The following is a 56,659-nucleotide window of genomic DNA, read 5'->3' as shown; positions in this document are numbered from 1 at the left end:
GTTCTCCGCCGCGAGCACGGCCCAGCGGACGTCCGGGGGTATGTCCTTCAGGGGCATCGCCTGCCGCTGCACCCAGCCGGTGCGGGCCATGGGGGTGCCGTCGGACCAGAAGTAGACGTTGTCCTGCTGGGTGGCGAAGGTGTTCAGGTTCTTCGGGATGTCCGTGGCCGCGTAGGCGACGACGAGGAACAGGAAGACCATGACGATCGACGAGAGCACGGCGCCGATCCACTGTCGCCAGGAGGGCATCCAGCGGCGCCAGCCGGTGCGTCCGGGGCGCGGGTAGACGGGCTTGAGGCGGCGCGCGTACGGCTGCAGACGGCGCGCGTAGGGGGCGAGGGCCGCGAGCACGGGGGCCGCGACGGTGGTTATTCGCTCCTGTATTCGCTCGCGCAGCGAGGAGCGCGCGTCGCGCCGGCGGTCGGCGCGGCCGCCGGCGGCGGGGGCCGGGGGCGGGGTCGGGGACTCCGAACGGGCGGCGACGCCGGACTGATCGGGACTTTCGGAACTTTCGTCGCTCTTAGGCCCCTTGAGACCCTTGAGACCCTTGGGATCTTTGGGGCCTTTCGGCTGGAGGGGGATGCGCAGCTGCATGGTGTGGTCCGCCCGGAGGGCGTCCACTTTCAGGTGCAGGGTCTCGTCGGAGTCGAACGGCCCGCCCTTGCGGCCCTCGCTCTTCGCGTCGTCCCCGCGCTGCGACGCATCGTTCACGGCGTCCCCCTCCCCACTCGGTCGTGCTCGCGCGGGTTGAGCTGAGCTTCCTCGCGACGGCGTTCACAAATTATCAGCAGTGTTTTCAAAAACTCCGCACACGTGGCCGATGGAATAGAACACTCATGAAACATTGAGCCGCCCGCGTCTGGGCGGAGACTAACCTGTGCACATGCCACGCTACGAGTACCGCTGCCGGACCTGCGGCGACACGTTCGAATTGAGCCGCCCCATGGCCGAGTCGGCCGCCCCCGCCGCCTGCCCCGCGGGCCACGACGACACGGTGAAGCTGCTGTCGACGGTAGCCGTGGGGGGCGTCTCCTCCGCATCCGCCCCTGCTCCGGCGCCGGGTGCGGGGTCCGGCGGTGGCGGGGGCGGGTGCTGCGGCGGGGGCTGCTGCGGCTGAAACCACCGTTGGCCGCCCCGCGCGGGTGTGCCTACGGCTGTGGGCCGCGCTCCGTCGTTCCCCGGGCCGTCCTCAGGAACTCTCTTACGATGCGTTCGCCGGCCAGCACGCCCCGCTCGGGCAGTGCGCTGATCGCCGGGGCCGTCCAGCCGGTGTCCGCCAGTTCCCCGTGGCCGGGACGCCAGCCCCGGTCCGCCGCGAGCAGCAGGTCGGCGTCGAGGAGCGAGTCACCCGCGGCCAGCGTCAGCTCCGCCCCCGTGCGCCGCGCGACCTCGCGGACGGCGGCGCTCTTGGTGAGCGGCTTGGGGACGGCGTACAGCTTGCGGCCCTGGAGCGAGACCGTCCAGCCACGGTTCTCCGCCCACACCGCCAGTTCCTTCACCCAGTCCTCCGGCAGCAGCTCCCGCTCGACGACCAGGTAGGCGAACAGGTCCTCGGCCACCCGGTGCTTGCGCACCCAGGCGGGGTCGGCGGACCGCGCCAGGTGCTCACGGACCTCCGCCAGCGGCACGCACTCCTCGGCGAGCCGGGACAGCACCCCCGCGTGCCAGCCGTGGTCGGTGGCGCCGTCCACGAGGAGGTGGCCGCCGTTGGCGCAGATCGCGTACTTGGGCGGCGGGCCCGGCAGGTTGATGCGCTGGTACTGCTTACGGGTCCGGGTCGTCGTCGGCACGAAGACCGCCGCGTCGCCGAGGTCGGCCAGCAGCTGGGCGGCCGTCTCGGTCATGTAGGACAGGGGTCTGGCCTCGTGGACCTCCACGCACAGCAGCCGGGGCGCCCGCGCGTCCGGCATGGTCAGCGCGAGGGCCGCCGAGGAGTAGATGAGCGTACGGTCGAGGTCGCTCGCCACCAGCACCGGCATCAGACGTTCACCGCCCGGCCGTCGGCGCCCGTCGCGCCCCGCGTGTACTTGGGGTGGATCAGTCCGACGCAGGAGTACGGCAGCTCCCCCACCTCCTCCACCGGCACCCCGCGCTGCCGCGCGAGCAGCCGTACGTGGTCCAGGTCGGCGCCGGCACCCGCGCGGGCGAGGATCTTCCACGGGACCCGGCGCAGCAGCACCCGGGTGGTCTCGCCGACGCCCGGCTTGACGAGGTTGACGTCGTGGATGCCGTACTCCTCACTGATCCGCTCGACCGCCCGCCAGCCCGCCCAGGTCGGCGTGCGGTCCCCGTCCATCAGTTCCTTGACGGCCGCGTCGACCGTGTCGGCGACCTCGGTGAAGCGGTCCGAGACGGCGTCCAGGAAGGCCGCCGACACATCCGCGCCGGCGAGTTCCCGGTAGAACTTCGCGCCGTGGAAATCATGCGGGCCGACCAGGTCCGCGCGCAGCACCGTACGTGAAATAAGGCCGGAAACAGTTGAGTTGAGGCAGGCCGAGGGAATGAGGAAGTCCTCGCGGGTGCCGTAGGTGCGCACACAGGAACCGGGGTCGGCGAGAACCGCGATCTCCGGGTCGAATCCGGTGACGCCTTCCCGCTCCTCGAACTCCCGTATTGCCTGGGAGAGTTCCCGGGTGATCGCGCCCTTGCCGGTCCAGCCGTCAACGAAGACGACGTCCCGCGGGTCGTGGTGGGCGGCCAGCCAGCGCAGCGCGTTGGCGTCGATGCCCCGGCCGCGCACGATCGACACGGCGTAGTGCGGGAGTTCGAGGCCGTGCCGGTACCGGGCCCAGCGGCGCATCAGCACGCCGACGGGGGTGCCCGCGCGGGCGAGCGACACGAGCACCGGGCGCGGCGACCGTTCGGCGAGGACGGTCTCCGTGACGACGCCGGTGGCCTGGGCGATGCGGGCGGCCGAGACCTTGAGGGCCGCGTGGAACAGCTCCTGGTACTGCTCGGTCGGCTGGTACTCCACCGGCAGCGACTCGGCGTAGTGCGCCCCGCCGCTCTGCACGGCCTCCTCGCGCTCCTCCGTCGGCGCCTCCAGCGGCACGTCCGAGAGGTCCCGCAGCAGCCAGCCGACCTCGTCGGGCGCGTACGAGGAGAAGGCGGGGCCGCGGAGGGGCTCGGGCAGCATGACCGGCCTTTCGGGAGAGGAGTGTGGCTCGGGGACGTACGACGGTACGACTGCGAGCAGGACGTGCGGCACCTGGTCGGCGAGGCGGGCCAGGAGGCCGTCGGGCGCGTGCAGGGCGGGGGTGTCGGCGGCCGAGTCGACGACGGCGACGACGGCGTCGAAGCCCGCTCCGGCGACGTTGTAGGCGTACCGCTCGCCGGGGCCGTCCGCCGGGTCGTCGTGGGCGGGGAAGACCAGCCGGGTGCGTATCGCGTAACCGGGATCGTCGACGGCGAGGACGGGCGAGCGGGTCGTGGTCGAGAACCGCACCTCGGCCCCGGTCACCTCCTCCAGCCCGCACGCCAGCCGCAGCGGGGCGTACATCAACTCCTCGAACCCGAGCACCAGTACCCGGTGGGCATCGGGAGGCAGCGCCTCAGCAAGGCGGGCGACCATCCCGGGCAGCGCCTCCTCCAGCCGGGCCCGATGGGCGGGGGTGAACCCGTGCCGACCGCCGTCGGGGAGGCCGGCGGGCCAGGGGAGGTGGGCGCGCTTCACAACGTGGCTCGGCCGGAGCGCCCCTACAGGGGCGCGGGGCGAGACATTGTGCGGCTCCGCCGCGTGGGCGCGACCAGCCACATCGGGCCCGCACCCGCCCGCCGAACCGCCACCCTCACCCCCGTACCGCGCAACCAGTTCCTGCCCCTTCTCCAGCACGCCGGCAGGCAACCGCACCACCCCGGACGCAGCCGCGACCACATCCACCCGGGCTCCCACCTCACCGGCGAACGACAGCAGCAGCCCGGAGTCTTTTGCGTCGCGCATGTCGACCAGCGCCACCACCACGTACCGCGTGCGCGGATACCGTTCGTGCAGGTCACGAATGGTGTTCAGCACCGTGTTACCGGTGGAGAACTCGTCGTCGACGAGAACCAGCGGCCCCTCCCCCGCCAGCAGCGCCGGGTCCTCGGGGAGCAGCAGGTGCGAGGTCGCGTGGGAGTGGGACTCCTCGAAGCCGCCGGCGCGGGCCACGCCCGGGACGGGGCGGCGGGTGGAGTGCAGGTACGGGGCGGCGCCCAGCCCGTCGGCGACCGCGTGGCCGAGGCCCGTCGCGGTCTCCGCGTAGCCGAGGACGACCGCCGTGGCCGCCTCCGCCTCGCCGAGCATCTCGCGGACCCGGCGGCCGAGGGCGACCCCGTGGCCGTACACCACGGACGGCGACTGGGGTACGTGCTTGCCCAGCACGTTGGAGACCAGGAGGTGGGCCCGCTTGGGGTTGCGGCGCAGGGCGAGTCCGAGCATGGCCGGCAGGCCGTCGTCGCCCTCCAGTCCGACTCCGAGCCGCTCGGCGACCCAGTTTCCGGACCAGTCCCCGTCGTTCACTGCGTTGTTCATGCGTTCCTTGGGTTGGGAAGGGGGTCAGCCGGTTATTCCGGCGGCGAGAAGCTCCACGAAGCCGACGTCCTCGTTCGCCACGCCGAACACCTCGGCGCGCAGCAGGGTCCGCTCGGCCCAGGCGCGGTGGGGCTTCACCTCGTTCATCTTGTTCGTGTAAGCCGAACGGAGTACACCTCCGCCGCCACGTTCCGGCCGGAGGATGTCCGCGGCGTCGCTGAACTCCTCGTGGCTGACGACGGACAGCGCGTGCACGGGCAGGACGTGGGAGGGGTGGATGCAGGTCTTGCCGAGCAGACCGTTGGCCTGGTCGAGGGAGATCTCGCGCAGGAGCCCGTCCATGGCGTGCTCGATGAGCTTCTCGCGCAGTTCCTCGGCGCGCACCTGGAGGAAGGGGCTCTGCCTGAGCTGCGGCTTGAACATGCGTTCGGAAACGCGGAAGTACTCCCACACGGGCCCGGTCACGGTGAATCCGGTGCCGTCGGCCCGGCCCAGCATGTTCACCACGTCGGCGATGACGGACGCGACGATCTGGACGTCGTACGCGGTCATGTCGGGGGCGCGGCGCAGGCCGTAGGAGGAGCAGAAGTCGGTGACGCCGAGGCGCAGGGCCAGGACCCGGTCGCGGTACTTGCCGACGGCGCGGGAGATGCCTTCCAGGGTGTCCACCCGGGACTCGCGGTACAGCAGCTCGGGCGATTCCAGGACCGGCATCGCGAACAGCCGGCGGCCGCAGGCGGCCTCGGCGACGGCCAGGGCCTCCAGGAACGGGATGCCGCGTTCCTCGGTGAACTTGGGCAGGACAAAGCCGGAGAGCAGCCGCACGGTGGAGCCGAGGCGCCGGACGAGGTCCGGGATCTGCTCGGGGGCGCGGACCCGGATGAAGAGGAGGGGCGGCTCCACGCCGGTGCGCGCGGCGAGGTCGGCGAACTGCCGGACGAGGTTCTCCTCGCCGGCCGCGACATCCGCGTCGTCGATGGAGTCCTCCAGGCAGAGCACCATCGAGACCACACCGCGGCCGGCCTGCTTGACGATGTCGTCGGCGAGCCGGGGGCGGGTGGCCGGGCTGTACAGCGTGGCCCCCAGGGCGGCGGAGAGCAGCCGGGCCGGTGAGTCGGCCGTGAAGGCGCCCGGCTCCTGGTGGAAGATGCGCCGCCGCACCTCGGGGGCGATGTGCCCGAAATGACGCATAGGACTCCCTCGAAGGCCCAAGTCAAGCCCGTGGATTCGGTAAAGGGTGGCCGGTAATAGTACGTAGGGACCCGTGCACCGGGTTCCCCTCGGGCATGAATTTCACGTAACCAACCGGTGCCGGCCCGGGCACCCCCCGCATTGTCGTGGCCAGGACCGAGAGGGCAGGATGACCGCATGACGCACGCCATGCTGAAGGGGTCGAACGTCCCGCTGGACGCCACCACGGTGCGCGCCGTGCTGCGCTGGACGCCGGGGCAGGGGGTCCCGGACGTCGACGCGTCGGCGCTGCTGCTGGGCCTCGACGGCCGGGTGCGCTCGGACGAGGACTTCGTCTTCTACAACCAGCCCCGGCATCCGTCCGGGAAGGTGTGGCGGCTCGGCAAGAAGAGGGTGTCCGAGGGGCTGACGGACACGATCCAGACAGACCTCTCCGGCATGGAGCCCGGGGTCGGCCGGGTTCTGCTGGTCGCCTCGGCGGACGGGGTGTCCTTCGACCGGGTGCCTGCTCTGTGCATCTTCCTGTACGACGCCGCGGTCGCCGAGGGGGAGCCGCTGGCGCACTTCGAGATCAAGCCGGAGACGGGTGCGGAGACCGCTCTGATCTGCGGTGAGCTGTACCGGCGCGGGGAGGGGTGGAAGTTCCGGGCGCTGGGTGAGGGGTATTCCAACGGGTTGAAGGGGCTGGCCACGGATTTCGGTATCTCCGTGGACGAGTCCGAGGGGGCCTTGCCGGCGGGGGCCTTGCCGGCCGAGGTGGGGGCGGCTGCGGCCGCGGTTCCGCCGGTGGCGTTGCCGGAGACTACTTCTCAGCCGTTGCCTCCGGCGGTTCCGGTGGGTCAGGGGGCTTATGGGTATCCGCCGCCGGCGGCTGGGCGGGACGGGGAGTTTCGGCTGCCGCCGCAGGGGCCTCAGTTCATCGGGCGGTAAGGGGGCTCTCGCCCAAGGGGGTGGGGGTTCTCGGGTGGTCCGCGGGTGCGGGTGCGTTGTGGCTTGTCGCGCCCGCGCGGCGGAGCCGCATATCGATACAGCCCCGCGCCCCTTACGGGGCGCTTATCTGTCCGCCTTTGTCTTGTAGCCCCTACCCCAGGTGAGGCCCCAGCCGTAGAGGCGGTCCAGTTCGCCCTGGAAACCGTAGACGAACTTGACCTCTCGGCGGACGACCAGTTCGCCCTTGACGTTCTCTATGTGGACGACGGCGCAGGAGCGGGCCTGGGGGTGGCGTTCGTCGAGGCTTATCTCGATGCGGGGGCCGTTGCTGGGGTAGAGCGTGACGATCGCGTGGGTGCGGTCGAACGCGGGGGTCTGGTCGTAGATGTAGACGAAGACCAGGAGGCGTTTGATGGCGTCCCGGTGGTCGAGGTTGATGTACATCGTCTCGCCGGACCCGGAGCCGAACCGGTCGTCGCCGCTGAGCTTGATGTACGGCGGTGCGTTGACGTCGCCGAGGTAGCCGCCGAGGGGCTGGACGACGCCCTTGGTGCCGTCGGTCAGTTCGTACAGGCAGCCGAGGTCGAGGTCGACGTTGACCATGCTCTGGCCGTGTTCGAGCATCTCCGGGGGCTTGAGGGCCTTGAAGGGGTGCCGGAAGAGGCTGCTGCGTGGGTTGTCGTCGAAGTCGGAGGTGCGCATCCTCCAGGACAGGTTGATGCGCAGGTGTCCGGTGGCGGCGTCCTGCTTGGTGAGGGACACCTGGGGATGCCGCCTGGTGAGCTGGATGGAGTTGGTCGCGGCGCTGCCCGAGTCGAAGTCGGTCGCGCGTCCGCCCAGCAGCCCGTCGAAGAATCCCATGTCCCGCCCCCCATGCACCCGATGCCGTAAAGCCGTCGGGGCGGCCGACCGTGTCGGCCGCCCCGACAGAAGCGTTCCTCGCGGAGCGGGCTGTCACACCCCGTCACGACCCGGATGTTGCCCGTAAGGGTCAGACCCCGGACGGCACCTCGGCCTTGTCGTCCGATCCCGCGTTTCCCTCCTCGGCCGCGAGTGCGCGGTTGCGGCGGACGGAGGACCAGAAGGACCAGGCGATCAGGATGACGCCGACGAGACCGGTGATGACCTCGTTGATCTCGTACTGGATGGTGACCATGAGGATCACGGCCAGGGCGCCGATGGCGTAGTGGGCGCCGTGCTCCAGGTACACGTAGTCGTCGAGGGTGCCCTGGCGGACCAGGTAGACGGTGAGGGACCGGACGTACATGGCGCCGATGCCGAGGCCGAGCGCCATCATGACGATGTCGTTGGTGATGGCGAAGGCGCCGATCACCCCGTCGAAGGAGAAGGACGCGTCCAGGACTTCCAGGTAGAGGAACATGAAGAAGGCGGCCTGGCCGGCCAGGACGACCGCGGAGCGCTTCTTGCCGGTGCGGGCGGCCTCTTCATCGGCCTCGTGCTCCCGCTCCTCCTCTTCCTCCAGCCGGTCCTCGAAGTAGCCGGAGAGGCCGCCGACGACCATGTACGTGATCAGGCCGGCGATGCCGGCGATCAGCACGGTCTGTGCCTTGTCCACGTGCGCGCCGCCGTGCTGGTGGGCGTGGGTGGCGAAGGTGAAGGAGGTGATGAGCAGGACGATCATGGCGATGCAGACCGACAGCATGTCGACCTTGCCGAGCTTGGCCAGGGGGCGCTCGATCCAGCGCAGCCACTGGATGTCCCGGTCCTCGAAGATGAAGTCGAGGAAGATCATCAGCAGGAACATGCCACCGAAGGCGGCGATCGCCGGGTGGGCGTCGGTGACGAGCTGCTGGTACTTGTCCTTGTCGTTGAACGCCAGGTTGACGGCCTCGATGGGCCCCATCTTGGCGGTGATGGCGACGATGACGACGGGGAACACCAGCCGCATGCCGAAGACCGCGATCAGCACGCCGACCGTGAGGAAGATCTTCTGCCAGAAGGCGTTCATCTTCTTCAGGATTCCGGCGTTGACGACCGCGTTGTCGAACGACAGCGAGATCTCCAGGACGGCCAGGATCGCCACGATGCCGAGGGCGGTCCACCCCCCGTAGAACGCCGCCGCGACCAGACCGACCGCGGTGACCGCGAACGACCAGCCAAAGGTTTTGAGAAGCACTGGCTACCCCATCGTGTGTTGGGGGCCCCTCCCAGACGAAGTCTGGGGGAGGGTCTCCCCCGCGCCGTAGGCGGCTTTACGAAACGTTGACTCCGAAGTCTAGAGCGATGCCGCGCAGCCCCGACGCGTACCCCTGCCCCACTGCACGGAACTTCCACTCGCCCTGGTAGCGGTACAGCTCACCGAAGATCATCGCGGTCTCGGTGGAGGCGTCCTCGCTGAGGTCGTAGCGGGCGAGTTCCTGGCCGTCAGCCTGGTTGACGACGCGGATGAAGGCGTTGGAGACCTGCCCGAAGGCCTGGCCACGTTCCTCGGCCATGTGGATGGAGACCGGGAAGATGATCTTCTCGCAGTGGGCGGGGACCTTGCCGAGGTCGACCAGGATCGATTCGTCGTCGCCCTCGCCCTCGCCGGTGAGGTTGTCGCCGGTGTGCTCGACGGAGCCGTCCGGGCTCGTGAGCTGGTTGTAGAAGACGAACCACTCGTCGCCCAGCACCCGGTTCGTGGCGCCGCAGAGCAGGGCGCTGGCGTCCAGGTCGAAGGGGGCTCCGGTGGTGGAGCGCGCGTCCCAGCCGAGGCCGATCAGTACGTTGGTGAGGTTGGGTGCGGCTTTGGAGAGGGAGACGTTGCCCCCCTTGGCGAGTGTGACGCCCATGATGCTGGTCCTCCCCTGATGATGCTTTCCTGGTTGTCCTGCGCGTCCGGCGCCGCCCCCAAACGGTGCGGCGCCGGACGGTGAGGGCGTCGTAACCCTGCCGGGATCAGACGTTGACGCCGAAGTCCTGGGCGATGCCGCGCAGGCCCGAGGCGTAGCCCTGGCCGATGGCGCGGAACTTCCACTCGGCGCCGTTCCGGTACAGCTCGCCGAAGACCATGGCGGTCTCGGTCGAGGCGTCCTCGCTGAGGTCGTACCGGGCGATCTCCTGCTCGCCTGCCTGGTTGACGACGCGGATGAACGCGTTGCGCACCTGGCCGAAGGACTGCTGGCGGTTCTCGGCGTCGTAGATCGAGACCGGGAAGACGATCTTCTCGATCTCGGCCGGGACGCCGGCCAGGTTCACCTTGATCTGCTCGTCGTCGCCCTCGCCCTCACCGGTGATGTTGTCACCGGTGTGCTCCACGGAGCCGTCGGGGCTCTTGAGGTTGTTGAAGAAGACGAAGTTCTGGTCGCTGCTGACCTTGCCGGAGCTGTCCACCAGCAGCGCGCTGGCGTCGAGGTCGAAGTCCGTGCCGGTCGTGGTGCGCACGTCCCAGCCGAGACCGACGATGACGGCGGTCAGGCCCGGGGCCTCCTTCGTCAGCGAAACGTTGCCGCCCTTGCTGAGGCTGACTCCCACGAGTCCTCCAAGTGGTGTCCGGGGGCGGGGAGCCCCGTCGTGCTTTCGGATATGGGATCAACGTGCCGATCCTAGTGACGGGTTCCCGCCCCCGCAGACCCTGGACCCGAAACTTCGCAGGTGTCGGACCGCGGAGTGCTCAGAGGGTGTCGAGCGCCTTCACGTACTCGCCGAGGTCGCGGGCGTCCGGCAGGCCGTTGACCACGGTCCACCGCACGACGCCCTCCTTGTCGATGATGAAGGTGCCACGGACGGCACAGCCCTTGTCCTCGTCGAAGACGCCGTACGCGCGCGAGACGTTGCCGTGCGGCCAGAAGTCGCTGAGCAGCGGGTACTCCAGGCCCTCCTGCTCGGCGAAGACGCGCAGGGTGTGGATGGAGTCGTTGGAGACGGCGAGGAGCTGGGTGTCGCGGTCCGCGAACTTCGGCAGGTTGTCGCGCAGCTCGCACAGCTCGCCTGTGCACACACCGGTGAAGGCGAACGGGTAGAAGAGCACCACCACGTTCTTGTCACCGCGGAAGTCGGAGAGCCTCACGGTGCGGCCGTGGTTGTCCTTGAGCTCGAAGTCGGGCGCCTTGTCGCCGACCTGGATCGCCATGTGTGCATCCCTTTCGGTGGGCTGTTCGGGTGAGAGCGCGTGTCGCGCTCCCGACCAGCCTACGCAGCGATCACCGGGGACTCCGGACGGGCCGGGGCGAAATCCAGCCCGTCCGGGGGGGCGGCGCTCAGCCGGGGGTCACTTCCTGGACTTGGCCGCCTTCGGCGTCGCCAGGCGCGAGCCGCTCCAGTCCTTGCCCACGCTGACGCTCTTGGACGCCGTCAGGCCGGCGGTCGTGGCGGCTTCGGAGATCTCGCTCGCCTCCACGTACCCGTCACGGCCGGTCTTCGGCGTGAGGAGCAGGATGGCGCCGCCCTCTTCGATGTACGTGGTGGCATCCACCAGCGCATCGGTCAGGTCTCCGTCGTCGTCACGGAACCACAGCACGACGGCGTCGGCCACGTCGTCGTAGTCCTCGTCCTTCAGGTCGCCTTCGACGGCGCCCTCGATGGCCTCGCGGAGCTCCTGATCGACATCGTCGTCGTAGCCGATCTCCTGGACCACCTGCCCGGGCTGGAAACCCAGCCTGACGGCAGGGTTCGTCCGCTCCTCCGCGTGGTCCGCGGTCGCGCTCACGGGTTGCCTCCTGATCATGTCTTGGTGAATATCTCAGCCACGCGCGTGCGCGAAGCATTGGCCGTAGTCCACACGGGCGGGACGGATCGCGCAAGTACCCGGCCCTCCAGACCGCCGAAACAGTGACGATCCGGGCCGTGTCGCCGCAACTTCTGGCACCGTACCCCGATTCCGCGCCCGCCACATCACACCGATGTGCCCGCTTTGCGCGGTTCGGAATCCTCGACCGGCTGACCCTCTCGAACAGCTTTGCCAACCACGTCACACCCCGGGCGTATCGTTGCGTTTTGACCGGTACAGATGACGTACGTCGCCCCGGGGTGGACCATGGGGACGATGTAGGCGAGCACGAACGCGAGAAACACGAGAAGACAAGCGGCCCTCCGACAGGTAAGGAACAGCGTGGCTTCCGGATCCGATCGCAACCCGATCATCATTGGCGGCCTTCCGAGTCAGGTTCCTGACTTCGATCCCGAGGAAACCCAGGAGTGGCTCGACTCCCTCGACGCCGCCGTCGACGAGCGCGGCCGGGAGCGGGCGCGGTACCTGATGCTGCGGCTGATCGAGCGGGCCCGTGAGAAGCGCGTGGCCGTGCCCGAGATGCGCAGCACGGACTACGTGAACACGATCGCCACCAAGGACGAGCCGTTCTTCCCCGGAAACGAGGAGATCGAGCGCAAGGTCCTGAACGCCACCCGCTGGAACGCGGCCGTGATGGTCTCCCGCGCGCAGCGCCCCGGCATCGGTGTCGGCGGCCACATCGCCACGTTCGCGTCCTCCGCCTCGCTGTACGACGTCGGCTTCAACCACTTCTTCCGCGGCAAGGACGACGGCACCGGCGGCGACCAGGTCTTCTTCCAGGGCCACGCCTCCCCTGGCATCTACGCGCGCGCGTACCTGCTGGACCGGCTCACCGAGGAGCAGCTGGACGGCTTCCGCCAGGAGAAGTCGAAGTACCCCGACGGCCTGTCGAGCTATCCGCACCCGCGCTCCATGCCGGACTTCTGGGAGTTCCCGACGGTCTCGATGGGCCTCGGCCCGCTCGGCGCGATCTTCCAGGCGCGGATGAACCGCTACATGGAGGCGCGCGGCCTCGCCGACACCTCCGACTCGCACGTGTGGGCGTTCCTCGGCGACGGTGAGATGGACGAGCCGGAGTCGCTGGGGCAGCTGTCCATCGCGGCCCGGGAGGGCCTGGACAACCTGACCTTCGTGGTCAACTGCAACCTGCAGCGCCTGGACGGGCCGGTGCGCGGCAACGGCAAGATCATCCAGGAGCTGGAGTCGGTCTTCCGGGGCGCCGGCTGGAACGTGATCAAGCTGATCTGGGACCGCACCTGGGACCCGCTGCTCGCGCAGGACCGGGACGGCGTGCTGGTCAACAAGATGAACACGACGCCGGACGGTCAGTTCCAGACGTACGCCACCGAGACCGGCGCCTACATCCGGGACCACTTCTTCGGTGACGACCACCGGCTGCGCGCGATGGTCGAGGGCATGTCCGACCACCAGATCCTGATGCTGGGCCGCGGCGGCCACGACCACCGCAAGATCTACGCGGCTTTCTCGGCGGCCAAGGAGCACAAGGGCCAGCCGACGGTCATCCTGGCCAAAACGGTCAAGGGCTGGACGCTGGGCCCGAACTTCGAGGGCCGCAACGCCACCCATCAGATGAAGAAGCTGACGGTCGACGACCTCAAGCGCTTCCGGGACCGCCTGCACCTGCCGATCTCCGACAGGGAGCTGGAGTCCGGCCCGCCGCCGTACTACCACCCGGGCCGGGACACCGAGGAGATCCAGTACATGCACGACCGCCGCATGGGCTGCGGCGGCTACGTGCCCACGCGCGTGGTGCGCTCCAAGCCGCTCCCGCTGCCGGACGACAAGACGTACGCGACCGTGAAGAAGGGCTCCGGCCAGCAGTCCATCGCCACCACCATGGCGTTCGTACGACTGCTGAAGGACCTCATGCGGGACAAGGAGATCGGCAAGCGGTTCGTGCTGATCGCGCCGGACGAGTACCGCACCTTCGGCATGGACTCCTTCTTCCCGAGCGCGAAGATCTACAACCCGCTGGGCCAGCAGTACGAGTCGGTGGACCGGGACCTGCTGCTCGCCTACAAGGAGTCGCCGACCGGCCAGATGCTGCACGACGGCATCTCGGAGGCGGGCTGCACGGCGTCGCTGATCGCGGCGGGCTCGGCCTACGCCACGCACGGCGAGCCGCTGATCCCGGTGTACGTCTTCTACTCGATGTTCGGTTTCCAGCGCACCGGTGACCAGTTCTGGCAGATGGCCGACCAGCTGGCGCGCGGTTTCGTCCTGGGCGCGACCGCGGGCCGTACGACCCTGACCGGGGAGGGGCTGCAGCACGCGGACGGCCAGTCCCAGCTGCTGGCGTCGACCAACCCCGCGTGCGTGGCGTACGACCCGGCGTACGCCTACGAGATCGCGCACATCGTCCAGGACGGCCTGCGCCGGATGTACGGCGGTGACGCCGAGCACCCGCACGGCGAGGATGTCTTCTACTACCTCACCGTCTACAACGAGCCCATCCAACATCCGGCCGAGCCGGCCGACGTGGACGTCGAGGGCATCGTCAAGGGCATCCACCGGCTCGGCGAGGGGCCCGGCGGCAGCATCCCGGCGCAGATCATGGCGTCCGGTGTGGCCGTGCCGTGGGCCCTGGAGGCGCAGAAGATCCTCGCCGAGGAGTGGAACGTCAGGGCCGGCGTGTGGTCGGCGACCTCCTGGAACGAGCTGCGCCGCGAGGCCGTGGACTGCGAGGAGCACAACCTGCTGCATCCGGAGGAGGAGCAGCGGGTGCCGTACGTGACCCGGAAGCTGGGCGGGGCCGAGGGGCCGTTCGTGGCCGTGTCCGACTGGATGCGGTCGGTTCCGGACCAGATCGCCCGGTGGGTGCCGGGGACGTACCAGTCGCTCGGCGCGGACGGTTTCGGCTTCGCCGACACCCGGGGCGCGGCGCGGCGGTTCTTCCACATCGACGCGCACTCGATCGTGGTGGCCGTGCTGACCGAGCTGGCCCGGGACGGGAAGATCGACCGGTCCGTGCTGAAGCAGGCCATCGACCGGTACCAGCTGCTCGACGTGACGGCGGCGGATCCGGGGGCGGCGGGCGGCGACGCGTAGCGCTGCGCTTGGCTTCGGCCGCCCGGTCGGTGAGGGTGCCTGTCCTTTGCGGGGCGCGGGTGCGTGCGGGGTCGGCCGGCTGTGCGTCGCCGGGTGCGGGTGCGGGTGGTGCAGGAGCGACTGGCTCTGCGTCGCCGGGGTGCGGGTGCGCTGTGGCTGGTCGCGCAGTTCCCCGCGCCCCTTCGGGGCGCTGAGGCCGTGGTTGCCTGCAGGGCGTGGCGGCTGGTCGCGCCCGCGCGGCGGAGCCGCATGTCGGCACAGTCCAGCGCCCCTTCGGGGCGCTGCCCTGGTCCTACGATGCCTGGATGGACGATCTGTCGGGGCAGGCTCGGTGGGAGCGGTGTACTCAGCGGCCGTTGCTGGGGCTTGCTCTGGCGTTCGCCGTCGCCTATGCCGTGCCGATCGTGGACAGCTCCGCGGGGCACCGGCTGACGGTCGTCTGTACGGGTGTGGAGTGGGTGGTGTGGGGTGCGTTCGCCGTGGACTACCTGATGCGGCTCGGGCTCGCTCCGCGGCGCAGGGAGTTCGTGCGGACGCATTGGCCGGACCTGTGTGCGGTGGTGCTGCCGGTGCTGCAGCCGTTGCGGTTGCTGCGGCTGGTGTCGACGCTGCTGCTGGTGGGGCGGCGGGCGCGGATGGCTCCGCAGATCCGGCTGACGACGTATGTCGTGGGGTCCGTGGTCGGGTTGCTGATGTTCGGGTCGCTGGCCGTGCTGTCCGTGGAGCGGACGGCGCCGCACGGGAACATCCGGACGCTCGGTGACGCGGTGTGGTGGTCGTTCACCACGATGACGACCGTGGGGTACGGGGACCACGCGCCGACCACGGGACTGGGGCGGGTGATCGCGGTCGGGCTGATGCTGTCCGGGATCGCGCTGCTGGGTGTCGTCACCGCGAACATCGCGGCCTGGTTCATCGCGCGGTTCGAGAAGGACGATGTGGAGGAGCGGCGCCAGACGGAGGCGATCGCTGCGCTGGCCGAGGAGATTCGGTTGCTGCGGGCGGAGGTGGCGGCGCTGTCGGCGGAGCGCCAGGAGCAGCGGGGCTGACGTAGTTCGGGTCGCCTGCAGCTGGCCGGGGGTCGGCTCGCTCACCTGCGCTTGCAGGGTGCCGCTGCGCCCACCCGTGCCGCCCCTAGCGGCACGCATGCCCGCAGCTAGGGAGCAGCGCCCCGGCAGGGGGGAACGGCGCGAGCAACCACAGCGCGCCCGCAGGTGAAGGCGGTGCGGGCGGGGCAGCGGCCCCTTAAGGGGCGCGGGGAACTGCGCGACAAGCCGCGTCGCGCCCGTGCTCGGCAGCGGGCCGGGATCCGTTGAACCGCCGGAGGCCGGCGCGCGTCGCCCCCTCCTGCGGCGCGCGCCGTGGCCCGGTGGTCCTTCCGCCGCCGCCCGGAGGGCCCTGCGGAGGACGTGACCCACTGTGACCCGCGGCGCGCGCCCGAGGCGAGGGATCTTTAGCGGAGTCACCCTGATAGGGGAAATCCGCCCGACCCGGCTCAGATGTGGCCGACGCCCGCCCCCGACTCGGCGTTCAGGCCCCGCTTGGTGAACAGCGCGACGAACACGGCCACTGCCGCGACGCCCGCCGCGACCAGGGAGGCCAGGCTCATGCCGGAGATGAAGGTGTGGTGCGCCACCTCGGTGATCTTCGCGACCATCGTCGCCGGCATGCCCTTCGTCACCGGTGCCGCACCCACCTGGACCGCCTCGGAGGCCTGGTGCAGCTGCGCCGGGGTCAGCTTCGGCAGGCCCGCGCCGGCCCAGTTGCCCGGCAGGTCACTGTCGACCTTGGAGGCCATCACCGCGCCCAGCACCGCCGTACCGAGGCTGCCGCCGATCTGCATGGCGGCCTGCTGGAGTCCGCCGGCGACACCGGACAGCTCCATGGGCGCGTTGCCGACGATGACCTCGGTGGCGCCGACCATCACCGGCGCGAGGCCGAGGCCGAGCAGGGCGAACCAGACCGACATGACACCGCTGCCGGTGCCGGCCGTCAGCGTCGACATGCCGTACATGGCGACCGCGGTGGCCACCATGCCGCCGGCCAGCGGGATGCGCGGGCCCAGCTTGGTGATCATCGCTCCGGCCAGCGGGGAGCCGACGATCATCATGCCGGTCAGCGGCAGCAGGTGCAGGCCGGCGTCGATCGGGCTCATGCCGTGCACGTTCTGGAGGTAGAAGGTGACGAAGAACAGGCCGCCCATGAAGGCGATGGCCATGAGCACCATCAGCAGCACGCCCGCGGAGAGCGGGACGGAGCGGAACAGGCCGAGCGGGATCAGCGGCTCGGCGACCCTCGTCTCCCAGAACGCGAAGAGCGCGAAGAGCAGTACCGAACCGGCGATGAAGGCCCACGTCCTGCCGTCGCCCCAGCCCCAGGCCGGGGCCTTGATCAACGCCCAGACCAGGCAGAACATCGCACCGGACAGGAGGGCTATGCCGGGGAGGTCGAAGGAGCGGGGGGCGTTCTCGGCGCGGTGGTCGAGCAGGATCAGCAGGCCGAGCAGCAGGGCGAGCGCGCCGACGGGCACGTTGATGAAGAACACCGACTGCCAGTTGACGTGCTCGACGAGGACCCCGCCGAGGATCGGGCCGCCCGCGGTGGACGCGCCGATCACCATGCCCCAGATGCCGATCGCCATGTTGAGCTTCTCGGCCGGGAAGGTGGCCCGCAGCAGGCCGAGCGCGGCCGGCATCAGCAGCGCGCCGAACACGCCCTGGAAGACGCGGAAGGTGACGACCGCGGCGATGCTGTTCGAGAGGCCGATTGCACCGGAGGCGGCGGCGAAGCCCGTCACACCGATGAGGAAGGTCTGCCGGTGGCCGAAGCGGTCACCGAGCTTGCCCGCGGTGATCAGCGAGACCGCGAGGGCCAGGAAGTAGCCGTTGGTGATCCACTGCACGTCCGAGAAGCTCGCGTGCAGGTCCTTCTGGATGGCCGGGTTGGCGATGGCCACGATGGTGCCGTCCAGGGCCACCATCATGACCCCTACGGCGACGGTGATCAGGGTGAGCCAGGGGTGCCCGCGCAGCCCCGCGGCCGCGGCCGGCTCCGATTCGACTGCCGCGCCGTCCCCCGGACCGGTCGTGTCGATGGTGGTCTGACTAGTCATACTTCGAGGCTAGTGACAGCCGCTGACAGTTGACAAACCATTTCACTAGTCGGTAACTGACATCACATGGGCATAGGGTGACCGGGAAGGACGCCGCACAGGAGAGGCCATGGACACGCTGGAGACGCCGGAGACGCTGCGCGAGCGCAAGAAGCGGCGGACCAGGGAGGCGCTGCTGCGGGCCGCTCTCGAACTGTTCACCACCCAGGGCTACGAGCACACCACCGTCGACGAGATCGCCGAGTCCGTCGACGTGTCGCAGCGCACGTTCTTCCGCTACTTCGCCGGTAAGGAGGACGTGGCGTTCGCCGTACAGGAGATGACGGAGGCTCACTTCGTGGCGGCCGTACGGGAGCGCCCCGCGGACGAGGCGCCGATGGAGGCGCTGCGGCAGGCGATGCTGGAGGGTTGGGACGCCATCCGCGAGACCGTGGAGTCGGCGGTGCCGGTGGAGCTGTACCTGCGCATGTACCGGACGATCGAGTCGACGCCCGCCCTGCTCGCCGCCCATCTGCGCCGTTCCGCCGCCACGGAGGAGACCATCGCGCGTGAACTCGCCGCGCGGGAGGGCGTGGACGTGGCGTCCGATCCGCGGCCGCGGCTCGCCGTGGCGGTGTTCGGGGCCGTGATCCGGGTCACCGAACGGCAGTGGAGCACGGGCGACGACTTCAGCCTGGAGGCGATCCGCGCGCTCACCGCCTCGTACCTCGATCAGGTGGGCCCGGCACTGACCGGGAACTGGCGGACGGGCTGAGCCGTTGGGCAGGTGACCGCTGCCGGAGCTCACGTGATCCACGGATCGGGTGAAACGTGATCCCTGTCACTCGGTTGCCCCGAGACCCTCCCGTTCTCCTAGTGTGTCCTCCCAGTGACTTCCTTCGAAACCTCCCCGCAACTGAACGTCTGGCGCGCACTGCTGGCCCTGGCCGTCGTATTCGTGATGCTCGCGACGACCGGCTGGACCGTCCTGCGCAGTCACCGGACGCCGTCCGCCCTGCAGGCCTCGACAACCGAGTGGGAGCACGGAAGCATCCACGGGCTGCACCTGCCGGACCCCGAGGCGGCGCCCGCGCGGCTCACCCGCTTCTTCGCCTCGCTCACCCCCGGGGACCGCGACCGCCTCGCCCACCGCTATCCGCTCGCCGTCGGCAACATGAACGGCGCGCCGGTCACCCTGCGCTACCGCGCCAACGACATCGCGCTCGGCCAGGCACGCCGGGCCGAGCAGGAGCGGATGCACGACAAACGCCTCACCGCGATCGGGCACCAGGACGCGAGCCGGCGCATGCACCGGTACGAGTCGCTGATGCGCGACCACCGGCAGATCCTCGCGTTCGACCCGAAGGGCACCGGCCGGGTCGCCGAGGTGTTCGGGAACCTCACCAAGGCGCAGCGGATCTCCGTCGTCGTCCCCGGCGTCGACACCGACCTGCTCACCTTCCAGAAGACGTACCGCCCGTACAGCGCCCCGGTCGGCATGGCCGAGGCGCTGTACGGGGCCGAGCGCTCGGCACGCCCCGGCACGCGTACGGCGGTGATCGCCTGGGCCGACTACACGGCGCCTGCCGGGCTCGGCGTCGACGCGGCCACCGCGATGCGCGCCGAGGAGGGCGCCGTACGGCTGAACGCGCTGTTGCGCGCCCTGCCCGGCCGCGCCCCCGTGACGACGGTCTGCCACAGCTACGGCTCGGTGCTCTGCGGGGTCGCCGCGCACGACATGCCCGCCCGGGTGACCGACATCGCGGTGGCCGCGAGCCCCGGCCTGCGAGTCTCGAAGGCGTCCCACCTGCACACCCCGGCCCGGCTGTGGGCCATGCGGGACGCCACGGACTGGGTGCAGGACGTTCCGTACCTGGAGGTCGGCGGGCTCGGCCACGGAGCCGATCCGATGTCCTCGGGCTACGGGGCGCGTCTGCTGTCCTCGCGCGACGCCCAGGGTCACAGCGGCTATTTCCAGCCGGGAACCGACAGCCTGCAGAACCTGGCCGACGTGGCGGTCGGCGCGTACGGCGCGGTGAGCTGCGCCCACGGAGACGATGCGTGCCTCGCCGGTGTCTCCGGCGAGGCTTTGACCGGACACGCGTAGAAACGGGCGAACGCGCGTAGAAACAGCAGGAAGTGCGGTCTGCGCGGGTGGCGACGGAGGGGCACGTGCCGCATACGATGAGCCGCATGGGTGACGTACTGGCCGGTTTTCATGCCGCCTGGGAGTTCGAGTCCGACTCCGTGCTCATCCGTTACGAACGGGGGATTCGGACACCCAGGCTGTTCCAGGCGCTCGGCGAGCGGCGCGTGCCGCTGGCCGCGCTCGACGAGGTGACGCTCACGCCGGGCAGGCGCGGCACGGTGGTCCTGCGGGCCCGGCCGCGGCCCGGCGCCGATCCGCTGATGGACGCGGCGGCCGGACAGCTGCGCGAGGGCAGCGATCCGTACCGTCTGGTGCTGCCGACCGGGCGGGAGACGCTCGCCGAGTACTACGTGGACGAACTGAAGGGCCTGCTGACCGAGTCCGGTCCGGCCGACCGCTACCTGGTGGCGGCTCCCGAGGCTCCGATGCAGTTCAAGGCGTACGACGCGAAGGCGTCCTTCGACGGTACGGCCGTGCAGTTCCGCTGGTCCTGGACGGGCGCGTCCTCGGCCAAGTGGAAGGGCGGCGACCGGAGTTTCACCGTCGCCGACCTGGGCGGGGTGGAGTGGCGCTCGCCGGAGGTCTTCGAAGGGCACCTGCGGCTCCTCCCCCGTGACGCCTCCGGCGAGGCCGTACCGGCCGACCAGGATCCGGCCTCGGTGGTGTTCGGGCTCGGCTACGGCCCGGTCCACGAGTCGCTGCCGTTCGCCGCGGCGGTCCTGGCGGCGGTCCGGGCGCGGGGGCCGGTCCCGGCGATACCCGCGCCGGCCCGGCGCGACCCCGCCGACATCGCCGAACGCATCCGGCACCTCGGCGAGCTGCACCGCGCGGGGCTGGTGACGGACGAGGAGTTCTCCGTCAAGAAGGCGGAACTGCTGGCGGAGTTGTGACTAGCGCCCCGCGCCTCCCTGGCCGTAGAAGCTGATCTTCAGGTCCAGTACGGCCAGGGTGTCCTGGAGTTCGGCGATGCGGTTCAGGACGTCCCGGCGGGTCGACTCCAGGAGGTCGCGGCGGTCGGCGTACGTCGTCTCGCCCTCCCGGACCAGTTCCGCGTAGCGGACCATGTCGGCCACCGGCATGCCGGTCAGGCGGAGCTTGGTGACGAAGTCCAGCCAGTCCAGGTCGCGGTTGCTGTAGCGGCGCTGGCCGGTGTGGGAGCGGTCGACGTGCGGCATCAGGCCGATCCGCTCGTACCAGCGCAGGGTGTGCGCGGTCAGGCCGGTGCAGGCGACGACCTCGCTGATCGTGTACTGGTCCTTGCCGTCGGGGCGGGGATGGCGCCGGGGAGGGCCGGAGCAGAGGCGGGCCGGGGTGGTCCGGTCGGTGTCCGCGGGCGTGGTCTGCATCACCGTCATGGCCCCCACGCTATGGCCTTCGAGTGGACTCCAGGCAAGCGGAACCCGGTAAGAAATACCCAGGACGGGCAGGGGACACGCTGGTTAGCGTGCGGACATGAGTCTCGTACGCCGGGCCCTGCCCGAGGACGCCGTGGAAGTACTGCGGCTGCGCCAGATCATGATCGACTCCGTGTTCGAGGGTGGGGAGGGCGGGGCGACGGACTGGCAGACGGCTTCCCTGCCGACGCTGCTGGGGCGGCTCGCCGAGAGCGACGGGGCCGGGGCCGGCGGGGTCGGGGCCTTCGTGGCGTACGTCATCGACCACCCGGAGCGGCCCGGGGCCCTCGGCGCGCTGGCCGCCGGGTCGCTCGAGTACCGGATCGGGCGGGCCGGCAATCCGCACGGCCGGGTCGGGCACGTCTTCAGCGTCGCCACCGACCCGGACGTACGACGGCGGGGGTACGCGCGCGCGTGCATGGAGGAACTGCTGGCGTGGTTCCGGCAACAGGGCGCCGCGCAGGTCGACCTCAACGCGTCCGCCGCGGCGGAGCCGCTGTACGCCTCGCTGGGATTCGTCCGCAAGCCGGACCCCTCGATGCGGCTGGATCTCTGATTCCGATTAGGCTCGCCGGCATGTCGTTGCAGAGTCTGGCGCTGATCGAGAACTGGCCCGTTCCCACCGCCGCGGCGGGGGTCGTACGGTCCGACGGGACCGTCCTCGGGACCCACGGGCCCGCCGGGCACCGCTTTCCGCTGGCCTCGGTGACCAAGCCGCTGGCGGCGTACGCGGTGCTCGTGGCGTACGAGGAGGGGGCCGTGGAGCTGGACGAGCCGGCCGGGCCGCCCGGGTCGACGGTGCGGCATCTGCTGGCGCACACCTCGGGGCTGGCGTTCGACGAGCACCGGGTGATGGCCCCTGCCGGGGAGCGGCGGCTGTACTCCAACGCCGGGTTCGAGCAGCTCGGGGACCATGTCGCCAAGGCGACGGAGATTCCCTTCGCGGAGTACGTGCGGCAGGCGGTGCTGGAGCCGCTGGGGATGGCGGCGACGTCGCTGGAGGGGTCGCCGGCGAAGGACGGGGTGTCGACGGTGGAGGATCTGCTGCGGTTCGCGGCGGAGGTGCAGGCGCCGGTGCTGCTGGATCCGCGGACTGTGGCGGAGGCGATGTCTGTGCAGTACCCGGGGACGAAGGGGGTGCTGCCGGGGTACGGGCATCAGAACCCCAACGACTGGGGGCTCGGGTTCGAGATCCGCGACTCCAAGTCGCCGCACTGGACGGGTTCTTCCTCTTCCCCCCGTACCTTCGGGCACTTCGGCCAGTCGGGCACGTTCGTGTGGATCGACCCTGAGGCGGGGGTCTCCTGCGTCGCCCTGACAGACCGCGCCTTCGGCCCCTGGGCGATCGAGGCATGGCCGTCCTTCACCGACGCGCTCCTGACGGAGCTGCACGGCTGAGCCCCGCTCGGGTGGACCGGGGGTGGCTCCGCTCACCGGCGCTGGCCGGCTGCCGCTGCGCCCACCCGTGCCGCCCCTAGCGGCACGCATGCCCGCAGCTATGTACGTGCCCCGTAAGGGGCGCGGGGAACTGCGCGAGCAACCACCACACGCCCGCAGGCAAGCGTCCGGTCGGGGTTATCCGGACATCTCCCACAGGAGTAGCTCGGTGTGGCTCAGGGACAGCGCGGCCAAACCCTCAGGGGCAGTGAGCCTCGCTGAGTCGCCCCCTCCGAGTGTCTCCCCGGCCAGTTCCGTCTCGCCGCGGACCACGTGGACGTACACCGACGCCGCGTCCGGGACGGCCGTGCGCTCGCCGGCGGACAGGCGGCGGACGTGGAGCATCGCTCCCGCGGCCGGGACGGCGTACGGCGTGGAGTCGGCGATGCCCGGGATGATCTCGTAGGAGGGTTCGCCGCCGGGCCGGAGCGGGGCCAGCCACATCTGGAGGAAGGTCAGGGGGCCGTCACCGGAATTGCGTTCGATGTGGCGGACGCCCCCCGCCGCGCTCAGGTGCTGGACGTCGCCGGGACGCACCCTCGTCTCGTGGCCCGCGGAGTCCCGGTGCGTCAGCTCGCCCTCGATCACCCAGGTCACGATCTCGGTGTGGCTGTGCGGATGCTCGTCGAACCCGGCGCCCGGCGCCAGCCGCTCCTCGTTGCAGGCGATGAGCGCCCCGAAGCGCAGGTTCGACGGGTCGTAGTGGGGCCCGAAGGAGAACGCGTGCCGGGTCTCGATGCCGGCCTCGGGTTCCCCTCCCGGATAGCGCTCACCGGCGCGCCGTACGTCCATCACGCGCACCACCGTAGTCCTCGCCACCCACCCGGCGGCGCGCGGTCCCGTCCGGATAAGGCAGTCTTGTCCCCGTGCCCGAACCCGAATCCCGCCCTGCCGACCCCGCGCCCCGCCCCGTTCACCCGCACTCCGCGACCCTGAAGCGGCTGGAGAAGTCCTCCGGGAGTCTCGCCGCGCAGGCGATCGCGCGCATGGACGAGACCCTGCCGTGGTACAGGGCCATGCCTCCGGAGAACCGTTCCTGGATCGGGCTCGTGGCGCAGGCGGGCATCGCCGCGTTCACCGAGTGGTTCCGGCACCCGGACGCGCCCCAGGCGATCTCCACCGACGTCTTCGGCACCGCTCCGCGCGAGCTGACCCGGGCCATCACGCTGCGGCAGACGGTCGAGATGGTGCGCACGACCATCGAGGTCATGGAGAGCGCCATCGACGAGGTGGCCGCCCCGGGCGACGAGAGCGTGCTGCGCGAGGCCCTGCTGGTGTACGCGCGGGAGATCGCCTTCGCCACCGCGCAGGTGTACGCCCAGGCCGCCGAGGCACGCGGTGCCTGGGACGCCCGGCTGGAGTCGCTGGTGGTGAACGCGGTGCTCAGCGGGGAGGCCGACGAGGGCGCGCTGAGCCGGGCCGCCGCACTCGGCTGGAATTCCCCCGAGCACGTCTGCGTGGTCCTCGGCACCGCGCCGGACGGTGACAGCGAGCTGACGGTGGAGGCGATCCGGCGGGCCTCCCGGCACGCCAAACTCCAGGTGCTCACCGGCGTCCTCGGGGACCGTCTCGTGGTCATCGCCGGCGGCAGCGACAACCCGCTGGCCGTCGCCAAGTCGCTGATCGGGCCGTTCGCCGCCGGACCGGTGGTGGCCGGGCCCGTGGTGTCCGACCTGCTGGCCGCGACCCGGTCCGCGCAGGCCGCCGCCGCCGGACTGAAGGCGTGTTCGGCGTGGCAGGACGCGCCGCGGCCGGTGCTGGCGGACGATCTCCTGCCCGAGCGCGCGATGGCGGGCGATCCGAGCGCGCGCGAGCAACTGGTGGAGGAGATCTACAGACCGCTGGAGGAGGCCGGCTCGGCGCTGCTGGAGACCCTGAGTGTCTACCTGGAGCAGGCGAGCAGTCTGGAGGGCGCGGCCCGGATGCTCTTCGTTCACCCGAACACCGTGCGCTACCGGCTCCGACGTGTGACTGACGTCACCGGCTGGTCGCCCTCGGATGTACGATCCGCGTTCACCCTGCGGATCGCGCTGATCCTGGGGCGCCTGGCCGACGCAGACTCCCAACCGTAAGGTTTTGTCGGGGGTCCACAAAAGCCCTTCGTGTTCTTCGTCCCTGTCCCCACGGGCGGCCGTGGCCGTCCCCAAGAGAGAGTGTGAGAGTGCTCGTACTCGTCGCTCCCGGCCAGGGCGCCCAGACGCCCGGCTTCCTGACTCCCTGGCTCGAACTCCCCGGTGCCGCGGACCGCGTCGCCGCGTGGTCCGACGCCATCGGACTGGACCTGGTCCACTACGGCACCCGGGCCGACGCGGACGCCATCCGCGACACCGCGGTGGCGCAGCCGCTGCTGGTCGCCGCCGGCCTCCTGTCCGCCGCCGCCCTCGGTGACGTCGCCCCGGGCGCGGTCGCCGGTCACAGTGTCGGTGAGATCACCGCCGCCGCGTTCGCGGGTGTGCTGGACGACACCGCCGCGCTGGGCCTCGTACGCAAGCGGGGTCTGGCCATGGCCGACGCCGCCGCGGTCACCGAGACCGGCATGTCGGCGCTGCTCGGCGGTGACCCGGACGTGTCGGTCGCGCACCTCCAGAAGCTGGGCCTGACGCCGGCGAACATCAACGGCGCGGGCCAGATCGTCGCCGCGGGCACCCTGGAGCAGCTCGCCGCGCTGAACGAGGACAAGCCCGAGGGTGTCCGCAAGGTCGTCCCGCTGAAGGTGGCCGGGGCGTTCCACACGCACCACATGGCCCCCGCGGTCGAGACCCTGGCCAAGGCGGCGGCGGACCTCGCGCCCGCCGATCCGAAGGTCGCCTACGTCTCCAACAAGGACGGCCGGGCCGTCGCCACCGGCGCCGAGGTGCTGGAGAGGCTCGTCGGCCAGGTCGCCAACCCGGTCCGCTGGGACCTGTGCATGGAGACGTTCAAGGAGTTGGGCGTCACCGCGCTGATCGAGGTGTGCCCCGGTGGCACGCTGACGGGTCTGGCCAAGCGTGCCCTCCCCGGTGTGCGGACGCTGGCGCTGAAGAGCCCCGACGACCTCGCCGCCGCCCGCGAGCTGGTCTCCGCCGTAACCGAGGCCGCTGCCGCCGCAGCGGGCGCCGACGCCTGAGGAGCCGTAGAGATCATGTCGAAGATCAAGCCCAGCAAGGGCTCCCCGTACGCGCGCATCCTCGGTGTCGGCGGTTACCGGCCGACCCGGGTGGTGCCCAACGAGGTGATCCTGGAGAAGATCGACTCCTCCGACGAGTGGATCCGCTCCCGCTCCGGCATCGAGACCCGGCACTGGGCGGGCCCCGACGAGACCGTGGCCGCGATGTCCATCGAGGCGGCCGGCAAGGCGATCGCCGACGCCGGTATCGACGCCGAGCAGATCGGCGCGGTCGTCGTGTCCACCGTCTCGCACTTCGCGCAGACCCCGGCCATCGCCACCGAGATCGCCGACAAGCTGGGCACGAACAAGGCGGCCGCGTTCGACATCTCGGCCGGCTGCGCGGGCTTCGGCTACGGCCTGACCCTCGCCAAGGGCATGGTGGTGGAGGGCAGCGCCGAGTACGTCGTCGTGATCGGCGTGGAGCGGCTGAGCGACCTGACCGACCTGGAGGACCGGGCGACGGCCTTCCTGTTCGGTGACGGTGCCGGCGCGGTCGTCGTGGGCCCCTCCAAGGAGCCGGCGATCGGCCCGACCGTCTGGGGTTCCGAGGGCGACAAGTCGCAGACGATCAAGCAGACCGTCTCCTGGGACCGCTACCGGGTCGGCGACGTCGCCGAACTTCCCCTGGACGGCGACGGAAACATCAGGTTCCCCGCGATCACCCAGGAAGGCCAGGCGGTGTTCCGCTGGGCCGTGTTCGAGATGGCGAAGGTCGCTCAGCAGGCGCTGGACGCGGCCGGGATCAGCCCGGACGACCTGGACGTCTTCATCCCGCACCAGGCCAATATGCGGATCATCGACTCGATGGTGAAGACCCTCAAACTGCCGGAGCGCGTCACGGTCGCCCGTGACATCCGCACCACCGGCAACACCTCGGCCGCCTCGATCCCGCTCGCGATGGAGCGGCTCCTGGCGACCGGCGAGGCGAAGAGCGGCGACACCGCGCTCGTCATCGGATTCGGGGCGGGTCTCGTGTACGCCGCCACGGTCGTTACCCTCCCCTAGGCACTCCGTGCCGGATCTTGGATCCGGAGCGGGGACAATTGCCACCAACCGTCTGGAACATCGAAGAAGGAGCGCCTGACATGGCCGCCACCCAGGAAGAGATCGTCGCCGGTCTCGCAGAGATCGTGAACGAGATCGCCGGCATCCCGGTCGAGGACGTCCAGCTGGACAAGTCCTTCACCGACGACCTGGACGTCGACTCGCTGTCCATGGTCGAGGTCGTCGTCGCCGCCGAGGAGCGCTTCGACGTGAAGATCCCCGACGAGGACGTCAAGAACCTCAAGACGGTCGGCGACGCGACCAGCTACATCCTCGAGCACCAGGGCTAAGGGCGCCTCTCAGGCCCAGGCCCAGGCCGCAAGGCCCCGCCACCCGGCGGTGGCGCCGTTCGAATCCCGTTTTCCGTTGGAGAAGAATTCCCGATGAGCCCGACCAATCGCACCGTGGTCGTCACCGGTATCGGCGCAACCACACCGCTGGGTGGCGACGCAGCTTCGTTCTGGGAGGCCCTGGTCGCCGGCACGTCCGGTGTCAGCCGCCTCGAGCAGGACTGGGCGGCGGAGCTGCCGGTGAAGATCGCCGCGCAGATCGCCGTCGAACCGGGCGAGATCCTGCCCCGCCCGCAGGCCCGCAAGCTGGACCGGTCCGCGCAGTTCGCGCTGATCGCCGCTCAGCAGGCCTGGAAGGACGCCGGTTTCACCGCCAAGGCCGGTGAGGACGCGGCCGTGAACCCCGACCGTCTGGGTGCGGTCATCGCCTCCGGCATCGGCGGCGTGACCACGCTCCTCGACCAGTACGACGTGCTGAAGGAGAAGGGCGTACGCCGGGTCTCCCCGCACACCGTGCCGATGCTGATGCCCAACTCCCCGGCGGCCAACGTCGGCATCGAGCTGGGCGCGCGGGCCGGTGTGCACACCCCCGTCTCGGCCTGCGCCTCCGGCGCCGAGGCCATCGGCTACGCGATCGAGATGATCCGCACCGGGCGGGCGGACGTCGTCGTCGCCGGTGGCACCGAGGCCGCCATCCACCCGCTGCCGATCGCCGCGTTCGGCAACATGATGGCGATGTCCAAGAACAACGACGACCCGCAGGGCGCGTCGCGTCCCTACGACTCCGGCCGTGACGGCTTCGTCCTCGGCGAGGGCGCGGGCGTGATCGTCCTGGAGTCCGAGGAGCACGCGAAGGCGCGCGGCGCGAAGGTCTACGTCGAGGCGGTCGGCCAGGGCATCTCCGCCGACAGCCACCACATCACGCAGCCGGAGCCGTCGGGCAACGGGATCGCGCACGCGCTGCAGAACCTGCTGGACAACACGGACCTGAAGCCGGCGGAGATCGTGCACGTCAACGCGCACGCCACGTCGACCCCGCAGGGTGATGTCGCCGAGATCAAGGCGCTGCGGAAGGTGTTCGGCGACGACGTCGACCATATGGCCATCTCCGCGACCAAGTCGATGACGGGTCATCTGCTCGGTGGGGCGGGCGGTATCGAGACCGTGGCGTCGATCCTGGCGCTGGTGAACCGGGTCGCGCCGCCGACGATCAATGTGACGGAGCTGGATCCCGAGGTCAACGCGGATGTGGTGACCGGGGAGGCGCGTGCGTTGCCCGCCGGGCGGATTGCCGTGCTGAACGACTCGTTCGGGTTTGGTGGGCACAACGTCGTGCTGGCGTTCAGGACTGTCTGAGTTACTCGGCGTTGAGTGGCCCGGTCTCCTTGAGTGGAGGTCGGGCCTTCGCCGTTGTCTGGTGCGGGTTCGTTGTGGCCTGTCGCGCCCACGCGGCGGAGCCGCATATCGATACAGCCCCGCGCCCCTCAGGGGGCGCCATGCCTCAGGGAGGCAAGAGGCTGGGGTCAGACCACCTGGTGGAGCCAGCGGACCGGGGCCCCTTCTCCTGCGTAGCGGAAGGGTTCGAGTTCGTCGTCCCAGGGTTTGCCGAGGAGTTTGGCGATGTCGGCTTCGAGGTCTGTTTCCTCGCGCTGGGAGCGGGTCAGGGCGGCGCGGAGGCGGTCCTCGGGGATGAGAATGTCGCCGTGGATGCCGGTGACGGCGTGGAAGATGCCGAGGTCGGGGGTGCAGCTGTAGCGCTCGCCCTCGGCGGTGGGGCACGGCTCGGCGGTGACCTCGAAGCGCAGCAGGTGCCAGCCGCGCAGGGCGGAGGCGAGTTTGGAGGCGGTGCCGACCTCGCCCTGCCAGGAGAACTCGGAGCGCCAGGTGCCGGGGGCGGCGGGCTGCCGGATCCAGTCGAGGTTGACGCGCGTGCCGAGCACCCCGGCGACGGCCCACTCGACGTGCGGGCACAGCGCGCGCGGCGCGGAGTGCACGTACAGAACTCCACGTGTCGTCACCGGAACCTCCGGGCAGAGCGGGACATCTTGCGGACTGGCGGGGCGGCAGTGGTGGGACGGCCGCGTTGATGGCGAGGCTACCGTGCGGGGGCGCGAGGAGTGTGACGTACCGTCGGTCCCGGTGCCAGGAAACCTCTGCCATTCACCCAGGGGGACGCTTGTACGGGGGTGCCCCGTTCCAGGGGGCGGGTGTGGGAACTCCCGCGCGTTGTTATGGGAGGGAGCACTGACCGTCGAGCGAGGGGATCACCAGGGGATGCGGAACCGAAGCGACCGTGCGCGGGCCGCGCTGGCCGTCGTGGTGACGGCCGTTCTGGCGACGGCGGGGTGTGACGCGTTCGGCGGCGGTGGCTCCTCCGGTACGAAGGACACGGGCGGCGGTGCGTCGCGTTCGGCGCGGAAGGCGGCGCCGGTGTGGGACCGCAGCCCGGACTCCGTCGCCGCGGTCGGTGACTCCATCACCCGCGGCTTCGACGCGTGCGCGGTGCTGTCGGACTGCCCCGAGGTGTCCTGGGCGACGGGCAGTGACGCGCGGGTGGACAGCCTGGCCGTGCGGCTGCTCGGGGTGCGGGGCGCGGCCGAGCGCAGCTGGAACTACGCGGTGACCGGGGCGCGGATGTCGGACCTGCCCCAGCAGATGGCGCAGGCGGCCACCCGCGGCCCCCAGTTGGTGACGGTGATGGCCGGCGCGAACGACGCCTGCCGTTCGTCGGCGTCGGCGATGACCCCGGTGGACGACTTCCGGGCGGACTTCCAGGAGGCGATGGACACGCTGCGTTCGGCGCTGCCGAAGACGCAGGTCTACGTGGCGAGCGTGCCGAACCTGAAGCGGCTGTGGTCCGAGGGCCGGACGAACCCGTTGGGCAAGGAGGTGTGGAAGCTGGGCATCTGCCCGTCGATGCTGGCCGACGCGGACGACCTGACGAGCGCGGCCGCGGTGCGCCGGGGCGAGGTGCAGCAGCGGGTGGAGGCGTACAACACGGTGCTGAAGGAGGTGTGCGCCAAGGACCGCTACTGCCGCTTCGACGACAACGCGGTCCACGACTACCGGTTCAGCACCGACCAGCTCAGTCACTGGGACTGGTTCCACCCGAGCAAGGACGGGCAGGCCCGATTGGCGGCGATCGCGTACCGCACGATCACCGCGGCCAAGTGGTGAGCCCTGCTCTAGGGTTTCCCACATGAGTGAACTTTTCGGCACACTTTCCGACGGCACCAAGGTGCACCGCTGGACGCTTCAGCGCGCCGGGACGCGGGTGGAGGTGCTGACGTACGGCGGGATCGTGCGCTCCGCCGAGGTCCCGGACCGGGACGGCCGTCCGGCGAACGTGGTGCTGGGGTTCGCGGATCTGGACGGCTATCTCGCGCACCCGGAGCCGTACTTCGGGGCGCTGGTCGGGCGGTACGCGAACCGGATCGCGGGCGCCCGCTTCCCGCTGGACGACCGCACGTACGCGCTGGTGCCCAACAGCGGTCCCCACTCGTTGCACGGCGGGGAGCGGGGCTTCGACAAGCGGGGGTGGGCGGCGGAGCCGGTGGCGCACGGGGTCCGGCTGAGCCGGGTCAGCCCGCACGGCGAGGAGGGTTTCCCGGGCCGTCTGGAGGTGTCGGCGATGTACACGCTGGACGCGTCGGGCGGGCTGCGGATCGCCTACGAGGCGGTGACGGACGCGCCGACGGTGATCAACCTCACCAGCCACAGCTACTTCAACCTGGCCGGCTCGGGGTACGCGGGCGGTCATGAACTGCGGCTGGCCGCCTCCCGCTACACGCCCGTCGACGCCGGCCTGATCCCGACGGGCGCGCTGGAGGACGTCGCCGGCTCCCGCTTCGACTTCCGTGAGCCCCGGGAGACCGGCGCCGGCTACGACCACAACTTCGTGCTCGACAAGGGGCTGACGGAGAGTCCGGAACCCGTCGCCGAGCTGCACGACCCGGCGTCGGGCCGGACGCTGACGGTGTCGACGACCGAGCCGGGCCTCCAGCTCTACACCGCCGACCACCTGACCGCCCCGTTCGCCCCGGTCGACGGCATCGCCCTGGAGACCCAGCACTTTCCCGACTCCCCGCACCACCCCGGCTTCCCGGGCACCGTGCTCCGGCCGGGACGGGTGTTCCGTTCGGAGACCGTGTACGGCTTCTCGGCGCGCTGACGGTTCACACCGCCTCGCCGCGCATCCGCTTCACCGCCTTGCCCAGGAGGGCCATGGCGGTGCCGCAGACGAGGAGGACCCCGCCGCCGGTGAGGACCGGGGCGAGGGCGCCCGCCTTGATGCCCTCGCCGGTCACCGTGGTCGCCAGGACGAAGATCACCCCGCACAGGCTCTGGCCCACCCTGGCGCCGGCCGGGATCACCCGGAGCAGCTGCGGGACGGTGGTCGCGGCGGCCAGGCCCAGGCCGAACGGCAGCGGGGGTGGGGGTACGAGCCCCGGTCCAGGGGTCAGGTCCCGGACCGGGGCTGTTCGTGGGGGACTTGTCCCGGAACTGACGTTAATCGGCGCGGCGGGCTCGCGGCCTGCGTGGGAGCGGTCCACGGCGAGTTCGTACGAAGCCTTCACAAACGGGCGCGCGCCCTCGTCCGGCCGCCGCCGGCACGGAATACTGCCTGACGTCCACCGCACCACGCGCCCCACAGCGACGGAAGGACCTGAACTCCCTTGACTGGTCTGCGTATACGCACCGCCGTACTCGGTCTGGCCCTGCTGGCCGGGATGACGGCTCCCACGACGACAGCCTCAGCGGCCGAAGCGGCCGCCCTCTCCCCCACCGTCGAGGAGCAGCGGCTCGACGGGGCCGTACCGCAGGAGATCCTGCGGCGCTCCGGATTCGACGCCGTGCTCCCGGAGTTCACGCGCGCGCTGGAGCACGCCCGCTCCTATGCTCAGGCCCGCCGTGTCGTCGTACGCGAGGGGACCGCGCTGTGGCGGCGGGCCGTGGACCGGGCGCAGGGGCGGGGTCCGGCGGAATCAGAAGGGCGCGAAGCGCTTCCTTGCAAGGGTGGTGGTGGGCGACGGGAGGGCCTGAGCCGGGACGACGACCGGCCGTTGTACTGGGCGCGGCTGGGGATGACGCGGGAAGTACGGACGTGGGAGCCGCGGTTCGGGCTCCCTCAGTCCCGGCGGACGGCGCTGCTCGACGGGCTGGAGCGCACTTCGCGCGGCCAGACCGACATCCGCTACCCCCGCCGGCCGCACCTGCGGCGGGTGCTGCTCACCGGTTTCGATCCCTTCACCCTGGACCGGGACATCCGTATCTCCAACCCGTCGGGGGCGGCCGCGCTCGCGCTGGACGGCACGGTGATCGAGACGGCGCGCGGGCCGGTGCGGGTGGAGACCGCCGTGTTCCCGGTGCGCTGGCGGGACTTCGCGGACGGGGTGGTCGAGCGGGCGCTGCGGCCGTACCTGCCGCAGGTCGACCTGTTCACGACGGTGAGCCAGGGGCGGGTCGGGCGGTTCGACGTGGAGCGGACCAACGGGGCGTGGCGGGGCGGGTTCCCCGACAACGACGGCGTGTCGCGCACGGAGACCGTGCCGGTCGCCGACCCGGCCTCGCAGCCCCAGTGGACGACGACGACCCTGCCGTACGGCGCGATCGTGGCCGCGCGCACGGGCCGTTTCCCGGTGTACGACCACACGGAGGTGACCGAGATCCCGGCGGGTGGCACGGAGCCGGTGGTACGGCCGGACGGCCCGACTCCCGGTTCGACGGCGCGGGCCGGGGGCGGCGGCGACTACCTCTCCAACGAGATCGCCTACCGGGCGACGCTGCTGCGGGACCGGCTGGGGCTGCGCGGCCGGCTGCCCGGCGGTCATGTCCACACGCCGGTGCTGGAGTTCGGCCCGGGCAACACGGACCCGGCGTCGGGGTCGGTGACGGACCCGGTGTTCGTGCGGAACCGGGTGGACATCGTGGAGCAGGTGCGGGCGATCGTGCGGGTGGCGGCGGAGGCGACGCTCAGGGGATGACCGGCCCGTCGGCGCCCCCGGTGGTGACCGGCTCGTCGGCACCCTGCCGGTCGGGCTCGGCGTCGGCGGTCTCCTCGTCCAGCAGGTCACGGGCGAGCAGGGTGGCGCCGGCGACCGCGCCCGGCATCAGGAACACCGCGACGAACGGGACCAGGAAGGCCAGGCCGAGCGGGGTGCCGAAGCCCCAGGCGAGGGTCTTGCGGGAACGGAGCAGGCTGAGGCGGGCGCGGAGTTCGACGCCTCGGCGCTGGAGGGCGACGGCGGTGAGTTCCTCGGTGAGGAAGAAGCCGGTGACGAAGAAGCCGATCACCGGCACGACGGTCTGGCCGACGACGGGCAGGAAGCCGAGGGCGAACAGCAGCACGCCCCACAGGGCGGCGCGGAGCACGATGCGCAGGCTGTCGCGCGCGGAGATCCACAGCTCGCGCCAGAGGGGCAGGCCGGAGCGGGGCGCGGTACCGTCGGGCGAGGCGTCCTCGTCGACCTTCTCGGAGAGGTTCTCGTAGAAGGGCTGGCCGATCAGCAGGGTGACGGCGGTGAAGGTGAGCACCGCCAGGAGCAGGCCGAGGGCGAAGAGGACGGCGGTGAGGAAGCCGCGGAACAGGCCCTGCCAGGGGCTCGTCCAGTCGTCCGCGAACGGGGTCGCCCAGGCGACGGCGCCCTCGCCCCACACCGCGAGGGCGACCAGGGCCGCCGCGTAGAGGACCAGGGTGATCAGGCCGGGCAGCAGCCCGAAGCCGTAGCTCCGGCCGTGCCGGCCGACCCAGCGCTGGCCCTCCACCAGGTACTGGAAACCCACCCCGAGATCACGCATGGGGAGGACTTTACCCAGCCTCAGGATTCCAGCATGCGGCGCAGCAGGTCGCGCAGGGACAGCCGCTCCTCGTCGGACAGGCCGGCCAGCGGCGCGTGGGCGAAGCGGAGCCCCTCGCGCAGTTCCCGGACGACGCGGAGGCCGTCCTCGGTGGGGGCGGCGAGCTTGACCCGGCGGTCGGCCGGGTCGGGGCGGCGCTCGACCAGGCCCCGGGACTCCAGGCGGTCCACTATGCCGGTGACGTTCGACGGCTCGCACTTGAGCTTCTGGGCGAGCTTGCGCATGGGCAGCGGCTCCAGGGACAGCAGGCTGAGCAGTTTGGCCTGGGCGCCGGTGAGGGCGTGGCCGGCGGCGGCCTCGTCGTAGTCCGCGTGGTAGCGGGCCACGACCTCGGCGATCAGTTCGACGACCTCGACGGTCAGCTGGTCGGGGCGGGTGATGTGCGGTGTGGCCATGCCTCCAGGATACCTCTTTACTTGACAACATGAAATATTCAGATGCACTGTTGTTTCAGCTACTGAAGTAATTTGGCAACCACCTGAGACAACCACCCGAGAGGAACCACGATGATCAACCGCGAGTGGCACCTGCTGAACCGTCCCGTCGGCTGGCCGAAGCCCGAGGACTTCGCGCTGGTCGAGGCGCCCGTGCCGACCCCGGGCGAGGGCCAGGTGCTGGTCAGGAACCTGTTCCTGTCCGTGGACCCGTACATGCGCGGCAGGATGTCGGCCGCGAAGTCGTACGCCGCCCCCTTCGAGCTGGGCAAGGTCATGCAGGGCGGTGCGGTCGGCGAGGTCGTCGCCTCGAACGCCGAGGGGATCTCCGTCGGCGACCATGTGCTGCACTTCTTCGGCTGGCGCGAGTACGCGGCCCTCGACGCGCAGCACGCCGTCAAGGTCGACGCCGGTGCCGCCCCCCTGTCGACGTACCTCGGCGTGCTCGGCATGACCGGTCTGACCGCGTACGCGGGCCTGTTGCGCACCGCCTCCTTCAAGGAGGGCGACACCGTGTTCGTGTCCGGTGCGGCCGGCGCCGTGGGCAGCCAGGTGGGGCAGATCGCCAAGCTCAAGGGCGCCTCGCGGGTGATCGGCTCGGCCGGTTCCGACGAGAAGGTGAAGCTGCTGGTCGAGGAGTACGGCTTCGACGCCGCGTTCAACTACAAGAACGGGCCGGTGGGCGAGCAGCTGCGGGCCGCCGCTCCCGACGGCGTCGACGTCTACTTCGACAACGTCGGCGGCGACCACCTGGAGGCGGCCATCGGCTCGCTCAACCAGGGCGGCCGGATCGCGGTCTGCGGCATGATCTCGGTCTACAACAACACCGAGCCCGCCCCCGGCCCGCGCAACCTCGCCCGGCTCATCCAGACCCGCGGCCGCATCGAGGGCTTCCTGGTCGGCGACCACTACGACCTGCAGCCCCAGTTCGTCCAGGAGGTCGGGCCGTGGGTCGCCTCGGGCGCGCTGAAGTACCGCGAGACGGTCGTCGAGGGCATCGAGAACAACCTGGAGGCGTTCCTCGGGGTCCTGCGCGGGGACAACACCGGGAAGATGATCGTCAAGCTGTGATCCCGGCCCGGATGCCGGCAGGGGCTTCCGTGTCGTTTCCGGCATGCGGTAACTTCTTTCCGAAATCCGTCGCCGATCGTGGGCGCGAGTCGCGGCGGACCTAGGAGGAAGAAACCGCATGCCCATTCAGCAGTCCGACGTCCTGTACACCGCCGTCGCCACCGCCGAGAACGGCCGCGACGGGCGGGTCGCCACCGACGACGGCAAGCTCGACGTCGTCGTCAACCCGCCCAAGGAGATGGGCGGCAACGGCGACGGCACCAACCCCGAGCAGCTGTTCGCGGCGGGGTACAGCGCGTGCTTCCAGGGCGCGCTCGGTGTCGTCGCGCGGCAGGAGGGGGCGGACGTCTCCGGGTCGACGGTGACGACGAAGGTCGGGATCGGCAAGAACGAGGAGGGGTTCGGGATCATCGTGGAGATCTCGGCGAGCATCCCGAAGGTGGACGCTGCGGCGGCTCGGGAACTGGTCGAGAAGGCGCACCAGGTGTGCCCTTACTCCAAGGCGACCCGGGGCAACATTACGGTGACGCTGGTCTGAATTGCGGTGACGCTTGTCTGAGGTCGGGAGCCGCTGCCGGGTTCGGTTGAGTTCGGGGCGCGGGTGCGTGGTGGTTGATCGCGCCCGCGCGGCGGAGCCGCACATCGATACAGCCCCGCGCCCCTACCGGGCGCGTTTCAGTTGGCCAGTGTTGCCTTGTGCAGCACCTCCGCAAGGCGGGCGTTTTCAGGGGCCGGGCCCACCGGGTAGGCGCAGGTGCGACGGGTGTAGGCGTAGGTGAGGCCGGTGTGGGGGTCGGCGAAGGACTGGGAGCCGGAGGCGCCGCTGTGGCCGATCGCGCCGGCGCCGAGGAACGGGTACCAGGTGTCGGAGGTGGCCTGGAAGCCGAGGCCGTACGACCTGTGGGCGCGGGCCACCAGGTCGTACCCCACGGAGTGCGGCTGGCCGAACTCGGCGACCGTGTCCTGCTTGAGCAGGGGAGCCCGCCCGTCGACCTCGCTGATCATCGCCGCGTACATGCCGGCGAGACCGCGCGCCGAGGCGACCGCGCCGAACGAGGCGGGGCCCTTGGCGCGGATCAGCGGCTCGTTGGGCAGGTTCGCAAGGTCGGTCGGGGCGGCCGTGTGCCGGTTGAGGGCGATCGACGCGAGCGTGTGCGGGCCTGACGGCAGCGCGTCCAGTGCCGCCCGCTGTACGGGGGTCGGCCGCATGGCCCGCACGCTGCGGTAGCGGTGGTCCGACCTGGCCGGCAGGCCGAGGTGGAGGTCCAGGCCGTAGGGGGCGCGGATCCGCTCCTCGTACACCTCCTGGAGCGTACGGCCCGTCGCGCGGCGGACGACCTCGCCGGTCAGTGCGCCGAGGACCAGGGCGTGGCAGCCGAACGCCGTGCCCGGCCGCCAGAACGGCCGCTGGTCCGCGAGGCGTTCGGCCATCGCGCGGTCGTCGGCCAGTTCGGCCAGCGTGAACCCGGTGTCCGTGCCGACCAGGCCCGCGCGGTGTGCCAGCAGGTCGCGCAGGGTCAGCGCGCCCTTGCCCTCGGCGGCGAACTCGGGCCAGTAGTAGGTGACCTTGCGGTCCAGCTCGAGGGTGCCGTCCTGCACCAGCAGGGCCACGACGAGGTGGGCGGCGCCCTTCGTGGACGAGAACACGCCGTACAGCGAGTCCGCGTCCGCACCCTCGCCGGCCCACAGGTCGACGACCCGCCGGCCGTGGACGTACACGCACAACTGGCCTTCGTAGTCGCTCTGTTCGGAGGCGACGAACGCGGTGAACTCCTCGCGCACCGCCTCGAAGCCCTCGGCGACCGTGCCGTGGACGCTGATCTCCTGCCTCATCCGCTCTCCTCACTTCCGGGAACGGGTACGGCGCCAGACGCCCGTTCGACTCAACGGAGGGGCGTAGCTCCAGGCGGGAGAGGGGTCAGGTGCACCACCAGAGGAAGCGGTCGCAGGACCTCGTCCTCGTCGGTGTCGGCTGCGGCGGCGGGGCGGAGGTCGCGGGGGCGGAGGCGGGGGCGGAACTCGGCTGGGGGGCCGGAGCCGCGGTGGGGCCGGAGGTCGGGCCCGGACCGGTGCCGGCGGACTGCTGGGGCTGCCCGCTGCCCCGGGGGTCCGGGGACGTGGAGTCCTCGGGCTTCGCGGACGTGGAGGCGGACGCGGAGGCGGAGGCCGACGCACCGGGCGAGGCCGAGCCGTGCCGGCGGGCCGCGCCGCCCCCGGCCGTGTCGTCGAGGGGGGACGCGGTGTGGGCCGGGGCCGTGTCGGACGAGGTGCCGTCCGGCGCGGTGTCCCCGGCCGCGGCGGGCTTGTCGTCGGAGAAGGGCGTGTCGATGCCGAGTTCGGCGACGCTCATGGCACCGGCCGCCAGGACGAGGCCGGCGGCGATGAACACGGTACGGCGGCGCCGGCGGCGGTGTGCGGCGGCCTTGCGGTCGCGACGGCCGGCCTCGGCGGCAGCGGCAAAACTCCCGGCGTCCGTCCGGCCGCGGGCCTGGCGCCGGGCGGCGGCCCGGCCGCCCGTCACCTCCGGTTCCCGCGTCTCCGGCTCGCGGTCCGGCTCCGGTCCCCGCCGCTCCTCCGGCTCACGGCATTCCTGCGGTTCGCGGGCTTCCGGTTCACGGCGTTCATCCGGTTCCGCCCGGCCGCCGTACTCCTCGTACGACGCGCCCGTGCCGTAGTCCCCGCGGGCGCCGTAGTCCCCGTACCCGCCGTACCCGCCGTATCCGCCGTGGCCCGGCTCGGGGTTCGCGGCCGCGTACGCCTGCGCGAACGGAACACCCTCGGCCGGCGCGGGGGTCCGCGCCGCTGCGCCGCAGCCCGGGCAGGCCAGGGCGCCGTTGAGGTGCCGTTGGCACGGGTGGCAGAAGTCCATGACGCCGGAAGACTAGATTCCCCGCGGGTCACGTTCCTAGGTGCCGCTGTGAAGGTTTGGTGGGAGAGCGAACGAATTCTCGAAAGCCTTGCCGAAACCGTTACCTGTTCGCCCCATTGACACCCCCGCAGCACCCTCCTTACTGTCACGCCAACATTTCGAACGAGTGACGAAATATCGAACACCACCGAACAGCACCGTCGAACAGCTGAGGGGCAACTGCCGTGCGCATCACCGGAATCAGCACGCACGTGGTCGGGACGCCGTGGCGCAACCTGACGTACGTCCAGGTGCACACCGACGAGGGGATCACCGGCGTCGGCGAGACCCGGATGCTGGGTCACACCGACGCGCTGCTCGGCTACCTCCGGGAGGCCGAGACCAACCACATCCTCGGTTCCGACCCGTTCGCTGCCGAGGACCTCGTGCGCCGGATGAAGTACGGCGACTACGGCCGCGCGGGTGAGATCGTGATGTCGGGCATCGCCGTCGTCGAGATGGCCTGCTGGGACATCAAGGGCAAGGCGCTGGGCGTGCCCGTCTGGCAGCTGCTGGGCGGCAGCGTCACCGAGAAGGTCAAGGCGTACGCCAACGGCTGGTACACCACGGAGCGAACGCCCGAGGCGTACCACAAGGCCGCGCGGGGCGTGATGGAGCGCGGGTACCGGGCGCTGAAGATCGACCCGTTCGGCACCGGGCACTTCGAGCTGGACCACGAGCGGACCCGCTACGCCGTCTCGCTGATCGAGGCCGTGCGGGACGCCATCGGGCCGGACGCCGAGCTGATGCTGGAGATGCACGGCCGCTTCTCCCCCGCCACCGCCGTGCGGCTGGCCAAGGAGATGGCGCCCTTCACCCCGGCCTGGCTGGAGGAGCCGTGCCCGCCGGAGAACCTGAAGGCGCTGGAGAAGGTCGCCGCGAAGGTGGACGTCCCGGTCGCCACCGGTGAGCGGATCCACGACCGGATCGAGTTCCGCGAACTGTTCGACAGCCAGGCCGTGGACATCATCCAGCCGGACGTGGGACACATCGGCGGCGTCTGGGAGACCCGGAAGCTGGCCGCGACCGCCGAGACCCACTACATGCTGGTCGCCCCGCACAACGTCGGCGGCTCCGTGCTCACCGCGGCCTCGCTCCAAGTCGGATTCACCTCACCGAACTTCAAGATCCTTGAGCACTTCAACGACTTCGCGGACGCGGAGATCAAGAAGGTGGTCAAGGGCGCCCCGCGGGTGAACCCGGAGGACGGCTGCTTCCACCTCTCCCACGCACCGGGACTCGGCGTCGAGCTGGACGTCGACGCGGCCGCCGAGTTCCCGCAGCAGCGCGCCCACTTCGACCTGTGGGCGGAAGGCTGGGAGAAGCGCGCCCCGAAGGGCGAGCGGTGAGCGTCGCCGTCGTCGTCGAGGCGCCGGGCCGGCACCGGATCGCCGAGCACACGCCCCGCGATCCCCGTCCCGGGGAGGCGCTGGTCGCGGTGCACGCGGTCGGCGTCTGCGGCAGCGACCGCGAGGTGTACCGGGGCAACCGGCCCGAGGGCTACATCCGTTACCCGCTGACGCCCGGCCACGAGTGGTCCGGGACGGTGCGGGCGGTGGGCGCCGGGGTGCCCGGGGCCCTGGTCGGCCGCAAGGCCGTCGGGGAGGGCTTCCGCAACTGCCAGGTGTGCGCCCGCTGCCACGCGGGCGAGACCACGCTGTGCACGGCCGGCTACGAGGAGACCGGTTTCACCCAGCCGGGCGCCATGGCGGGCACGCTCACCCTGCCGGCCCGGTTGCTGCACGTCCTGCCCGAGGACGCCGATCTCACCGCCGCCGCCCTGCTGGAGCCGGCCGCCTGCGTCGCGGCCGCCGCCCTGAAGGCGGCCGCCCGACCGGGCGAGCGGGTGGGCGTGGTCGGCACGGGCACGCTCGGCATGCTCGCCGTGCGGTTCCTCAGGGCGGTGTCCCCCGCCGAACTGCTGGTGGTGGGCACCGGCCGCGAACGGGAGGCTCCGGCCCGCTCGTTCGGGGCGAGCGACTTCCGGCTCACCGGCGAGGAGTTGCCGGACGACCTGGACGTCGTGATCGAGGCCGCCGGGTCCGCGTCCGCCGCGCGGACCGCCGCCGCACTGCTGCGCCGGGGCGGCCGGCTGGTCCTGACCGGCATCCCGGCGCCGGGCGCGGGCGGACTCGACCCGACCGCTCTGGTCGTACGGCAGCTGGAGGTGCACACCGTCTTCGGCGCCCCGCCGGCCGCCTGGGCGCATGCCGTGCGGGTCTTCGGCGCCGGGCTGCTCGACCCGCTGCCGCTGGTCACGCACGAGCTGCCGCTGACCGAGTTCGCCCAGGCGATGGAGCTGGTGGGGGCCGGTGACCCGAAGGTGGGCAAGGTGCTGCTCCGGCCGTAGGGCCTTCCTCACCACGAGGCTCTGGACCTTTTCCCTGCCCAAAGACGCGAACGACGTCCGACATATCGAACACGCTCTTCCGAACACGAAGGACAGCCAGTGACGACCGACGCTTCCGCCCCGGCGGCCCGCCGACCCGGTGAGCAGGTGCTCGCCGCGCTCGGTCTGGGCGCGCCCGCCCTCGACCCCGCCGACGCCTCCCCGCACAGCTTCCCGGGCGGCGGCCGCTGGCGCACCGAGGTCCCCTCGTGCGAGGGGCCCGAGGCGCTCGCGGTCGTCCTCAAGGAGTCTTCGCGCCTGGACGTGCCGATCCACCGGATCAGTCAGGGCAGCGGCGTGTGGATGCTGACCGACGCCGAGATCACCGAGATGGTCGAGGCCACCGCCGAACGCGACATCGAACTCTGCTTGTTCACCGGCCCGCGCGGCACCTGGGACATCGGTGGCTCGGTGCGCTCCGACTCGCGCGGGGCCGGACTGCGCGTGCGCGGCCACGACGGGGTCGCCGGCTGCGTCGAGGACGCCGTCCGGGCCACCGAGCTGGGCGTCACCTGTCTACTGGTCGCGGACGAGGGCGTGCTGTGGACGCTGCACCGGGCCCGGCAGCGGGGGATCATCCCGGCGGCCACCACGCTGAAGGTCTCCGCGCTGATCGGCCCCGTCAACCCGGCGTCGTACGCGGTGTACGAGCGGCTGGGCGCCGACTCGGTCAACGTGCCCAGCGACCTGACGCCCGCTCACCTCACCGAGATCCGACGGGTGTCCGGCGCCCCCATGGACATGTACATCGAGGCCCCGGACGACCTCGGCGGCTATGTCCGGATGTACGAGGTCGCCGAGCTGATCCGGCGCGGGGCACCGCTCTATCTGAAGTTCGGCCTGTCCAAGGCGCCCGGCATCTACCCGTGGGGCAGGCATCTGCGGGACCTGACCCTGGACACCGCCCGGGAGCGGGTGCGGCGCGGCCGGCTCGCCCTGGACCTACTCGCCCGGCACGGCGCGGACACCGGCATGGCCCCGCTGGGCTCCCGCCTCCCCGGCCCGCTCCACCGCTTCCCCGACCCGGGCGGCACCACCGGCCGGTCCCCCATCGACGTCGACACCGACAAGGACTGATCATCATGCGCAACCGCAGAGCAGCACTCGCCGCGGCGGCCGCGGCCGTCTCGCTCGCCCTCACGCTGAGCGCCTGCGGGCAGAACAGCGACGGCGGCAGCAAGGCGAAGACGGGCGACGTCAAGGGCGCCACCATCGGCGTCGCCATGCCGACGAAGTCCTCCGAGCGCTGGATATCCGACGGGAACAACGTCGTCAAGAACCTTGAGTCCAAGGGCTACAAGACGAAGCTGGTGTACGGCGAGGACGACCCGGACACCCAGGTCTCGCAGATCGAGAACCTGATCACACAAGGCGTCAAGGGCCTGATCATCGCGGCCATCGACAACAAGTCCCTGAACAACGTGCTCCAGGAGGCCGCGGACGCCCACATCCCGGTCATCGCCTACGACCGGCTGATCCTCGGCACCAGGAACGTCGACTACTACGCCTCCTTCGACAACGAGAAGGTCGGCGAGCTGCAGGGCACGTACATCGTGCACAAGCTGGGCCTGGACAGCGGAAAGAAGGGCCCGTTCAACATCGAGCTGTTCGCCGGCTCCAACGACGACAACAACACCAAGTACTTCTTCAACGGCGCGATGAGCGTCCTGAAGCCGTACCTGGACAAGAAGCAGCTCGTCGTCCGCTCCGGACAGACCGCGCTGAACAAGGTCACCACCCTGCGCTGGGACGGCGCCACCGCCCAGAAGCGCATGGACGACCTGCTGACCTCGTCGTACAAGTCCCAGCGGGTCGACGCGGTCCTCTCGCCGTACGACGGGATCTCCATCGGCGTGCTGTCCTCGCTGAAGTCGGACGGCTACGGCTCCGGGAGCAAGCCGCTGCCCGTCGTCACCGGCCAGGACGCCGAGCTGGCCTCGGTCAAGTCGATCATCGCCGGTGAGCAGACGCAGACCGTCTACAAGGACACCCGCAAGCTCGCCGAGGTCGCCGCGAGCATGGTCGACGACTCGCTCAAGGGCAAGAAGCCGCAGGTCAACGACACGAAGACGTACGACAACGGCGCGAAGGTGGTGCCCGCCTACCTGCTGCAGCCGGTCAGCGTCGACCAGTCCAACTACCAGAAGGTGCTGGTCGACGGCGGCTACTACACCGCCTCCGAGCTCAAGTAAGCCGCCACCCCTACGGATTGGAAGGCACGACCATGGCGGGACCCGTCCTGGAAATGCGCGCGATCGTCAAGACCTTTCCCGGTGTCAAGGCGCTGTCGGACGTCACCCTGACCGTCCGGCAGGGCGAGGTCCACGCCATCTGCGGGGAGAACGGCGCCGGGAAGTCCACCCTGATGAAGGTGCTCTCCGGCGTCCACCCCCACGGAAGCTACGACGGCGACATCCTCTTCGAGGGCGCTCCCTGCGCGTTCAGGGACATCCGGGCGAGCGAGCGGCGCGGCATCGTCATCATCCACCAGGAGCTGGCGCTGGTGCCGTACCTCTCCATCGCGGAGAACATCTTCCTCGGCAACGAGCACGCCCGGCGCGGGCTCATCGACTGGACCGAGACCCTCGGGCACGCCACCGAACTGCTGCGCCGGGTCGGTCTGGACGAGCACCCGGAGACCCGGGTCGCCGACATCGGCGTGGGCAAGCAGCAGCTCGTGGAGATCGCCAAGGCGCTGTCGAAGCAGGTGAAGCTGCTCATCCTGGACGAGCCGACGGCCGCGCTGAACGACGAGGACAGCGGCAAACTCCTGGGCCTGATCCTGGAGCTGAAGAAGCAGGGCATCACCTCGATCATCATCTCGCACAAGCTGAACGAGATCCGCCGGGTCGCCGACTCGGTGACGATCCTCCGGGACGGCCGGTCCATCGAGACCCTGGACGTGAAAGCCTCCGGGACGACCGAGGAGCGGATCATCGCCGGCATGGTCGGCCGGGACCTCGACAGCCGCTTCCCCGAGCGCACCCCGCACGAGCCCGAGGAGGGGGCGGCACCGGCGCTGGAGATCCGGGGCTGGACCGTGCGCCATCCGATCGACCAGCAGCGCAGGGTCGTCGACGACGTGTCGATCCAGGTGCGCCGCGGGGAGATCGTCGGCATCGCGGGCCTGATGGGCGCCGGCCGCACCGAACTCGCGATGAGCGTCTTCGGGCGCAGCTACGGCCGGTACGCGGGCGGCACGGTCCTCAAGGACGGCCGGGAGATCCGTACGAGGACCGTCGCGGAGGCGGTCGGGCACGGCATCGCCTATGTCACCGAGGACCGCAAGCACTACGGCCTGAACCTGATGGACACCATCAACCGCAACATCTCGCTGACCGCGCTGCGGAAGGTGGCCCGGCGGGGCGTGGTCGACGAGCACGAGGAACGGCAGGTCGCCGAGGGTTTCCGCACGTCGATGAACATCAAGGCGCCGACCGTGTTCGAGCCGGTGGGCCGGCTGTCCGGCGGCAACCAGCAGAAGGTCGTCCTCAGCAAGTGGATCTTCGCCGGTCCCGAGGTGCTGATCCTGGACGAGCCGACGCGCGGTATCGACGTGGGCGCCAAGTACGAGATCTACACGGTCATCGACCGGCTCGCCGCCGAGGGCAAGGCGGTCGTCTTCATCTCCTCCGAGCTGCCCGAACTGCTCGGCATGTGCGACCGCATCTACACGATGGCCGCCGGGCGGCTGACCGGTGAGGTGCCGCGGGCCGAGGCGACACAGGAAGTGCTGATGCGCCACATGACGAAGGACCAGCAGAACCGGACGGACCGGCAGGACCGGCAGGAGCAGAGGGACGAAGAGGTGTCGCGATGAGCACGGATGTGACCGCCAAGAGCCCGGCCCCCGCGCCGCCGGGCGGCAGCGGCCCGGCGGCCGCCGGCCCCGGACTGCTCGGCGTCCTGCTGAGCGGCCTGCGCCGCAACATGCGCCAGTACGGCATGCTGATCGCGCTCGGCCTGATCGTGGTGCTGTTCGCGATCTGGACCGACGGGGACCTGCTGCTGCCGCGCAACGTCTCCAACCTGGTGCTGCAGAACAGCTACATCCTGATCCTCGCGATCGGCATGATGCTGGTGATCATCGCCGGGCACATCGACCTGTCGGTCGGCTCGCTCACCGCGTTCGTCGGCGCCTTCGCGGCCGTGCTCACGGTCAGCCACCACGTGCCCTGGCCGATCGCCCTGGTCACCTGTCTGCTGGTGGGCGCGGTCGCCGGGTCGCTCCAGGGATTCCTGATCGCCTACCTCGGCATACCGTCGTTCATCGTCACCCTCGCCGGGATGCTGCTGTTCCGCGGCCTGACCGAGATCCTCCTCAAGGGCCAGACCCTCGGCCCCTTCCCCGACGGCCTGCAGAAGATGGGCAACGGCTTCCTGCCCGAGACAGGACCGGACACCAACTACCACAACCTCACCCTGCTGCTCGGCCTGGTGCTGATCGCGGCCGTGGTGTGGCAGGAGGTCCGCGACCGGCGCCGGCAGCAGGAGTTCGCCCTCGACGTGCTGCCCGCCCGGCTCTTCCTGCTCAAGCTGACCGCCCTGGTCGCGGCGATCCTCGTCCTCACCCTGCTGCTCGCCAGCTACAAGGGCGCCCCGATCATCCTGATCGTCCTCGGCGCGCTCGTCGTCGGCTACGGCTACATCATGCGCAACGCGGTGTTCGGGCGGCACATCTACGCGATCGGCGGCAACCTGCCGGCGGCCAAGCTGTCCGGCGTCAAGGACAAGAAGGTCACCTTCTACGTCTTCCTGAACATGGGCGTGCTCGCGGCCCTGGCGGGTCTGGTGGTCGCCGCCCGCCTGAACGCGGCCTCTCCGAAGGCGGGCGTCAACTTCGAACTGGAGGCCATCGCCTCCTCGTTCATCGGTGGCGCCTCGATGAGCGGCGGTGTGGGCACCGTCCTCGGCGCGATCATCGGCGGCCTCGTCCTCGGCGTGCTGAACAACGGAATGAACCTCCTCAGCGTCGGCACCGACTGGCAACAGGTCATCAAGGGCCTCGCCCTGCTGGTGGCGGTCGGCTTCGACGTGTGGAACAAGCGCAAGTCCGGTTCGTGATCGGCCCGACGACAGGGAGCTGAAATGGAACTGAACAGACGCACGGTCATCGCGGGCGCCGCGGCGGCGGGCCTCGCCACCACCGCCCTCGGCACGGGCACGGCCCGGGCTAGCACCGGTCACGGAGGCCGGAAGCCGGTGCGGGAGCCCTTCGGCAGGCTCGCCGACGGCACGAGGGTGCACCGCTGGTCACTGGAGAACGGCGGCACCCGCCTCAAGGTCCTCTCCTACGGCGGCATCGTCCAGACCCTGGAGATCCCCGACCGGCACGGCCGGCCCGCCAACGTGGTCGCGGGCTTCGACAACCTCGACGACTACGTGGCCAAGAGCCCCTACTTCGGCGCCCTGATCGGCCGCTACGGCAACCGCATCGGCAAGGGCCGGTTCACCCTCGACGGCAAGGAGTACCAGCTCTCCGTCAACGACGGCGTCAACAGCCTGCACGGCGGGGCGAAGGGCTTCGACAAGCACGTGTGGGACGTCGAGCCGTTCACCGACGGCCCCGACGCCGGCCTCCACCTCCACTACACCAGCATCGACGGCGAGATGGGGTACCCGGGCACGCTCCGGGTGAGGGTGACGTACACCCTGAACGGGCGGGGTGAGTGGCGGATCGACTACGAGGCCACCACCGACAAGCCGACGATCGTCAACCTCACCAGTCACGTGTACTGGAACCTCGCCGGTGAGGGCAGCGGGAGCATCGAGGACCACGAACTCCGCATCGCCGCGTCCCGCTACACCCCGACGGACGCGGGCCTGATCCCCACCGGGGAACTCGCCGCCGTCGCCGGCACGCCGTTCGACTTCCGGCACGCGAAGCCCGTCGGGCGGGATCTGCGGGCGGGGCACGTTCAGCAGGTGCAGGCGAAGGGGTTCGACCACAACTGGGTGCTGGACAAGGGGGTTACCGAGCGGCCGGAGCGCGTGGTGAGGCTGCGGGAGCCGCGCTCCGGGCGCGTGTTGGAGATCGCTACGGATCAGCCTGGGCTGCAGTTCTACAGTGGGAACTTTCTTGACGGGACGCTCGTCGGGACCGGGGGGCGTGCCTATCGGCAGGGGGATGCGCTTGCGCTGGAGACGCAGCACTTTCCGGACTCGCCCAACCATGGGGGGTTTCCTTCGACCGTGCTGAGGCCGGGGGCTGTTTATCGGAGTACGACGGTGCATTCGTTCGGTGCCTGACCATCTGCGGGTGCGTTGTGGCTTGTCGCGCCCACGCGGCGGAGCCGCACATCGATACAGCTCCGCGCCCCTTAAGGGGCGCCCCGCTGAGCCGTGTTGAACATGTGCGGCCATGACTCCGTATACAAGGGCGGCCCGTGCTTCTCCGCGCGGGTCGTCCTTGAGCGGAGGTCCTCTTGGCCGGGAACGTCACCTCGTTGTTCCGTGACGCCGTTGCGGCGGACCCGGTCGACTTCTGCGTTCCGTGCAACCCGTACTTCCCCACCCCCGACATGTTCGAGGAGATGGCGGGCCGGCTGCGGGAGATCGTCACGTACTACCCGAGTGACGCCGGGACCATCACCGCCGAGCTGTGCGACCTGCTCCAACTGCCGCCGCAGTGCGTGGCGATGGGGAACGGTGCCACGGAGCTGATCACCTGGATCGACCACCTGCTGGTCCGTGAGTCCCTCGCCGTCCCGGTCCCCAGCTTCGGCCGCTGGACCGACCAGCCGATGGAGACCGGCAAACGCGTCGACATGTTCCCGTTGCAGGAGGCGGGCGACTTCGCCCTGGACCTCGCCCAGTACGCCGGCTTCATCCGCGCCCGGGGCACCCGCGCCGCCGTGATCTGCAACCCCAACAACCCCGACGGCGGCTGCCTGCGGCGGCAGTCGGTGGTGCAGTTCATGGACGCGATGGCCGACCTGGACCTCATCGTGGTCGACGAGTCCTTCCTGGAGTTCGCCGACGCGGAGACGGAACCCAGCGTCGTCCAGGAGGCCGTGCTGCGCCCCAACGTGGTGGTGCTGCGCAGCCTCGGCAAGAACTTCGGCCTGCACGGCATACGCTTCGGCTACCTGGTGGCCAACCCGGCGCTGGCGGGCCGGGTCCGCTCCATGCTGCCGAAGTGGAACCTCAACTCCTTGGCCGAACACATGGTGTTCATGCTGCGCGAGCACGGGCCCGAGTACGCGCAGAGCCTGCTCCAGGTGCGCCGGGACCGCCTGGAGATGTCCGGCCAACTGTCCGCCCTGCCCGGCCTCACCGTCTACCCCTCGCAGGGGAACTTCCTCTTCGTGCGCCTTCCCGTCGGCGCCGAGGGCACCGTGGTCCGGGACCGGATGCTCGCCGAGCACCGGATCCTGGTCCGCGAGTGCGGCAACAAGATCGGTTCGTCCAGCCGCTTCCTGAGACTCGTGGTGCGCCCCCAGGCCGACGTGCGTCGCCTGGTGTCCGGCCTGGAGCAGGTGCTCTACGGGACCAGGAGGGGAGCCGCCGTACCCGAGCCGGGCACCGGGACCAGCTACAGCTCGGGTACGGCGGCCGTCGACCGGCTGGTGAACGAGTCCAACGGGTCCGGGCTGCGCCTCACCGTGGCCGTTCCCCCTCCGGCCGTCGGCACCGGCATGCCGCTCCCCGCCGCCGCCCCACCGGCACCAGGGATGCCGCTGCCGACGGCAGCACCAGCACCGGTCTCGGCACCAGCAGCGACCTCGGCACCGACACCGGCACCGGTTCAGCAGCCGGCGCCCCAGGTGCCGCAACCCGTGGCGGCGGCCCAGCAGCCCGCGCCGGTCCCGGCGTTCGTGCCCGCGCCAGTCCCGGTACCCGTATCCCGGCCGGTACCGGCCGTATCCCCGCCGGTTCCGGTCCCGGCGCCCGCCGTCGCCCTCGGCCCCACCCCGGTAGGTGTTCCCGCCCGGGGTGGTCTGACCGCCGCCCAGGTTCGCGGGATGACCGCTCCGGGCTCGCCCGTTCCCGCCGCGCCCGCCGGCCTCACCCCGGCTCCGGCGACCGGCTGGCCCCACGCGCAGGGCCGCTCCGACGCCCAGAGCTGGCCCGATGCCCAGAGCTGGCCGAACGCAGCGGGGATGGGGCAGACGGGCTGACCCGCGGCGGTGCCGCGGGCCGGCCCCCTGGATCAGTTCGCGGGGCACTCCTTCCAGGCCATGTGGTAGACGGTGCTGATGTCGCCGTCGGTCGAGTCCATGGTCATGAAGCTGACCTTGTCGGTGTCGGTGCCCGCCTTCACGCGCAGTTCGGTGTTGATGTTGAAGTTGCGGAGGGCGCCGCAGGGCGCCCAGACCAACTGGGCCCAGTCGGTGCTGTCGGTGGCCTCCCAGTCGTCGTTGTAGGGCCCGCTGAACGGGTGCGTCTTGAACGCGGTGCTCGAGGAGCCCTGGAAGTAGTACGAGGCCCGCTGGGTGCCCGACGCTCCCGGCTGCAGCGCGAGGAAGCCCCGGTAGTCGGCGCTGGCGATGGCGTAGGTGAAGCCCTGGGGGACGTGGACGATCAGGTTGAGCTGGCAGTTCTTGCGGAACGCCGTGGGCTCGGAGTCTCCTCCGGCCTGGGCGAGGTAGTCGCTGTAGGTCACGGTGAACGCGGTGTTGTCCGGTGAGACGGCGACCGCGGCGGTGCCCTGCGGGCAGCCCGAGCCGTTCACCGTGGCGATGTCGATCACGATCTTGTCCGGGGGCGGGTTGTCCACCACCGGGGACGCCGCCTGTGCGGGCATCGCGGTGGTGAGCAGGGCCGCGAGCGCTCCCGCGCCTGCGAGCAGGCCTCCAGCCATGGGTTTCTCCCTGTCGTCGAGTGGGGGGTCGGCCTCCGGCCCACCAGGAGTGCCGTGGTGCAGGGGAGGAACTGTGCGCAACCTGTGAAGACCGGGAGGCGATCGCATCGTAGGAAGCCGTGGGACGGCACGGCAGGGCCAACTCCGGCCATTCACTTCGCTGTTTTCACTTCGTTTTCGGTGTTCTCACCCAGCCGCGGCCGGCCGCCTACGGGTTCTCCCAGGCCGCCGGCTCCGCCGCCAGCCGCCGTACCGGTTCCGGGAGGCGGTCCGCCGCGAGGTCGGCCAGGGTGACGCCCTCCAGGATGCGGCGGACGTTGGCGCGCAGGGCGATCCACAGCGGCAGGAGGGGTTCGGCGGTGCCGGTGTACGACAGTCCCGTGGGGCGTTCGCCCCGGACCGAGACGATCGGGCCGTCCACCGCCCGGATGACGTCCGCCACGGTGATCCGCGCCGCGTCGCGGGCCAGCCGGTGGCCGCCGCCCCCGCCGCGCCGGCTGAGCACGATCTCGGCGCGCCGCAGGTCGGCGAGGATCCCTTCGAGAAACTTGTGCGGAATGTCCTGCTCGGAGGCGATCTCCTCCGCCTTCACGGGGCCGTCGTCCTGGCGTACGGCCAGCTCCACCACCGCCCGTACCGCGTAATCCGCGCGTGCCGAGATCCTCATGCGTCCATTGTGGGCCGTACCTCCGTGGAGAATGGCCGGGCCCGCGCCCCGTAAGATCGCCCGGGAGGATCCCTTGGCGCTCAGCAGACGTACCTTCACCGCCCTGGCCGGCTCGGCCGCGCTCGGCCTCGCCCTGGGCGGCAGCGGCGGCACCGGCGCGCCCTCGGCCTACGCCGCGCGCGGCGGCCCCGCCGGCCCCCTGTCCGGTCCGCCGGAGGCCGACGGGGAGCGGCACACCGTGGGCTACGACCGGCACTCGCTGCTGGTCGACGGGCGGCGCCTGGTGCTGTGGTCGGGCGAGATGCACCCGTTCCGGCTGCCGAGCCCGTCATTGTGGCGGGACGTCCTGCAGAAGATGCGGGCGCACGGCTTCAACGCCGTCAGCATCTACGTGGCCTGGAACTACCACTCCCCCGCGCCCGGGCAGTACGACTTCACCGGTGTCCGCGACCTGGACCTGTTCCTGCGCACGGCCGCCGAGACCGGGCTGTACGTGATCCTGCGGCCTGGCCCGTACATCAACGCCGAGGTCGACGGCGGCGGCTTCCCGGGCTGGCTGTCGGCGACGAAGGGCACGGCCCGCACCGCCGACCCGACCTACCTGGGGCACGTCGACGCCTGGCTGACCGAGGTGAACCGGATCGCCCGCCGGCACCTGTTCACCCGGGGCGGGGGCACCGTCCTGCTCTACCAGATCGAGAACGAGTACGACTCCCACACCGGCGAGCCGACGGGCCGGGACTACATGTCCCACCTGTACAAGAAGGTGCGGCGGGACGGGATCGACGTCCCCCTGTTCCACAACGACAAGGGACGCAACGGCTACTGGGTGCCCGGCTCGTTCGACACGGGCGGGGACAAGGGCGGCTGGCTGTACGGCTTCGACGGGTACCCGTCGCCGTCCACGACCCCGCCGGACTGGGGGCTGTTCGGGCCCGGTGGGGCGAAGGGCGGGGCCAGTGCCTCGCCGGACACGCCCGGGTTCGTGCCCGAGTTCGGGGGCGGCTGGTTCGACCCGTGGGGCGGGGCCTGGTTCGACGGCAAGGGGTACGCCGAGGCCCGGCGCACCCGGGACGCCGCCTACGAGCGCCGCTTCTACCTGACGAACCTCGCCAACGGTCTCACCCTGCACAACGTCTACATGACGTTCGGCGGCACCTCGTGGGGCTGGCTCCCGGCGCCGGTCGTCTACACGTCGTACGACTACGGCGCCGCCATCGACGAGGCCCGCAACGTCACCCCGAAGATCGCCCCGATGCACACCCTCGGGCATCTGCTGCAGCGCGTGCCCGACTTCGCCCGGCTGGAGAAGGCGGCGGACGTCAAGGCGAAGGGGCTGAAGGTGTACCACCTGAGGAACCCCGAGACCGGCGCCCACGTGTACGTGGCCCGCAACGACGGCACGGACGCGGTCACCGCCGACCTGCCGACCGCCGCCGGCGCCGTCCGGCTCACAGTGCCCGGCAAGGACGCCCGGCTGCTGACCACCGGGCTGTCGCTGGGCAGGCGGAGCCTGAAGTACTCCAACGCGCAGCCCATGACCCGCCTGAACACCGGGCGGCTGGACGTCGCGGTGTTCACCGGGCGCACCGGCGAGATGGCCGAGCTGGTCCTGAAGTGCCGGCAGGAGCCCGTCGTCAACCGGCTCGACCCCGAGGCGGCCTGGGTGTTCGACCGCGACGAACTGCGGGTGAACGTGCCGCTGGGCAAGGGCGGCCTGACCCGGGTGATGGTCGAGCAGGGCGACAGCGAGGTCCCGCTGCTGCTCCTCTTCGCCGACGACCCGACCGCCGTCCAGATCTTCCCGTACGACACCCCGTCCGGCACCCTCCTCGTGTACGGCCCGGCGCTGCTGCGCCACGCCGAAGTACGCGGCTCCGAGGTGCACTTGACCGGTGACGTCATCGGCGCGACGACCCTGGAGGTGTGGGGGCCGCGCGCGGTCACGAGCGTCGTCTGGAACGGCCGCCCGGTGGCCACCCGGGTCACCCGGTCGGGCAGCATGATGTCCACCGCGATGCTGCCCGCCGCTCCCGAGGTGCGGCTGCCGAAGCTGGGCGGCTGGCGGATGCGGACGGAGAACCCGGAGGCCGGGCCCGGCTTCGACGACTCCGGCTGGAAGCCGGCCGACAAGACGTCGTCGTACAGCACCACGCCCGTGCCGAAGGGGCAGCCGGTGCTGTTCGCGGACGACTACGGCTTCCACTACGGCGACGTCTGGTACCGGGGCGAGTTCACCGACTCGTCCGCCGTCGAGCGGGTCTCCCTCGCCCACAGCACCGGCACGCAGGGCCTGTTGATGGCGTGGCTGGACGGGGAGCCGCTGGGCACCCACCGCATGCCGGTGCCCGACAAGGACACCACGATCCGCAAGGGCACGTGGGCCGGGACCGCCGTGTTCGACGTGCGGGAGCGGCTGCGCTCACCGGGCCGCCATGTGCTGTCGGTCCTGGTGCGGCGGATGCAGCACGACGAGGACGGCAAGGCCCAGGACACCCACAAGGCGGCACGCGGACTCACCGGGGTCACCTTCGAGGGCGCGTCGCCGAAGGTGCGGTGGCGGATTCAGGGAGAGGCCGCCCCGGACCCGGTGCGCGGCCCCATGAACAACGGCGGGCTGTACGGCGAGCGGGAGGGCTGGCACCTGCCCGGCCTGGACGACCGGGACTGGGAGAAGGTGACGTTCCCGCGGTCCGAGCGCCGGCAGGGCGTGACCTGGTACCGGACGTCCTTCCGACTGTCCGTGCCGGGCGATGTCGACGCCTCGGTCGGCCTGGTGCTGGAGGACGACCGGTACCGCGCCTACCGCGCGCAGATCTTCATCAACGGCTGGAACCTGGGCCAGTACATCAACGACGTGGGTCCCCAGCACACGTTCGTGCTGCCGGGCGGCATCCTGCGCACCCGGGGCGACAACACCCTGGCGCTGGCGGTCCTCTCCGAGTTCACCACGCTGTCCGGGCCGGGCACGGCACGCCTGACCCTGCTGGGCCACGCGGCCGGCGGGACCCCGGTGACCCCGGTGCCCTCCCCCGGTCACTGAGGCGCCTGTGGTCGTTCCCGGTTGAACCACGGTCACCGGATCGCATGACGCGAACACATCCGGGCGCGTACGCTCGAACCAGCCGCAGACCGGCGGTGATGAGGGGGTGCGATGACCATCGCGGGCGCGCGGAAGCGGGCGGCACGGCTGACCGCACGGCTGCGTCACGTCCGTCCGGGTGCGGCGCAAATACCGCGTCCCGGTGCGGAGAAGCCGCTGCGCCCGGGTTCGGCGAAGCGGCTGCTCGCCGCCGACCTCGCCGCGGCGGTCCACGCCCGGCCCGAACCACCGGCCGGGGTGCGGGAGGTGTGCCGGGCGCTGTGCGAGGAGATGAGCGCGCGCCGCGCCGGACGGCCGCTGGAACTGCGGTTCGAGCGCTTCCCGGACGAGATCGAGGTGACCGGACTGTGCGTGGAGTTCCAGGACTTCGACCTGGTCATCGTGGAGGAGCGGGCCGAGGCCGTGCAGCAACTGGTCATCCTGGGCCATGAGTTGTGGCACCTGCACGCGGGGCACCGGCACCACCACCTCGCGGGGGCGGCCGTCGCCCGGGCCCTCGGTGACACCTCCGAGTGGCAGGACACCGCGCTGACGGTGGCCGCCCGCAACGGCTCCCGGAAGGCCGACGAGGCCGAGGCCGACGACTTCGGGCACCGCCTCGCCACCCTGTTCCGGCCGCACGTCTCCGGCACCGGGCCCGGCGCCCCGCTGGACCCCGTGCAGCGTGTCCTCGGCTACCGCGGACGGGGAGGAGCCGCGCGGTGACCCTGCTGGCGCTGGACCCCTCGGGGTTTCTCAGCGAGTTCTACATCTCGTTCTGGATCCCCACGGCGGTGCTGACCGCCGCGCTCGTCATCAAGCTGCCCACGATCATCCGGTTGTGGCGGGACCCGCTGCTGCGCGCGGTCGGCGGTCTGCTGATCCTCGCCTGCGCCGTGTTCGTGTTCTGCGCGCCGTCCACGATCGCCGCCGTCAACCGGCTGACCGGGGTGACCAACATCTCGGCGCCGTGGTGCTATTCGCTCCTCACCGCGTTCTGCGGCTCCTGTCTGCTGCTGATCATCACCTGGCGCAACGGCCTGTCCGACCGCTCGGCCGCCACCCGGCGCGCGATGCGCTGGGTGGTGTCGGTGTACTCCGGGGTGATCGTCGTCCTGTGGGTGCTGTTCCTGCTCGCCGACGCGCCCGTGGAACGGCTCACCGACCTGGACACGTACTACGCCAACACCCCGTTCATGCGCGAGGAGATCGTCCTCTACCTCGTCGCGCACGCCGTCGCCGTCCTGATCACCTCCCGGCTGGTGTGGAACTGGGTGCGCACGGAGGGACTGGACCTCTGGCTGCGCTGGGGGCTGAAGCTGCTCGGCGTCGGCTACGTGCTGAACCTGATCTTCGACGCGTCCAAGCTGACCGCGGTCGCCGCGCGCTGGTGCGGGCGGGACCTGGACTGGCTGAGCACGAACCTCGCGCCGCCGGTGGCCGCACTGTCGGCGATCCTGATCGCGGTCGGCTTCATCCTCCCGCACGCCGCGCAGTACCTGCACGACCGCTGGCGGATCCGGCTCGCCCACCGTGAACTGCGGCCGCTGTACCGGCTGATGCGCTCGGCGAGCGGGGACGGCGTGCCGAAGGTGCTGCGGGCGACGCCCGAACTGCGGTTGACCCGGCGGGAGACGTTCATCCGGGACGTGCTGCTGCCGCTGTCCCGGCACATCGACACCGTGCTGGGCGGACGGTCGTACGACGCCGCGCTCGGTCTCGGGCATCCGCCGGAGCGGGCGCGGGCGCTGGCCGCCGCGGTGTGCATCCTCGACGCCGTCGAGAAGAAGGCCCGTACGCCGGAGTCGGCCGAGCCGGCCGACGGGCCCGACACCACGAACCTCCTCCAGGAGATCGGGGCCGTCTCCCGAGCCCTCCGCCGTCCCGACGACATCGAGGCGGTCCGCGCACGTGCGGACGCCCCAGCAGAGAGCGTTGCCGTACATGAGTGATCGAATACCCACCGCCGTCGTCCTGGGCGGCTCCCTCGCCGGGCTGCTCGCCGCGAGCGCCCTGGACCAGGCCGGGTTCCGGGTGACCGTCGTCGAGCGCGACGCGCTGCCGGACACGCCCGCGCCGCGCAAGGGGCTGCCGCAGGCGCGGCACGTGCACCAGCTGTGGTCCGGCGGGGCCCGGGCCATGGAACGGCTGCTGCCCGGGGCGACCGAGCGGTTGCGGGCGGCCGGGGTGAACCGGGTGCCGGTGACCACGGACGTGGTGGCGCTGTCCCCGCACGGCTGGTACCGGCGGTGGGCCGAGTCGGCGTTCATGCTGCCGGCCGGCCGGGACCTGCTGGACTGGGTGGTACGGCAGCTCGTGCTGACCGACGGGCGGATCGGGCTGCTGGAGCGGACGGAGGTGCTGGGCCTCGTCGGCTCGGCCGGCGGGGCTGTGACAGGTGTCCGGCTGCGCGGCCCGGCGTCCTCCGGCGACGAGGTTTCGGAGCGGACCCTGACGGCGTCGCTCGTCGTGGACTGCACGGGGCGGGGGTCCCGGGCGCCGCACTGGCTGCGGGAACTGGGGCTGCCCGAGCCCGAGCGGCGCGAGGTCGACTCCCGGCTGATGTACGTCAGCCGGTTGTTCCGGGCGCCGGAGGGGGCGCGGGACGGGTTCCCCGTGGTGAACATCGAGCTGGACCCGCGGGGTGGCCGGCCCGGCTCAGGGGGCGTGCTGATGCCCATGCAGGACGGCACGTGGATGGTCACGCTGATCATCCGGCAGGGCGGTGAACCGGCCCCGGACGCGGGGGACTTCGTCCGCTACGCCCACGAGGGGCTGCGGCACCCGGTGATCGGGGAGCTGCTGGCCGGCGCCGAGCCGCTCACCGAGGTGGCGGTGACCCGGACGACGGCTAACCGGCGGTTCTTCTTCGAGCGGATGCCGGTGTGGCCGGAGAACTTCGTGGTGCTCGGGGACGCGGTGTGCGCGCTGAACCCCGTGTACGGGCACGGCATGTCGGTGGCCGCGCAGTCGGCGCTGGCCCTGCGGGACGTGATCGCCGAGCGGGGTGCCGGCTCTCCCGGTCTCTCCCGGCACCTGCAGCGGGCGGTGGGTCGTACGGTCCGGGCGGCCTGGGACCTCGCGATCGGGTCGGACGTGTTCCACCCGGGGGCGACGGAGACGGGGCCGACGGTACGGGACCGGGTGCTGTCGGCGTATGTGGGGCGCCTGCTGTACACGGCGACCGGCAACGGCCGCATCGCGCGCCGCGTCACGGACGTGACGTCCCTGGAACGCGGCGCGCACACCCTCCTGACCCCCACGATGCTGCTGGCCGCAGCAGTAGGCCCCCTGAAGCCGCCTCTCACGGGCCCGCCCCTGACCCCAGAGGAACGCAAGGCAGCGGGCATCTCCTGACCACCGGCCCAGCCACCCGGGGGGTGGGTCCCCCCACCGACGCTGCCAGGGTGCCGTTGCGACCGCCCGGCGGTGGGTCCGCTCACCGGCACTCCAGGGTGCCGCAGC

The 56,659-nt window shown here is 71.0% G+C and carries 52 protein-coding genes (1 of these 52 running past the window's edge); 31 read left to right on the top strand and 21 right to left on the bottom strand.

Features of this window, described 5'->3' with window-relative positions; genetic code table 11:
* Positions 1-594: the 5' end (the start) of a transglycosylase domain-containing protein gene (locus tag ABZ854_RS18125; RefSeq protein WP_361211521.1), read on the bottom strand. Its footprint begins 1,620 nt before the window's first position; only the first 594 of its 2,214 coding nucleotides appear in the window; its start codon is at positions 592-594; its stop codon lies beyond the left edge, outside the window.
* A gap of 289 nt (positions 595-883) precedes the next feature.
* Between ABZ854_RS18125 and ABZ854_RS18120 the strand changes: the two genes are divergently transcribed.
* Positions 884-1,117, top strand: coding sequence for a zinc ribbon domain-containing protein (locus ABZ854_RS18120; RefSeq protein WP_361211413.1), 234 nt, complete (start codon positions 884-886; stop codon positions 1,115-1,117).
* Between the two features lie 31 nt (positions 1,118-1,148).
* Here ABZ854_RS18120 and ABZ854_RS18115 read toward each other — a convergent pair whose 3' ends face one another.
* Genes ABZ854_RS18115 through ABZ854_RS18105 form a run of 3 tightly spaced genes read right to left on the bottom strand, consistent with a single transcriptional unit; the run spans position 1,149 to position 5,701 of the window.
* Complete coding sequence (locus ABZ854_RS18115; RefSeq protein ID WP_361211410.1) at positions 1,149-1,979, bottom strand: HAD family hydrolase; 831 nt, start codon at positions 1,977-1,979, stop codon at positions 1,149-1,151.
* Positions 1,979-4,510, bottom strand: a complete 2,532-nt coding sequence (locus ABZ854_RS18110) for a phosphoribosyltransferase (protein ID WP_361211407.1) — start codon at positions 4,508-4,510, stop codon at positions 1,979-1,981. Before ABZ854_RS18110 ends, ABZ854_RS18115 begins: the two co-directional genes overlap by 1 nt.
* 24 nt (positions 4,511-4,534) lie before the next feature.
* Positions 4,535-5,701 carry an HpcH/HpaI aldolase/citrate lyase family protein gene (locus ABZ854_RS18105; protein WP_361211404.1) on the bottom strand — a complete coding sequence of 389 codons (1,167 nt, stop codon included), beginning with the start codon at positions 5,699-5,701 and terminating at the stop codon, positions 4,535-4,537.
* A 177-nt stretch (positions 5,702-5,878) separates the two neighbouring features.
* Between ABZ854_RS18105 and ABZ854_RS18100 the strand changes: the two genes are divergently transcribed.
* Positions 5,879-6,631 carry a TerD family protein gene (locus ABZ854_RS18100; protein WP_361211401.1) on the top strand — a complete coding sequence of 251 codons (753 nt, stop codon included), beginning with the start codon at positions 5,879-5,881 and terminating at the stop codon, positions 6,629-6,631.
* 123 nt (positions 6,632-6,754) lie between these two features.
* Here ABZ854_RS18100 and ABZ854_RS18095 read toward each other — a convergent pair whose 3' ends face one another.
* The 6 genes from ABZ854_RS18095 to ABZ854_RS18070 form a co-directional block, all read right to left on the bottom strand.
* Positions 6,755-7,492 carry a Tellurium resistance gene (locus ABZ854_RS18095; RefSeq protein ID WP_361211398.1) on the bottom strand — a complete coding sequence of 246 codons (738 nt, stop codon included), beginning with the start codon at positions 7,490-7,492 and terminating at the stop codon, positions 6,755-6,757.
* A 130-nt stretch (positions 7,493-7,622) separates the two neighbouring features.
* On the bottom strand, positions 7,623-8,768 hold the full coding sequence (locus tag ABZ854_RS18090; RefSeq protein WP_361211395.1) for a DUF475 domain-containing protein: 1,146 nt from the start codon (positions 8,766-8,768) through the stop codon (positions 7,623-7,625).
* 76 nt (positions 8,769-8,844) lie between these two features.
* The gene (locus ABZ854_RS18085) at positions 8,845-9,423 is read right to left on the bottom strand and encodes a TerD family protein (protein WP_129309375.1); all 579 of its coding nucleotides are present in this window, start codon (positions 9,421-9,423) and stop codon (positions 8,845-8,847) included.
* Positions 9,424-9,529: 106 nt separating this feature from the next.
* The gene (locus tag ABZ854_RS18080) at positions 9,530-10,105 is read right to left on the bottom strand and encodes a TerD family protein (protein WP_361211392.1); all 576 of its coding nucleotides are present in this window, start codon (positions 10,103-10,105) and stop codon (positions 9,530-9,532) included.
* Positions 10,106-10,244: 139 nt separating this feature from the next.
* Entirely contained in the window at positions 10,245-10,703 is a 459-nt protein-coding gene (locus ABZ854_RS18075; RefSeq protein ID WP_361211389.1) for a peroxiredoxin, read from the bottom strand.
* A gap of 138 nt (positions 10,704-10,841) precedes the next feature.
* On the bottom strand, positions 10,842-11,279 hold the full coding sequence (locus ABZ854_RS18070) for a DUF3052 domain-containing protein (RefSeq protein ID WP_164992402.1): 438 nt from the start codon (positions 11,277-11,279) through the stop codon (positions 10,842-10,844).
* A gap of 402 nt (positions 11,280-11,681) precedes the next feature.
* On the opposite strand from ABZ854_RS18070, the gene aceE reads away from it, so the two are divergent.
* Together aceE and ABZ854_RS18060 are read left to right on the top strand one after the other, a co-directional pair.
* A complete protein-coding gene (gene aceE, locus ABZ854_RS18065) occupies positions 11,682-14,429 on the top strand; it encodes a pyruvate dehydrogenase (acetyl-transferring), homodimeric type (RefSeq protein ID WP_361211386.1) in 2,748 nt (915 codons plus the stop codon).
* A 305-nt stretch (positions 14,430-14,734) separates the two neighbouring features.
* On the top strand, positions 14,735-15,478 hold the full coding sequence (locus tag ABZ854_RS18060) for a potassium channel family protein (RefSeq protein ID WP_129309370.1): 744 nt from the start codon (positions 14,735-14,737) through the stop codon (positions 15,476-15,478).
* A gap of 446 nt (positions 15,479-15,924) precedes the next feature.
* Here ABZ854_RS18060 and ABZ854_RS18055 read toward each other — a convergent pair whose 3' ends face one another.
* Positions 15,925-17,541, bottom strand: a complete 1,617-nt coding sequence (locus tag ABZ854_RS18055; protein ID WP_361211383.1) for an MFS transporter — start codon at positions 17,539-17,541, stop codon at positions 15,925-15,927.
* Between the two features lie 109 nt (positions 17,542-17,650).
* Here ABZ854_RS18055 and ABZ854_RS18050 point away from each other — a divergent pair, with 109 nt between their 5' ends.
* The 3 genes from ABZ854_RS18050 to ABZ854_RS18040 all read left to right on the top strand — a co-directional run bounded on the left by ABZ854_RS18050 (position 17,651) and on the right by ABZ854_RS18040 (position 20,559).
* Positions 17,651-18,295, top strand: a complete 645-nt coding sequence (locus tag ABZ854_RS18050) for a TetR family transcriptional regulator (RefSeq protein ID WP_361211380.1) — start codon at positions 17,651-17,653, stop codon at positions 18,293-18,295.
* Between the two features lie 114 nt (positions 18,296-18,409).
* A complete protein-coding gene (locus tag ABZ854_RS18045; RefSeq protein WP_361211377.1) occupies positions 18,410-19,627 on the top strand; it encodes an alpha/beta hydrolase in 1,218 nt (405 codons plus the stop codon).
* 86 nt (positions 19,628-19,713) lie between these two features.
* Complete coding sequence (locus ABZ854_RS18040) at positions 19,714-20,559, top strand: DUF4429 domain-containing protein (RefSeq protein ID WP_361211374.1); 846 nt, start codon at positions 19,714-19,716, stop codon at positions 20,557-20,559.
* Here ABZ854_RS18040 and ABZ854_RS18035 read toward each other — a convergent pair whose 3' ends face one another.
* Positions 20,560-21,024 (bottom strand): MerR family transcriptional regulator, encoded by a 465-nt coding sequence (locus ABZ854_RS18035; protein WP_361211371.1) that lies wholly within the window; start codon positions 21,022-21,024, stop codon positions 20,560-20,562. It abuts the gene before it with no gap.
* 97 nt (positions 21,025-21,121) lie between these two features.
* On the opposite strand from ABZ854_RS18035, the gene ABZ854_RS18030 reads away from it, so the two are divergent.
* The gene (locus ABZ854_RS18030) at positions 21,122-21,619 is read left to right on the top strand and encodes a GNAT family N-acetyltransferase (protein WP_361211368.1); all 498 of its coding nucleotides are present in this window, start codon (positions 21,122-21,124) and stop codon (positions 21,617-21,619) included.
* 20 nt (positions 21,620-21,639) lie between these two features.
* Positions 21,640-22,461, top strand: coding sequence for a serine hydrolase domain-containing protein (locus ABZ854_RS18025; RefSeq protein WP_361211365.1), 822 nt, complete (start codon positions 21,640-21,642; stop codon positions 22,459-22,461).
* A gap of 177 nt (positions 22,462-22,638) precedes the next feature.
* Here ABZ854_RS18025 and ABZ854_RS18020 read toward each other — a convergent pair whose 3' ends face one another.
* Complete coding sequence (locus ABZ854_RS18020; RefSeq protein WP_361211518.1) at positions 22,639-23,292, bottom strand: pirin family protein; 654 nt, start codon at positions 23,290-23,292, stop codon at positions 22,639-22,641.
* A 74-nt stretch (positions 23,293-23,366) separates the two neighbouring features.
* Between ABZ854_RS18020 and ABZ854_RS18015 the strand changes: the two genes are divergently transcribed.
* The 5 genes from ABZ854_RS18015 to fabF all read left to right on the top strand — a co-directional run bounded on the left by ABZ854_RS18015 (position 23,367) and on the right by fabF (position 28,338).
* Positions 23,367-24,572 carry a helix-turn-helix domain-containing protein gene (locus ABZ854_RS18015; RefSeq protein ID WP_361211362.1) on the top strand — a complete coding sequence of 402 codons (1,206 nt, stop codon included), beginning with the start codon at positions 23,367-23,369 and terminating at the stop codon, positions 24,570-24,572.
* An 89-nt stretch (positions 24,573-24,661) separates the two neighbouring features.
* Positions 24,662-25,606, top strand: coding sequence for an ACP S-malonyltransferase (locus tag ABZ854_RS18010; RefSeq protein ID WP_361211359.1), 945 nt, complete (start codon positions 24,662-24,664; stop codon positions 25,604-25,606).
* A gap of 15 nt (positions 25,607-25,621) precedes the next feature.
* A complete protein-coding gene (locus ABZ854_RS18005) occupies positions 25,622-26,653 on the top strand; it encodes a ketoacyl-ACP synthase III (RefSeq protein ID WP_361211356.1) in 1,032 nt (343 codons plus the stop codon).
* Between the two features lie 80 nt (positions 26,654-26,733).
* Positions 26,734-26,982 carry an acyl carrier protein gene (locus tag ABZ854_RS18000; RefSeq protein WP_129309357.1) on the top strand — a complete coding sequence of 83 codons (249 nt, stop codon included), beginning with the start codon at positions 26,734-26,736 and terminating at the stop codon, positions 26,980-26,982.
* Between the two features lie 93 nt (positions 26,983-27,075).
* On the top strand, positions 27,076-28,338 hold the full coding sequence (fabF, locus tag ABZ854_RS17995) for a beta-ketoacyl-ACP synthase II (protein WP_361211353.1): 1,263 nt from the start codon (positions 27,076-27,078) through the stop codon (positions 28,336-28,338).
* A gap of 167 nt (positions 28,339-28,505) precedes the next feature.
* On the opposite strand, the gene ABZ854_RS17990 is transcribed toward fabF, so the two are convergent.
* The gene (locus ABZ854_RS17990; protein WP_129309355.1) at positions 28,506-29,000 is read right to left on the bottom strand and encodes a DUF3145 domain-containing protein; all 495 of its coding nucleotides are present in this window, start codon (positions 28,998-29,000) and stop codon (positions 28,506-28,508) included.
* A 256-nt stretch (positions 29,001-29,256) separates the two neighbouring features.
* On the opposite strand from ABZ854_RS17990, the gene ABZ854_RS17985 reads away from it, so the two are divergent.
* Together ABZ854_RS17985 and ABZ854_RS17980 are read left to right on the top strand one after the other, a co-directional pair.
* Positions 29,257-30,159 (top strand): SGNH/GDSL hydrolase family protein, encoded by a 903-nt coding sequence (locus ABZ854_RS17985; protein WP_361211349.1) that lies wholly within the window; start codon positions 29,257-29,259, stop codon positions 30,157-30,159.
* 22 nt (positions 30,160-30,181) lie between these two features.
* Positions 30,182-31,153: an aldose epimerase family protein gene (locus tag ABZ854_RS17980; RefSeq protein WP_361211346.1), complete on the top strand. Its 972-nt coding sequence runs from the start codon at positions 30,182-30,184 to the stop codon at positions 31,151-31,153.
* A gap of 4 nt (positions 31,154-31,157) precedes the next feature.
* On the opposite strand, the gene ABZ854_RS17975 is transcribed toward ABZ854_RS17980, so the two are convergent.
* Positions 31,158-31,535 (bottom strand): hypothetical protein, encoded by a 378-nt coding sequence (locus tag ABZ854_RS17975; RefSeq protein WP_361211343.1) that lies wholly within the window; start codon positions 31,533-31,535, stop codon positions 31,158-31,160.
* A 123-nt stretch (positions 31,536-31,658) separates the two neighbouring features.
* Between ABZ854_RS17975 and ABZ854_RS17970 the strand changes: the two genes are divergently transcribed.
* A complete protein-coding gene (locus ABZ854_RS17970; protein ID WP_361211340.1) occupies positions 31,659-32,966 on the top strand; it encodes a pyroglutamyl peptidase in 1,308 nt (435 codons plus the stop codon).
* Here ABZ854_RS17970 and ABZ854_RS17965 read toward each other — a convergent pair.
* Positions 32,956-33,780, bottom strand: coding sequence for an EI24 domain-containing protein (locus ABZ854_RS17965; protein WP_361211337.1), 825 nt, complete (start codon positions 33,778-33,780; stop codon positions 32,956-32,958). The two genes, ABZ854_RS17970 and ABZ854_RS17965, sit on opposite strands and share 11 nt — an antisense overlap.
* A 20-nt stretch (positions 33,781-33,800) precedes the next feature.
* Positions 33,801-34,235 (bottom strand): MarR family transcriptional regulator, encoded by a 435-nt coding sequence (locus ABZ854_RS17960; RefSeq protein WP_361211334.1) that lies wholly within the window; start codon positions 34,233-34,235, stop codon positions 33,801-33,803.
* A 111-nt stretch (positions 34,236-34,346) separates the two neighbouring features.
* Between ABZ854_RS17960 and ABZ854_RS17955 the strand changes: the two genes are divergently transcribed.
* Together ABZ854_RS17955 and ABZ854_RS17950 are read left to right on the top strand one after the other, a co-directional pair.
* A complete protein-coding gene (locus ABZ854_RS17955) occupies positions 34,347-35,345 on the top strand; it encodes an NADP-dependent oxidoreductase (RefSeq protein WP_361211331.1) in 999 nt (332 codons plus the stop codon).
* Between the two features lie 118 nt (positions 35,346-35,463).
* Positions 35,464-35,883, top strand: coding sequence for an organic hydroperoxide resistance protein (locus ABZ854_RS17950; protein ID WP_361211329.1), 420 nt, complete (start codon positions 35,464-35,466; stop codon positions 35,881-35,883).
* 137 nt (positions 35,884-36,020) lie between these two features.
* Here the strand turns inward: ABZ854_RS17950 and ABZ854_RS17945 are convergent, their stop codons facing one another.
* Entirely contained in the window at positions 36,021-37,178 is a 1,158-nt protein-coding gene (locus ABZ854_RS17945; protein ID WP_361211326.1) for a serine hydrolase domain-containing protein, read from the bottom strand.
* An 85-nt stretch (positions 37,179-37,263) separates the two neighbouring features.
* On the bottom strand, positions 37,264-38,214 hold the full coding sequence (locus ABZ854_RS17940; protein WP_361211323.1) for a hypothetical protein: 951 nt from the start codon (positions 38,212-38,214) through the stop codon (positions 37,264-37,266).
* 224 nt (positions 38,215-38,438) lie between these two features.
* Between ABZ854_RS17940 and ABZ854_RS17935 the strand changes: the two genes are divergently transcribed.
* The 8 genes from ABZ854_RS17935 (at position 38,439) to ABZ854_RS17900 (ending at position 48,762) form a co-directional block, all read left to right on the top strand.
* Positions 38,439-39,602, top strand: coding sequence for a mandelate racemase/muconate lactonizing enzyme family protein (locus ABZ854_RS17935; RefSeq protein ID WP_361211320.1), 1,164 nt, complete (start codon positions 38,439-38,441; stop codon positions 39,600-39,602).
* The gene (locus ABZ854_RS17930) at positions 39,599-40,603 is read left to right on the top strand and encodes an alcohol dehydrogenase catalytic domain-containing protein (protein ID WP_361211317.1); all 1,005 of its coding nucleotides are present in this window, start codon (positions 39,599-39,601) and stop codon (positions 40,601-40,603) included. Before ABZ854_RS17935 ends, ABZ854_RS17930 begins: the two co-directional genes overlap by 4 nt.
* A 99-nt stretch (positions 40,604-40,702) precedes the next feature.
* Positions 40,703-41,719: a hypothetical protein gene (locus ABZ854_RS17925; RefSeq protein ID WP_361211314.1), complete on the top strand. Its 1,017-nt coding sequence runs from the start codon at positions 40,703-40,705 to the stop codon at positions 41,717-41,719.
* Between the two features lie 5 nt (positions 41,720-41,724).
* Complete coding sequence (gene chvE / locus ABZ854_RS17920) at positions 41,725-42,834, top strand: multiple monosaccharide ABC transporter substrate-binding protein (RefSeq protein ID WP_361211311.1); 1,110 nt, start codon at positions 41,725-41,727, stop codon at positions 42,832-42,834.
* A gap of 32 nt (positions 42,835-42,866) precedes the next feature.
* A complete protein-coding gene (gene mmsA / locus ABZ854_RS17915) occupies positions 42,867-44,462 on the top strand; it encodes a multiple monosaccharide ABC transporter ATP-binding protein (RefSeq protein WP_361211308.1) in 1,596 nt (531 codons plus the stop codon).
* Positions 44,459-45,706, top strand: coding sequence for a multiple monosaccharide ABC transporter permease (gene mmsB / locus ABZ854_RS17910; protein ID WP_361211305.1), 1,248 nt, complete (start codon positions 44,459-44,461; stop codon positions 45,704-45,706). The genes mmsA and mmsB overlap by 4 nt, the downstream gene beginning before the upstream one ends.
* A gap of 24 nt (positions 45,707-45,730) precedes the next feature.
* A complete protein-coding gene (locus ABZ854_RS17905) occupies positions 45,731-46,891 on the top strand; it encodes an aldose epimerase family protein (RefSeq protein ID WP_361211302.1) in 1,161 nt (386 codons plus the stop codon).
* Between the two features lie 176 nt (positions 46,892-47,067).
* Positions 47,068-48,762: a histidinol-phosphate transaminase gene (locus ABZ854_RS17900; protein ID WP_361211299.1), complete on the top strand. Its 1,695-nt coding sequence runs from the start codon at positions 47,068-47,070 to the stop codon at positions 48,760-48,762.
* A 32-nt stretch (positions 48,763-48,794) separates the two neighbouring features.
* Here the strand turns inward: ABZ854_RS17900 and ABZ854_RS17895 are convergent, their stop codons facing one another.
* Together ABZ854_RS17895 and ABZ854_RS17890 are read right to left on the bottom strand one after the other, a co-directional pair.
* On the bottom strand, positions 48,795-49,445 hold the full coding sequence (locus tag ABZ854_RS17895) for a DUF4360 domain-containing protein (RefSeq protein ID WP_361211296.1): 651 nt from the start codon (positions 49,443-49,445) through the stop codon (positions 48,795-48,797).
* Between the two features lie 208 nt (positions 49,446-49,653).
* On the bottom strand, positions 49,654-50,112 hold the full coding sequence (locus ABZ854_RS17890) for an Rrf2 family transcriptional regulator (protein ID WP_361211293.1): 459 nt from the start codon (positions 50,110-50,112) through the stop codon (positions 49,654-49,656).
* Between the two features lie 73 nt (positions 50,113-50,185).
* Here ABZ854_RS17890 and ABZ854_RS17885 point away from each other — a divergent pair, with 73 nt between their 5' ends.
* From ABZ854_RS17885 to ABZ854_RS17870, 4 genes are all read left to right on the top strand, one after another.
* Complete coding sequence (locus tag ABZ854_RS17885; RefSeq protein ID WP_361211290.1) at positions 50,186-53,155, top strand: beta-galactosidase; 2,970 nt, start codon at positions 50,186-50,188, stop codon at positions 53,153-53,155.
* A gap of 111 nt (positions 53,156-53,266) precedes the next feature.
* Positions 53,267-53,920, top strand: coding sequence for a toxin-antitoxin system, toxin component family protein (locus ABZ854_RS17880; protein WP_361211287.1), 654 nt, complete (start codon positions 53,267-53,269; stop codon positions 53,918-53,920).
* Complete coding sequence (locus tag ABZ854_RS17875; RefSeq protein WP_361211284.1) at positions 53,917-55,146, top strand: MAB_1171c family putative transporter; 1,230 nt, start codon at positions 53,917-53,919, stop codon at positions 55,144-55,146. The genes ABZ854_RS17880 and ABZ854_RS17875 overlap by 4 nt, the downstream gene beginning before the upstream one ends.
* Positions 55,139-56,551 carry an FAD-dependent monooxygenase gene (locus tag ABZ854_RS17870; protein ID WP_361211281.1) on the top strand — a complete coding sequence of 471 codons (1,413 nt, stop codon included), beginning with the start codon at positions 55,139-55,141 and terminating at the stop codon, positions 56,549-56,551. The genes ABZ854_RS17875 and ABZ854_RS17870 overlap by 8 nt, the downstream gene beginning before the upstream one ends.
* Positions 56,552-56,659 lie beyond the last annotated feature (108 nt).

It is taken from the genome of Streptomyces sp. NPDC047028, from assembly GCF_040644095.1.
Classification (GTDB): domain Bacteria; phylum Actinomycetota; class Actinomycetes; order Streptomycetales; family Streptomycetaceae; genus Streptomyces.
This window is presented reverse-complemented; position numbering and strand designations above follow the sequence as displayed.

Bases quoted from the DNA above. Each gene is read 5' to 3' on its own strand.
- ABZ854_RS18120 (WP_361211413.1), top strand. From the start codon at position 884: ATGCCACGCTACGAGTACCGCTGCCGGACCTGCGGCGACACGTTCGAA.
- ABZ854_RS18115 (WP_361211410.1), bottom strand. From the start codon at position 1,979: ATGCCGGTGCTGGTGGCGAGCGACCTCGACCGTACGCTCATCTACTCC.
- ABZ854_RS18110 (WP_361211407.1), bottom strand. From the start codon at position 4,510: ATGAACAACGCAGTGAACGACGGGGACTGGTCCGGAAACTGGGTCGCC.
- ABZ854_RS18105 (WP_361211404.1), bottom strand. From the start codon at position 5,701: ATGCGTCATTTCGGGCACATCGCCCCCGAGGTGCGGCGGCGCATCTTC.
- ABZ854_RS18100 (WP_361211401.1), top strand. From the start codon at position 5,879: ATGACGCACGCCATGCTGAAGGGGTCGAACGTCCCGCTGGACGCCACC.
- ABZ854_RS18095 (WP_361211398.1), bottom strand. From the start codon at position 7,492: ATGGGATTCTTCGACGGGCTGCTGGGCGGACGCGCGACCGACTTCGAC.
- ABZ854_RS18085 (WP_129309375.1), bottom strand. From the start codon at position 9,423: ATGGGCGTCACACTCGCCAAGGGGGGCAACGTCTCCCTCTCCAAAGCC.
- ABZ854_RS18075 (WP_361211389.1), bottom strand. From the start codon at position 10,703: ATGGCGATCCAGGTCGGCGACAAGGCGCCCGACTTCGAGCTCAAGGAC.
- ABZ854_RS18060 (WP_129309370.1), top strand. From the start codon at position 14,735: ATGGACGATCTGTCGGGGCAGGCTCGGTGGGAGCGGTGTACTCAGCGG.
- ABZ854_RS18055 (WP_361211383.1), bottom strand. From the start codon at position 17,541: ATGACTAGTCAGACCACCATCGACACGACCGGTCCGGGGGACGGCGCG.
- ABZ854_RS18050 (WP_361211380.1), top strand. From the start codon at position 17,651: ATGGACACGCTGGAGACGCCGGAGACGCTGCGCGAGCGCAAGAAGCGG.
- ABZ854_RS18040 (WP_361211374.1), top strand. From the start codon at position 19,714: ATGGGTGACGTACTGGCCGGTTTTCATGCCGCCTGGGAGTTCGAGTCC.
- ABZ854_RS18035 (WP_361211371.1), bottom strand. From the start codon at position 21,024: ATGACGGTGATGCAGACCACGCCCGCGGACACCGACCGGACCACCCCG.
- ABZ854_RS18030 (WP_361211368.1), top strand. From the start codon at position 21,122: ATGAGTCTCGTACGCCGGGCCCTGCCCGAGGACGCCGTGGAAGTACTG.
- ABZ854_RS18025 (WP_361211365.1), top strand. From the start codon at position 21,640: ATGTCGTTGCAGAGTCTGGCGCTGATCGAGAACTGGCCCGTTCCCACC.
- ABZ854_RS18020 (WP_361211518.1), bottom strand. From the start codon at position 23,292: ATGGACGTACGGCGCGCCGGTGAGCGCTATCCGGGAGGGGAACCCGAG.
- ABZ854_RS18005 (WP_361211356.1), top strand. From the start codon at position 25,622: ATGTCGAAGATCAAGCCCAGCAAGGGCTCCCCGTACGCGCGCATCCTC.
- ABZ854_RS18000 (WP_129309357.1), top strand. From the start codon at position 26,734: ATGGCCGCCACCCAGGAAGAGATCGTCGCCGGTCTCGCAGAGATCGTG.
- fabF (WP_361211353.1), top strand. From the start codon at position 27,076: ATGAGCCCGACCAATCGCACCGTGGTCGTCACCGGTATCGGCGCAACC.
- ABZ854_RS17985 (WP_361211349.1), top strand. From the start codon at position 29,257: ATGCGGAACCGAAGCGACCGTGCGCGGGCCGCGCTGGCCGTCGTGGTG.
- ABZ854_RS17980 (WP_361211346.1), top strand. From the start codon at position 30,182: ATGAGTGAACTTTTCGGCACACTTTCCGACGGCACCAAGGTGCACCGC.
- ABZ854_RS17965 (WP_361211337.1), bottom strand. From the start codon at position 33,780: ATGCGTGATCTCGGGGTGGGTTTCCAGTACCTGGTGGAGGGCCAGCGC.
- ABZ854_RS17960 (WP_361211334.1), bottom strand. From the start codon at position 34,235: ATGGCCACACCGCACATCACCCGCCCCGACCAGCTGACCGTCGAGGTC.
- ABZ854_RS17955 (WP_361211331.1), top strand. From the start codon at position 34,347: ATGATCAACCGCGAGTGGCACCTGCTGAACCGTCCCGTCGGCTGGCCG.
- ABZ854_RS17950 (WP_361211329.1), top strand. From the start codon at position 35,464: ATGCCCATTCAGCAGTCCGACGTCCTGTACACCGCCGTCGCCACCGCC.
- ABZ854_RS17945 (WP_361211326.1), bottom strand. From the start codon at position 37,178: ATGAGGCAGGAGATCAGCGTCCACGGCACGGTCGCCGAGGGCTTCGAG.
- ABZ854_RS17940 (WP_361211323.1), bottom strand. From the start codon at position 38,214: ATGGACTTCTGCCACCCGTGCCAACGGCACCTCAACGGCGCCCTGGCC.
- chvE (WP_361211311.1), top strand. From the start codon at position 41,725: ATGCGCAACCGCAGAGCAGCACTCGCCGCGGCGGCCGCGGCCGTCTCG.
- mmsA (WP_361211308.1), top strand. From the start codon at position 42,867: ATGGCGGGACCCGTCCTGGAAATGCGCGCGATCGTCAAGACCTTTCCC.
- mmsB (WP_361211305.1), top strand. From the start codon at position 44,459: ATGAGCACGGATGTGACCGCCAAGAGCCCGGCCCCCGCGCCGCCGGGC.
- ABZ854_RS17905 (WP_361211302.1), top strand. From the start codon at position 45,731: ATGGAACTGAACAGACGCACGGTCATCGCGGGCGCCGCGGCGGCGGGC.
- ABZ854_RS17895 (WP_361211296.1), bottom strand. From the start codon at position 49,445: ATGGCTGGAGGCCTGCTCGCAGGCGCGGGAGCGCTCGCGGCCCTGCTC.
- ABZ854_RS17890 (WP_361211293.1), bottom strand. From the start codon at position 50,112: ATGAGGATCTCGGCACGCGCGGATTACGCGGTACGGGCGGTGGTGGAG.
- ABZ854_RS17880 (WP_361211287.1), top strand. From the start codon at position 53,267: ATGACCATCGCGGGCGCGCGGAAGCGGGCGGCACGGCTGACCGCACGG.
- ABZ854_RS17870 (WP_361211281.1), top strand. From the start codon at position 55,139: ATGAGTGATCGAATACCCACCGCCGTCGTCCTGGGCGGCTCCCTCGCC.